Annotated in this window: 50 protein-coding genes (1 of these 50 running past the window's edge); 13 read left to right on the plus strand and 37 right to left on the minus strand. The window is 66.4% G+C overall.

The features are described from left to right. Together AC1RWI_RS22515 and AC1RWI_RS22520 are read left to right on the plus strand one after the other, a co-directional pair. The coding region (locus AC1RWI_RS22515; RefSeq protein WP_492868856.1) for a hypothetical protein at positions 1–224 on the plus strand (224 nt) is incomplete at its 5' end. 35 nt (positions 225–259) lie between these two features. Next, positions 260–1,402: a tetratricopeptide repeat protein gene (locus AC1RWI_RS22520; protein WP_052495126.1), complete on the plus strand. Its 1,143-nt coding sequence runs from the start codon at positions 260–262 to the stop codon at positions 1,400–1,402. A 69-nt stretch (positions 1,403–1,471) separates the two neighbouring features. Here the strand turns inward: AC1RWI_RS22520 and AC1RWI_RS22525 are convergent, their stop codons facing one another. The 3 genes from AC1RWI_RS22525 to AC1RWI_RS22535 form a co-directional block, all read right to left on the minus strand. Beyond that, on the minus strand, positions 1,472–1,966 hold the full coding sequence (locus AC1RWI_RS22525) for a hypothetical protein (RefSeq protein ID WP_043356113.1): 495 nt from the start codon (positions 1,964–1,966) through the stop codon (positions 1,472–1,474). 101 nt (positions 1,967–2,067) lie between these two features. Beyond that, on the minus strand, positions 2,068–2,316 hold the full coding sequence (locus tag AC1RWI_RS22530; RefSeq protein ID WP_017230370.1) for a GlsB/YeaQ/YmgE family stress response membrane protein: 249 nt from the start codon (positions 2,314–2,316) through the stop codon (positions 2,068–2,070). Positions 2,317–2,376: 60 nt separating this feature from the next. Then, positions 2,377–2,559, minus strand: a complete 183-nt coding sequence (locus tag AC1RWI_RS22535; protein ID WP_043356115.1) for a hypothetical protein — start codon at positions 2,557–2,559, stop codon at positions 2,377–2,379. 279 nt (positions 2,560–2,838) lie between these two features. Here AC1RWI_RS22535 and AC1RWI_RS22540 point away from each other — a divergent pair, with 279 nt between their 5' ends. Then, positions 2,839–3,747 (plus strand): DMT family transporter, encoded by a 909-nt coding sequence (locus tag AC1RWI_RS22540; RefSeq protein ID WP_492868858.1) that lies wholly within the window; start codon positions 2,839–2,841, stop codon positions 3,745–3,747. 19 nt (positions 3,748–3,766) lie between these two features. Here the strand turns inward: AC1RWI_RS22540 and AC1RWI_RS22545 are convergent, their stop codons facing one another. After that, positions 3,767–5,722 carry a methyl-accepting chemotaxis protein gene (locus tag AC1RWI_RS22545; protein WP_492868860.1) on the minus strand — a complete coding sequence of 652 codons (1,956 nt, stop codon included), beginning with the start codon at positions 5,720–5,722 and terminating at the stop codon, positions 3,767–3,769. Between the two features lie 356 nt (positions 5,723–6,078). Here AC1RWI_RS22545 and AC1RWI_RS22550 point away from each other — a divergent pair, with 356 nt between their 5' ends. Further along, a complete protein-coding gene (locus tag AC1RWI_RS22550) occupies positions 6,079–6,330 on the plus strand; it encodes a hypothetical protein (protein WP_492868862.1) in 252 nt (83 codons plus the stop codon). Positions 6,331–6,383: 53 nt separating this feature from the next. Here AC1RWI_RS22550 and AC1RWI_RS22555 read toward each other — a convergent pair whose 3' ends face one another. From AC1RWI_RS22555 to AC1RWI_RS22570, 4 genes are all read right to left on the minus strand, one after another. Further along, positions 6,384–9,866, minus strand: a complete 3,483-nt coding sequence (locus AC1RWI_RS22555) for an error-prone DNA polymerase (RefSeq protein WP_492868864.1) — start codon at positions 9,864–9,866, stop codon at positions 6,384–6,386. 33 nt (positions 9,867–9,899) lie between these two features. Then, a complete protein-coding gene (locus AC1RWI_RS22560) occupies positions 9,900–11,465 on the minus strand; it encodes a Y-family DNA polymerase (RefSeq protein ID WP_492868866.1) in 1,566 nt (521 codons plus the stop codon). Further along, positions 11,398–12,294, minus strand: coding sequence for a translesion DNA synthesis-associated protein ImuA (imuA, locus tag AC1RWI_RS22565; protein WP_492868868.1), 897 nt, complete (start codon positions 12,292–12,294; stop codon positions 11,398–11,400). Before imuA ends, AC1RWI_RS22560 begins: the two co-directional genes overlap by 68 nt. Before the next feature lie 341 nt (positions 12,295–12,635). Continuing rightward, the gene (locus AC1RWI_RS22570) at positions 12,636–12,989 is read right to left on the minus strand and encodes a hypothetical protein (RefSeq protein WP_492868870.1); all 354 of its coding nucleotides are present in this window, start codon (positions 12,987–12,989) and stop codon (positions 12,636–12,638) included. Positions 12,990–13,822: 833 nt separating this feature from the next. Between AC1RWI_RS22570 and AC1RWI_RS22575 the strand changes: the two genes are divergently transcribed. The 3 genes from AC1RWI_RS22575 (at position 13,823) to AC1RWI_RS22585 (ending at position 17,365) form a co-directional block, all read left to right on the plus strand. Continuing rightward, on the plus strand, positions 13,823–14,320 hold the full coding sequence (locus AC1RWI_RS22575; RefSeq protein ID WP_052495129.1) for a hypothetical protein: 498 nt from the start codon (positions 13,823–13,825) through the stop codon (positions 14,318–14,320). Continuing rightward, the gene (locus tag AC1RWI_RS22580; protein WP_492868873.1) at positions 14,317–17,013 is read left to right on the plus strand and encodes a cation-translocating P-type ATPase; all 2,697 of its coding nucleotides are present in this window, start codon (positions 14,317–14,319) and stop codon (positions 17,011–17,013) included. The genes AC1RWI_RS22575 and AC1RWI_RS22580 overlap by 4 nt, the downstream gene beginning before the upstream one ends. A gap of 169 nt (positions 17,014–17,182) precedes the next feature. Next, positions 17,183–17,365: a 2-oxo acid dehydrogenase subunit E2 gene (locus AC1RWI_RS22585; protein WP_492868928.1), complete on the plus strand. Its 183-nt coding sequence runs from the start codon at positions 17,183–17,185 to the stop codon at positions 17,363–17,365. 325 nt (positions 17,366–17,690) lie between these two features. Here AC1RWI_RS22585 and AC1RWI_RS22590 read toward each other — a convergent pair whose 3' ends face one another. The 5 genes from AC1RWI_RS22590 to AC1RWI_RS22610 all read right to left on the minus strand — a co-directional run bounded on the left by AC1RWI_RS22590 (position 17,691) and on the right by AC1RWI_RS22610 (position 23,424). Beyond that, positions 17,691–18,878, minus strand: a complete 1,188-nt coding sequence (locus AC1RWI_RS22590; RefSeq protein ID WP_492868875.1) for an efflux RND transporter periplasmic adaptor subunit — start codon at positions 18,876–18,878, stop codon at positions 17,691–17,693. A gap of 6 nt (positions 18,879–18,884) precedes the next feature. Then, complete coding sequence (locus AC1RWI_RS22595) at positions 18,885–21,251, minus strand: ABC transporter permease (protein ID WP_492868877.1); 2,367 nt, start codon at positions 21,249–21,251, stop codon at positions 18,885–18,887. Beyond that, on the minus strand, positions 21,245–22,000 hold the full coding sequence (locus AC1RWI_RS22600) for an ABC transporter ATP-binding protein (protein WP_043356132.1): 756 nt from the start codon (positions 21,998–22,000) through the stop codon (positions 21,245–21,247). Before AC1RWI_RS22600 ends, AC1RWI_RS22595 begins: the two co-directional genes overlap by 7 nt. Positions 22,001–22,045: 45 nt before the next feature. Continuing rightward, positions 22,046–22,486: a universal stress protein gene (locus tag AC1RWI_RS22605; protein WP_043356134.1), complete on the minus strand. Its 441-nt coding sequence runs from the start codon at positions 22,484–22,486 to the stop codon at positions 22,046–22,048. A gap of 524 nt (positions 22,487–23,010) precedes the next feature. Further along, positions 23,011–23,424: an ATP-binding protein gene (locus AC1RWI_RS22610; protein ID WP_330218543.1), complete on the minus strand. Its 414-nt coding sequence runs from the start codon at positions 23,422–23,424 to the stop codon at positions 23,011–23,013. 114 nt (positions 23,425–23,538) lie between these two features. On the opposite strand from AC1RWI_RS22610, the gene AC1RWI_RS22615 reads away from it, so the two are divergent. Beyond that, complete coding sequence (locus tag AC1RWI_RS22615; protein WP_492868879.1) at positions 23,539–23,865, plus strand: DUF4382 domain-containing protein; 327 nt, start codon at positions 23,539–23,541, stop codon at positions 23,863–23,865. Positions 23,866–23,985: 120 nt separating this feature from the next. Here AC1RWI_RS22615 and AC1RWI_RS22620 read toward each other — a convergent pair whose 3' ends face one another. The 12 genes from AC1RWI_RS22620 to AC1RWI_RS22675 all read right to left on the minus strand — a co-directional run bounded on the left by AC1RWI_RS22620 (position 23,986) and on the right by AC1RWI_RS22675 (position 38,038). Continuing rightward, on the minus strand, positions 23,986–25,923 hold the full coding sequence (locus AC1RWI_RS22620) for an EAL domain-containing protein (protein WP_492868881.1): 1,938 nt from the start codon (positions 25,921–25,923) through the stop codon (positions 23,986–23,988). Beyond that, entirely contained in the window at positions 25,920–26,123 is a 204-nt protein-coding gene (locus tag AC1RWI_RS22625) for an H-NS family nucleoid-associated regulatory protein (RefSeq protein ID WP_492868883.1), read from the minus strand. Before AC1RWI_RS22625 ends, AC1RWI_RS22620 begins: the two co-directional genes overlap by 4 nt. A gap of 6 nt (positions 26,124–26,129) precedes the next feature. Continuing rightward, complete coding sequence (locus AC1RWI_RS22630) at positions 26,130–27,731, minus strand: methyl-accepting chemotaxis protein (protein ID WP_492868885.1); 1,602 nt, start codon at positions 27,729–27,731, stop codon at positions 26,130–26,132. A gap of 658 nt (positions 27,732–28,389) precedes the next feature. Continuing rightward, positions 28,390–29,952, minus strand: a complete 1,563-nt coding sequence (locus AC1RWI_RS22635; RefSeq protein WP_492868887.1) for a class I adenylate-forming enzyme family protein — start codon at positions 29,950–29,952, stop codon at positions 28,390–28,392. Positions 29,953–30,346: 394 nt separating this feature from the next. Then, the gene (locus tag AC1RWI_RS22640; RefSeq protein WP_492868889.1) at positions 30,347–30,658 is read right to left on the minus strand and encodes a Dabb family protein; all 312 of its coding nucleotides are present in this window, start codon (positions 30,656–30,658) and stop codon (positions 30,347–30,349) included. 76 nt (positions 30,659–30,734) lie between these two features. Then, positions 30,735–31,037: a YciI family protein gene (locus tag AC1RWI_RS22645; protein ID WP_492868891.1), complete on the minus strand. Its 303-nt coding sequence runs from the start codon at positions 31,035–31,037 to the stop codon at positions 30,735–30,737. A gap of 5 nt (positions 31,038–31,042) precedes the next feature. After that, positions 31,043–31,930 (minus strand): intradiol ring-cleavage dioxygenase, encoded by an 888-nt coding sequence (locus tag AC1RWI_RS22650; RefSeq protein ID WP_492868892.1) that lies wholly within the window; start codon positions 31,928–31,930, stop codon positions 31,043–31,045. Positions 31,931–31,994: 64 nt separating this feature from the next. Then, positions 31,995–32,960 (minus strand): sugar ABC transporter substrate-binding protein, encoded by a 966-nt coding sequence (locus tag AC1RWI_RS22655; protein WP_183035286.1) that lies wholly within the window; start codon positions 32,958–32,960, stop codon positions 31,995–31,997. Between the two features lie 151 nt (positions 32,961–33,111). Beyond that, entirely contained in the window at positions 33,112–34,080 is a 969-nt protein-coding gene (locus AC1RWI_RS22660; protein WP_043356141.1) for an ABC transporter permease, read from the minus strand. After that, positions 34,077–35,033 (minus strand): ABC transporter permease, encoded by a 957-nt coding sequence (locus AC1RWI_RS22665; RefSeq protein ID WP_043356142.1) that lies wholly within the window; start codon positions 35,031–35,033, stop codon positions 34,077–34,079. The genes AC1RWI_RS22660 and AC1RWI_RS22665 overlap by 4 nt, the downstream gene beginning before the upstream one ends. Next, a complete protein-coding gene (locus AC1RWI_RS22670) occupies positions 35,026–36,534 on the minus strand; it encodes a sugar ABC transporter ATP-binding protein (RefSeq protein WP_492868895.1) in 1,509 nt (502 codons plus the stop codon). Before AC1RWI_RS22670 ends, AC1RWI_RS22665 begins: the two co-directional genes overlap by 8 nt. Before the next feature lie 178 nt (positions 36,535–36,712). Continuing rightward, the gene (locus AC1RWI_RS22675; RefSeq protein WP_492868897.1) at positions 36,713–38,038 is read right to left on the minus strand and encodes an amidohydrolase family protein; all 1,326 of its coding nucleotides are present in this window, start codon (positions 38,036–38,038) and stop codon (positions 36,713–36,715) included. Positions 38,039–38,249: 211 nt separating this feature from the next. On the opposite strand from AC1RWI_RS22675, the gene AC1RWI_RS22680 reads away from it, so the two are divergent. After that, positions 38,250–39,164, plus strand: coding sequence for a LysR family transcriptional regulator (locus AC1RWI_RS22680; RefSeq protein WP_492868899.1), 915 nt, complete (start codon positions 38,250–38,252; stop codon positions 39,162–39,164). Between the two features lie 36 nt (positions 39,165–39,200). On the opposite strand, the gene AC1RWI_RS22685 is transcribed toward AC1RWI_RS22680, so the two are convergent. Both AC1RWI_RS22685 and AC1RWI_RS22690 read right to left on the minus strand, forming a co-directional pair. Further along, on the minus strand, positions 39,201–40,079 hold the full coding sequence (locus tag AC1RWI_RS22685) for an NAD(P)-dependent oxidoreductase (RefSeq protein WP_492868901.1): 879 nt from the start codon (positions 40,077–40,079) through the stop codon (positions 39,201–39,203). A gap of 52 nt (positions 40,080–40,131) precedes the next feature. Beyond that, positions 40,132–41,199: a maleylacetate reductase gene (locus tag AC1RWI_RS22690; RefSeq protein WP_043356150.1), complete on the minus strand. Its 1,068-nt coding sequence runs from the start codon at positions 41,197–41,199 to the stop codon at positions 40,132–40,134. Between the two features lie 339 nt (positions 41,200–41,538). On the opposite strand from AC1RWI_RS22690, the gene AC1RWI_RS22695 reads away from it, so the two are divergent. Continuing rightward, the gene (locus tag AC1RWI_RS22695) at positions 41,539–42,531 is read left to right on the plus strand and encodes an alpha/beta hydrolase (RefSeq protein WP_492868903.1); all 993 of its coding nucleotides are present in this window, start codon (positions 41,539–41,541) and stop codon (positions 42,529–42,531) included. Between the two features lie 120 nt (positions 42,532–42,651). On the opposite strand, the gene AC1RWI_RS22700 is transcribed toward AC1RWI_RS22695, so the two are convergent. Both AC1RWI_RS22700 and AC1RWI_RS22705 read right to left on the minus strand, forming a co-directional pair. Beyond that, entirely contained in the window at positions 42,652–43,020 is a 369-nt protein-coding gene (locus AC1RWI_RS22700; protein WP_492868905.1) for a type II toxin-antitoxin system VapC family toxin, read from the minus strand. Next, a complete protein-coding gene (locus AC1RWI_RS22705) occupies positions 43,014–43,232 on the minus strand; it encodes a ribbon-helix-helix protein, CopG family (RefSeq protein ID WP_492868907.1) in 219 nt (72 codons plus the stop codon). The genes AC1RWI_RS22700 and AC1RWI_RS22705 overlap by 7 nt, the downstream gene beginning before the upstream one ends. 279 nt (positions 43,233–43,511) lie before the next feature. Here AC1RWI_RS22705 and AC1RWI_RS22710 point away from each other — a divergent pair, with 279 nt between their 5' ends. Then, complete coding sequence (locus tag AC1RWI_RS22710; RefSeq protein ID WP_492868909.1) at positions 43,512–45,251, plus strand: nitrite/sulfite reductase; 1,740 nt, start codon at positions 43,512–43,514, stop codon at positions 45,249–45,251. Further along, the gene (locus AC1RWI_RS22715; protein ID WP_043356154.1) at positions 45,244–45,828 is read left to right on the plus strand and encodes a DUF934 domain-containing protein; all 585 of its coding nucleotides are present in this window, start codon (positions 45,244–45,246) and stop codon (positions 45,826–45,828) included. The genes AC1RWI_RS22710 and AC1RWI_RS22715 overlap by 8 nt, the downstream gene beginning before the upstream one ends. Here AC1RWI_RS22715 and AC1RWI_RS22720 read toward each other — a convergent pair. The 5 genes from AC1RWI_RS22720 to mdlC form a co-directional block, all read right to left on the minus strand. Further along, on the minus strand, positions 45,794–46,654 hold the full coding sequence (locus AC1RWI_RS22720) for an alpha/beta fold hydrolase (RefSeq protein ID WP_492868911.1): 861 nt from the start codon (positions 46,652–46,654) through the stop codon (positions 45,794–45,796). The two genes, AC1RWI_RS22715 and AC1RWI_RS22720, sit on opposite strands and share 35 nt — an antisense overlap. A 122-nt stretch (positions 46,655–46,776) precedes the next feature. Further along, the gene (locus tag AC1RWI_RS22725; RefSeq protein ID WP_492868913.1) at positions 46,777–48,159 is read right to left on the minus strand and encodes an MFS transporter; all 1,383 of its coding nucleotides are present in this window, start codon (positions 48,157–48,159) and stop codon (positions 46,777–46,779) included. Positions 48,160–48,326: 167 nt separating this feature from the next. Continuing rightward, entirely contained in the window at positions 48,327–49,283 is a 957-nt protein-coding gene (locus AC1RWI_RS22730; RefSeq protein WP_492868931.1) for a ketopantoate reductase family protein, read from the minus strand. A 74-nt stretch (positions 49,284–49,357) separates the two neighbouring features. Next, on the minus strand, positions 49,358–50,809 hold the full coding sequence (locus tag AC1RWI_RS22735; RefSeq protein WP_492868915.1) for an aldehyde dehydrogenase: 1,452 nt from the start codon (positions 50,807–50,809) through the stop codon (positions 49,358–49,360). Between the two features lie 59 nt (positions 50,810–50,868). After that, positions 50,869–52,509 (minus strand): benzoylformate decarboxylase, encoded by a 1,641-nt coding sequence (mdlC, locus tag AC1RWI_RS22740; RefSeq protein WP_492868917.1) that lies wholly within the window; start codon positions 52,507–52,509, stop codon positions 50,869–50,871. A gap of 131 nt (positions 52,510–52,640) precedes the next feature. On the opposite strand from mdlC, the gene AC1RWI_RS22745 reads away from it, so the two are divergent. Then, positions 52,641–53,543 (plus strand): LysR family transcriptional regulator, encoded by a 903-nt coding sequence (locus AC1RWI_RS22745; RefSeq protein ID WP_043356162.1) that lies wholly within the window; start codon positions 52,641–52,643, stop codon positions 53,541–53,543. Between the two features lie 38 nt (positions 53,544–53,581). Here the strand turns inward: AC1RWI_RS22745 and mdeB are convergent, their stop codons facing one another. The 3 genes from mdeB to AC1RWI_RS22760 all read right to left on the minus strand — a co-directional run. Continuing rightward, on the minus strand, positions 53,582–56,284 hold the full coding sequence (gene mdeB, locus AC1RWI_RS22750) for an alpha-ketoglutarate dehydrogenase (RefSeq protein WP_492868919.1): 2,703 nt from the start codon (positions 56,282–56,284) through the stop codon (positions 53,582–53,584). Between the two features lie 31 nt (positions 56,285–56,315). Next, the gene (locus AC1RWI_RS22755; RefSeq protein WP_492868933.1) at positions 56,316–57,278 is read right to left on the minus strand and encodes a Bug family tripartite tricarboxylate transporter substrate binding protein; all 963 of its coding nucleotides are present in this window, start codon (positions 57,276–57,278) and stop codon (positions 56,316–56,318) included. Between the two features lie 180 nt (positions 57,279–57,458). Beyond that, positions 57,459–57,671, minus strand: partial view of a 1-aminocyclopropane-1-carboxylate deaminase gene (locus tag AC1RWI_RS22760; protein WP_492868921.1) — the 3' portion only. 804 nt of this gene lie beyond the right edge of the window; only the last 213 of its 1,017 coding nucleotides appear in the window; its start codon lies off the right edge, out of view — the gene reads right to left on this strand; it ends in the stop codon at positions 57,459–57,461.

The raw sequence follows: 57,671 nt of genomic DNA on the forward strand, positions 1-57,671 counted from the left end.
GCCTTTTCCTGCCGCAAACAAAAAAAACGCTAAAATCACCAACCGCCGGAATATCGGGCGATTGCACTGCATGCGAGACCACTGGAAGCCCCCCGTTTCCGCCCCCTTCCCCCTCGGCCATCCTGGGCAGTGCCGCAAAAAAACAAACAGATGGTCCGGCCACGGTAACTCTGGGCGAACAAGCCACACTGAAGCTGCCGGCCAAGAAAGGCATGGGCGCCTGAACGCCCGAATCCAATTCAACTTGAATACCAAAACGATGAGAAGCAAGACGCTTTACCTGAAGGGCGCAGTCCTGTTGGCTGTGGCAACCATTCCCGCCGTGACCCTGGCGCGTGACTACCGCCAGCCGGGCACGCTCGGCGAAGGCGCGCAGGTGCACCGGTTCGTGCTGCGCGATCCGGCTACCGCCCGGCCCCTGCCCGAGGCCCGCTACCGCTTGTTCCTGCCGGGCCATCGGATCGCAGGCGTCACGCCGAAGCCGAACGAGCAGGACAGTGTGATCTTCGGCGTCACCGACAAGCAGGGCAATACCGTGTCGGTGCGGCTGCCTAAGCGCTATCCAAAGGACAAGTGGATCCTCAACCCGATCATCGGCGAAGGGGATTTCGGGGAGTCGTTCTTGCTGCGCGGCGAGACCAGCAACCATCCCATGGGCGGCCTGCCCTATGTGCTCGACCTCAAGGACGGTTTCCTGTTCTGCAACAGGACGGATAGCCGCGGCTATACCTACTATGCGCAAAGCCACAAGGCCCGGACGATCAGCCTGGACTATGAGTTTGGCAGTATGGAACCGGCCCAGTATGACTGGTGCAAGCGCCAGTCCGAGACCATCGCCGCCCTGCCCGCCAGCGCCGGGCCGGCGGCCGTGTTCCGGCAGATGCTGGCCAGCTACGAGGCCGGCAAGGAAGACATCAGTGCGGATTTCCAGGCGCGCGTGCGGCGCAAGCTGATCGACCTGGCGATTGCCGGCCGGGACGACAGGCAGCTGGATATCGCGCTTGGCCTGGCGCCGCTTGCCAAGGAGAACCTGAACGGGGTTGGCTATGCGCTGGTCGATGCGAACTGGATGGTCGGGCGCGGCATGGCGATGATCGACGAGGCGCTGGTTCACTCGCCGGACGACCCGTTTATCCTCGACAGCAAAGGCTGGGCACTGTTCCGCCTGGGCCAGCCCGAGCAGGCGCTCGGCTACATGGAGCAATCGCTGGCCGCTTTTGGCGAGGGCACCGAGGGCAACCTGGGCGCGCGCGTGGAAGGCCTGGTGCACAAGGGCGAAGCGCTGTGGCAACTGAATCGCAAGGACGAGGCGCGCGCCGCGTTTGCGATGGCGACTCACCTCTCGCCCGATGACGAAACACTGCTGGGCACGCTGGCGCGGCTGCAGGTGGAACTGCCGTAGGCACACCGCCCCGCGCTAAAGTCGCGGGGCGCCACGGCAAGGCCTTCGAGCCCATGCCAGCCCGGGCACTCAGCCCTGCTGGTGTTCCTTGAACTTGGCCAGCGCAATGGCCAGCGCGGCGCTCCCGATGGTCTTGACCAGCGTGGGGTGCTGCGCGTAGAAGCCGGCGATCTGGTCGACGATGCCCGGATGGACCTGCTCGGCGTGGGTGGCAATCTCCTGCACTTGCGCCGGGCTCAGCTGGCTGGCCTGCTCGGGCGTGACCTGGGTCGCGCCGGGCTGCAGCAGATTGCCCAGCGCGCCGCCTGCCGCCCCGGACAACACCGCCGGCCCAAGCGTTGCCAGCAACTGGTTGAGCATGCCAGCCTGCTGCGCACCGCTGGACTGGCCGAACAACTCCCCCACCATATTGCCGAAGGCCGGCGTCTGATCTGAATGGAAAGCGCCGGCCAGCAACTGGCCAAGCGCGCCCTCCGGGGCGTTCTGCGCGATGTGGTCCACCTGCTGCTCGGGATTGCCGCCCAGGGCGGAGGCTGCGTTCTGCAAAAAGTCCATCAGGCTCATGATCGGGGTCCGTGATCTGCGTTGCGGGGGGCTGCTGCTTGGTGCTTGGTTCTTGGCTCTTGCTGTTGGCGTATCGCCATCGGCGGCTCGGGGCCTGGATACTAGCTCTTCTTGCTGATCAGGTGATAGGCCAGCAACAGGATCACCGCGCCCACCACGGCGCCGATAAAGCCTGCCGACTGCCCCGGGCGATACCAGTGCAGGGCCTGCCCGAGAAAGGTGGCTGCCAACGCGCCGCCAATGCCAAGCGCGGCCGTGAGGAAGAACCCGCTAGGGCCGTTGCCCGGGGTAATGGCGCGCGCTACGAGCCCGGCGACGAAGCCGATAAGAATGGTCCAGATCAGGTGCATGGCGTCAGGAGAAAAGGAAAAGGGGTGCGCCCCCAGCGGAGCGCACCCTGAACCCGCGCATTACTGCGCGGCGGACTTGGCCGGCGTTGCCGGCTTGGTATGCTTGGCGCTGCTGTGTGTCTTGCTCTTGTGCGCGCTCTTTTCGACCTTGGCAGGCGCCTTGGGGGCGTCGGCTGCCGGTGCCTGGGCGAAAGCACCAGCGGCGAAGAGTCCGAGGGTCAGGATGGCGAGTACCTTCTTCATGTCTATCTCCAGGTGAGGCGCGCAACTTGCGCGTTGCCTGTAAAAACGGCCCGGTGGCAGCGCGTGTTGACAGCGAAAACACAGCGCTATGTAACAGTTCGTATCCGGATGGTGGGAAGCCTAGCGCAACGCATCCGCCAACAGCACGCCGGTCACAATCGTTTGCAATTCACGCCTGCGGCATAATGCCGGCAGAAAACAAAACGAACAAAACAAACAGAACAAACAGAACAACAAGAAGAACAACAACAAGAATACGAACAGGACGACAACCCTCCGATGACCACTTCCGCCACCGGCCGCACCCGGCTTGACTGGGGCACGCTTGGCCTGCTGACATTCCCTCCGCTGAGCTGGGCCGGCAACGCCATCGTCGGCCACTACGCCGCCGGCGCCATCCCGCCAATCACGCTGAACTTTGCCCGGTGGGCGCTGGCCGGGCTGCTGCTCGCGCCCTATGTCTGGCGAGGCGTGCGCGAGCATGCCGCCACGCTGCGCCAGCATGCCGGGGTGATCGCCGCCATGGGCATGCTCTCCGTCTCGGTCTACAACGCCATGCAGTACCTGGCGCTGACCACGTCGTCGCCGATCAACGTGACGCTGATCGGCGCTTCCGCCCCGATCTTCCTGCTGATCATCGGCGCGATGTTCTTCCGCGAGCGGGTGCGCGGCTGGCATGTGGCGGGCGCCCTGCTATGCCTGGCCGGCGTGGGCGTGGTGATGCTGCGCGGGGATCCCGCGCGGCTGGCCCAGCTGGATTTCGTGGCCGGCGACTTGTTTATGCTGGCCGGCACCATCACCTGGAGCGCCTACACCTGGCTGCTGCGCAAGAAGCGCCCGGACTTGCCGCTGGCCGTGCTGCTGTTTGCGCAGATCGTGGCGGGCGTGGCGGCCTGCGTGCCGTTCGTCGCGTGGGAGCTGCTGTCGGGAAGCGTGCCGATTCACTGGAACGGCAAGGCGCTCGGCATCCTGGTGTATGTGGCAACAATCCCCTCGCTGCTGGCCTACTTTGCCTGGGACCGTGCGATAGCCCGCGCCGGCGCGCAGCTGCCGGTGTTCTTCTTCACGCTCACGCCCGTCTTTGCCGCGCTGATGTCTTCCGCGCTGCTGGGCGACTGGCCGCGCTGGTATCACGCGGCCGGGCTGGGCGCCATCGTGGCCGGCATCTGGATCGCCAACCGTCGCTGAGCGCGACGGCGCACGCCGCCTAAGCGGCAACCGCCGGATCCAGCCGGAACGCCGCCACCGAACGCTCCATGCGCTGCGCTTGCTCCTTGAGCGCATCGGCTGCGGCGGCGGCCTGCTCGACCAGCGCCGCGTTCTGCTGCGTGACCTGATCCATCTGCGTTACGGCCTGGTTGACCTGGGCAATGCCGCTGCTCTGCTCTTGCGACGCGCGGCTGATCTCGTCCATCATCACTGTCACGCGCTTGACCGCGGCAACGATGCTGTCCATGGTGGCGGTGGCATCCCCCGCCAGCGCCGAGCCGGCCTCGACCCGCTGCACCGATTGCGAGATCAGCGTGCGGATCTCCTTGGCGGAGCTGCCGGCGCGCTGCGCCAGGGTGCGCACCTCGGTGGCCACCACGGCAAAGCCGCGCCCGTACTCGCCGGCGCGCGCCGCTTCCACCGCGGCGTTGAGCGCCAGGATGTTGGTCTGGAACGCGATGCCGTCGATCACCGCGATGATGTCGACGATGCGCTTGGAATCGGCCTCGATCTCGCCCATGGTCCGCAGCACGCGGCCCACCGAGGTCCCGCCAGCCACGGCGATGTCGCAGGCCTCGCCCGCCAGCGCGCTGGCCTGGTCCGCGCTGCTCGCGTTCTGCCGCACGATCGCGGTGAGCTGCTCCATGCTGGCGGCCGTCTGCTGCAACGACGAGGCCTGCTCCTCCGTGCGCTGCGACAGGTCCAGGTTGCCTTGCGCGATCTCGCCGGCGGCCACCAGCACGTTCTGCGCGCCGACCTTGGTATCGCCGATCAGCGCACGCCAGGTGTCCACCAGCGACAGCAGGTGCCGCTTGACGTGGCTCAGCTCGTCGCTGCCGCGCACCTCCAGCGTGATGGCCAGGTCGCCGGCGTTGATGCGGCCCACCATGCTGGCCACCTGCCGCACGTCGGCGCGCATGCCGTGGCTAAAGCCGGCGAACAGGTAGAACGCCGCGCCCACGGCCAGCAGGGCGACCCCGGCCAGCACCTCGAGCTCCAGCATCTCGGCCGCGATGCGCTGCGCCAGCATGTCGCGGGCAATCCCCGAAAACGCCTTGTTGACTGAGGAGACCGCGTTGATGGCCGCCGTCGCCTCGTCAAAATAGGGCTTGGCCTCGATGGCGATGCCGCCGCTGCCGAGCATCTTTTCCTTCAGCGTGCGGTGGAAGGCATCCATCGCGGCCAGTTGCGCGAGCGCGTCTTGCACCCGCGGGCGATACGCCGGGGCGCCGCGCATCACGCGCTCGATATCACGCCGCACGGATTCCAGCCCGTCCTGGATCTGCTCGCCCAGCGCGGCCAGCTCGGCTTGCTGCGCCGCGTCAGCGTATCCGCCCTGGCTGATGATGGCCGCGCCCCTGCCGCGCGCCAGCGCGCTCAGTTCGGCCAGCTTGGGCATCTGCCCCACCATCAGCGTCACCAGGTAGTACGAGCCGCTGTCGGGATCGAGCGCGAGCGACGAGCGGTCCGCCACATCGCCGATAAACAGCCGCGTCTGCTTGACCAGCGCGCTGTGCATGTCGAACAGCGCGCCGGCTGTGACCTTCAGGCCCGTTTCATGCATGCCTTGCCACGACTGCTCCAGCTTGCGTGCATCAGGCATGACATCGAAGCGCGTGGCCTCGCCGGCTTGCTTCACCAGCTCGCCAAGGTGTGCGGCTGCCTTCGCATCGGCACCGTCAAACGTCGCGCGAAACGCCGCGTTGCCAGCGAGCACGGCATTGGCCGCGCCGCGACGGACCTGCGTCTCGCGCATGAAATCGAGCGCGCGGTCGACGATGGCAAGGCCGCTCAGTTCGTCCTGCGAGGCACGGATCGACTGTACCGACAGGCTCAGCACCGCATAGAGCGAACCGCCAAGCGGGATCAGGAACAGGATGGCTAGCAACAGCAGCTTGCGGGTGATGGTGAGGCGCGCCATCAGGCGCACGGCGGGGGAGAGAAAAGTGGCCACGAAGATCCCAAAAAATCGCTTGCATGCGTCTTGTATCGGCCGGCTGAACGCTGACTGAAGCCTGTTTTCCCGGCTTTTTTCGCATGCACAAGGGTGGGGCCAAAAAGGCACAAAGCGGGTGCGGAATGCACGCTAAACGGGCGTAAAAGCAGCGCGTGCACGCCAGGCGCGGAGATCAGGCTGACACAAAACAGACGCAAAACCGACGTACAACGAAGGGATCGCGGACGCAGCGCGGTGGGCGGGCAAAAATCGGAAGAAACACCTGAACCCATGCCGCCTGGCGCTGTCTTTCCGTCGGCGGTGCTGCCCCAGGCAGGCCGAGCAATCAGGATGTTCAACCCCAGGAGATGGCGATGTTAAGCCCCCACGAATTTGCCACCTTGCTGCTGGTCCACGATGTGCAGGACCGGCTGGAACTCGATCCCGTGGACCTGGAGGCACTGCTCGAACGCGGCCTCGTGTCGCTGCAGGAATGCGCGGCCGACCGCTGGTGCCCGCGCATTACCGAGCACGGCTACGCGCTGCTGCGCGCGGTCGGCTGGCAGGGGGAGATGAACCGGGCACGGCGTGGCGAAGCGCGCGGGCACGGGGCGCCCGCGCAATAACGCGGTTACGTAATCACGCCCCAATTACGCCCCGATCGCGCCCCGATCGCGCCCTAGTGAAAATCGCGGCTGGACACCATCAGGCGGCCCAGCAGCGGGCTCAGGTCCACCAGTTCCTGTGCCACCAGATGCCTGACCTCGCCCTGGCGCTGCCACGTGCCGATCACCCCCAGCAGCTTCGCGCCCAGCACCTCCTTGCGCTGGCGCTCGATCAGGTCCGGCCACAGGATCACGTTGATCGCACCGGTTTCGTCCTCGATCGAGGTAAAGATGGTGCCGCCGGCCGTGGATGGCCGCTGCCGCACCGTGACGATGCCGCAGGCACGCACCTGCCGGTTGTTGCCGCAGCGGGACAAATCCTGCGCCGTGGCGTATTGCATCGCGGCCAGCCGCGGCCGCAGCAGCGCCAGCGGATGCGACTTGAGCGACAGGCCCGTGCTGGCGTAATCGGCCGCCACATCCTCGCCCAGGCGCGGCGCGGGCAGCGATAGTTCGCCCTCGGGCGGCGGCGCCTCATGGAGCAGGTCGTGATGCGCGGCCTGCAGCGCCGCGGCGCGCGCCTGCCAGCGCGCCTGGCGGCGATGCCCGGCGAGGCTGGCCAACGCATCTGCGGCGGCCAGCGCGTCGATGTCGTGCCGGTCCAGCCGCGCGCGCAGCACCAGGTCTTCCACGCTGGCGAACGGCGCCTCGGCGCGGGCCAGTTCGATCCGCCCGGCCGCCGCCTCGCGCATGCCGTTCACGCAGTTCAGGCCAAGCCGCACCGCCGGCTGGGCGCGCTGGCGGGCGCGCGCTGACGCACCGCTGGCCGCATGCTCCAGCGCGCTTTCCCAGCCGCTCACCGTCACATCGACCGGATGCGTGCGCACGTGGTGCCGGCTCGCATCCTGCACGAGTTGCGACGCCGAGTAGAACCCCATCGGCTGGCTGTTGAGCAGCGCGCACAGGAAGGCCGCCGGATGGTGGCACTTGATCCACGCGCTGATATAGACCAGCTTGGCGAAGCTGGCGGCATGGCTTTCCGGGAAGCCGTATTCGCCAAAGCCCTCGATCTGCTTGCAGATGGCCAGCGCAAAAGCCTCCGGGTACTTGTTGCGGGTGAGCGCCTTGACCAGCGCATCCTGGTGCTGTTTCAGGTCGCCCTTGCGCCGCCACGCCGCCATGGAGCGGCGTAGCTGGTCGGCCTGCCCCGGCGTAAAACCGGCGGCGTCGATGGCCAGTTGCATCACCTGCTCCTGGAAGATCGGCACGCCCAGCGTGCGGCCCAGCACCTTCTCGATGACGTCGTTGTGGTACGCCGGCGGCTTGCCGGTGCGCCGCACCTGCTCGCGCCGCTTCAGGTAGGGATGCACCATGCCGCCCTGGATCGGGCCGGGCCGCACGATGGCCACTTCCACCACCAGGTCGTAATACTCGCGTGGCAAGAGGCGTGGCAGCATCGACTGCTGCGCACGCGACTCCACCTGGAACACGCCGATGGTGTCGGCGGCGCAGATCATGTCGTAGGTTTGCGGATCGTCCTTGGGCACGTCTTCCATCCGGTACGGCACGCCCGAGCGCGTGGGGATCATCGTCAGCGCGCGGCGGATGGCCGAGAGCATGCCTAGCGCCAGCACGTCCACCTTCAAGAGGCCCAGCGACTCAAGGTCGTCCTTGTCCCACTGGATCACGCTGCGGTTTTCCATGGCCGCGTTCTCTATCGGCACCAGCCGCGACAGCTTGTGCCGCGCAATCACAAAGCCGCCCACGTGCTGCGACAAATGGCGCGGAAAGCCGCGCAGTTGCGTGGTCAGGCTGGCCCACTGCCGCACCGCCGGCGCGTCCGGGTCCAGCCCGTACTGCGAAATGCGCTCCAGGAAGGTCTTGCCGCCATCCCACCATGCCTGCCCCTTGACCACCTGCTCGATCACGCTGGCATCGATGCCCAGCGCCCGGCCCACGTCGCGCAGCGCGCTGCGCGAGCGATAGGTGATCAGCGACGCCGCCAGCGCGGCGCGGTTGCGGCCGTATTTCTCGTAGATGTACTGGATGACTTCTTCGCGCCGCTGGTGCTCGAAGTCCACATCGATGTCCGGCGGCTCGTCGCGCTCGCGCGAGAGAAAACGGCCGAACAGCAGGTTGGCATCCGCGGGATCGACCTCGGTGATGAACAGGCAATAGCAGACCAGCGAATTGGCTGCCGAGCCGCGGCCCTGGCACAGGATGCCGCGGCCGCGGGCAAAGCGCACGATGTCGTGCACGGTGAGGAAGAACGGCTCGTACTGCTTCTCGCGGATCAGCGCGAGCTCCTCCGCCAGTTGCTTGCGCCATGCGGGCTCGAGCCCTTTGGGGAAGCGCCGCAGCACGCCTTTCATGGTCTCGCGGCGCAGGTAGCTGAATGGCGTCTCGCCCGGGGGCACCAGTTCCTCCGGGTACTCGTAGCGCAGCGACGCCAGCGAGAAATCGCACATGGCGGCCACCCGCAGCGTCTGCGCCAGCGCCTCGCGCGGGTACAGGCGCGACAAGCGCTGGCGCATGCGCAGGTGCTGCTCGGCATTGGGCGCCAGCGCCATGCCGCATTCGGCCAGGGGCTGGCCCACGCGGATCGCGCTCAGCACGTCCGACAGCGGCTTGCGCGAGCGCACATGCATGGTCACCGCGCCGGATGCCGCCAGGGGCACGCCGGTCAGCGCCGCGGCTTGCTCCAGCCGCAGCCGGTGCGCGGCATCGGCATAACCCTGCAATTGCTCGAGCGCGATCCAGCCGCGCTCGCCAAACGTCTGCCGCATCCATTGGGCTTGCCGCAGCAGCTCGGCGGGGTCCGGGCAATACGAAGGCAGCAGCAGCGCCAGGCAATCGGGCATGCCGCGCAGGTGGGCCTGGTCCGGCTGCGGCGCGGCGATGTCGTCGGGATGCAGCGCGTAGGCGCCCTTTTGCACGCGCGTGCGGCCCAGCGTGATCAACTCGCTCAGGTTGCCAAAGCCTTCGCGATTTTGCGCCAGCAGCACCAGCCGCAGCACAGGCCGGCCCGCGTGGTCGGTGAGCGTAAAGCGGCTGCCGATCAGCAGGCGGAAATCCTGCGCGGCACGGGCCAGGGCAAGCAGGCGGTCATGGCGGCGCAGGCGGGCCTGCAAGGCGTCATCGGCGCTCCCGGCGGCAGTGGCGTGCGGCAAGGCAGGGAATTCGCCCTCCCCTCGATGCTCGCCGTCTTCGTCGTCGCCCTCCTCCGGCTCCTCCGCTGCCTCGTCCTCATCCTCCCGCAGCCCGGCGGCCAACCGCGCCGCGCTGCGCTCGGCCGCATCGCGGGTGCGTTCGCGCAGGTCCTTCAGCGCATGGTGCGCGCGGGCCGTGCCTGCCACCGAGCATTCGTCGGTCAGCGCCAGGCCGCGGTAGCCGAGCGCAAACGCGCGCTCGATCAGCTCGACCGGATGCGATGCCCCGTCCAGGAAGGTGAAATTGGAGATGCAATGCAGCTCCACATAGTCGGGCAACGCCGGCAGCAGCGCCGAAAGCGCCGGCGGCAAGGCAGAGAATGAAGGGTTGGCTGGCTGGCTCGACATGACAAAGATTCGGGCAAAGATCCGGGCAAAGATTCAGGCAAACAAGCCATGCAGGAACCAGCGGTACTCGCCGCTTTCCTCACGCCCGGGGCGCTGGCGATAGACCCAGCAGCGCAGCCCGTCCGCCCGTTGCGCAACGAAGTAATCGCGCGTGGCCAGCGCGCCGTCCCACCAGCCGGATTCGATGCGCTCCGGGCGCGAGAGCAACGTCAATGGCCCGCCGTGGCAAGGCCGATGGCGCTGCACAGTCAGCGCCACGGGCTGCGCCATCAGCCACAGCGGACGCTCCGGCATGCCCGCCGGGGCACGCTGCGGTTCGCGCGGCGCGCGCGCAGGCATCTCATCCACCGGGCACCAGCGGTTGGCGCGCTCGGGCCGGTGGTCGGCCAGCGGCTGCGGTTGCAGCACGTTCTCCCGGCCCAGGCGCGCCATCAGCGTATCGAGCACGCGGCCCAGTTCCGCCGGCGTGCCGCCCGGCTCGGGAAACAGCGCATCGCTCTGCGGCACGCAGGCCTGGACCGACTCCACCACCAGCAGCAGGCTCACCGCCGGCACGCGGAACTGCACCTTGTCCAGCCGCTCCTGCAACAGCCTGGACAAATGCACCGGATCGCGGCTGGGCTGCGCCAGGCTGATCGTCACCGGCGTGGCCTGCGTCTCGGCGCCCAGCCGGTAGCGCTCATGCTCCAGCCGCAGCACAAGATGCGTCACGCCCGCCTGCTGCACGGCCAGCCAGCCGGCCAGCGCCAGCAGCAAACGCTGCGCGCCCGCCATCACGCCCTGCACGGATTCGGTCCGGCCTGGCAGCTCCATGCGCTGCGAGAAGGTGGCGGGCGCGCTGAACCACGTAAAACGCACCGGCACCTCGCCATAGGCCTGGTCCAGCCGCGCCAGCAGGTCCGGCCCCAGCCGGCGCCGCAGGCCGGCACGTGGCAGGCCCCGCACCTCGCCCACGGTCCGGCAGCCGATGCCATCGAGCCAGCCATCGTCCGCCAGCCCTTGCAACATGCCCACCGGCAGCCGGTCCAGCAGCCGCGCCATGCGCGGCAGCCCCACCGCGCGCCGCGCCGGACGCACCAGCCCGCCCCGGCGATCCCTGCGCAGCGGCTGCGCCGCCAGCCACGCCGCCCCGAAGGCCGTCGGCCCGCAGCCCAGCTGCAGGAACACCCCCAGCCGCCGCACCCGCGCATACACCGCCCGGCACAACGCAAGATGGCCGCCAAACAACCGCAGGCTGGCCCCGGCATCGATCATCACGGTAGCCACCCCGGCATCCGGATGCACCGTGACATGCGGCGTGAAATGCAGCAACGCCAGCGCCAGCGCCGTCATCACCTGCGCCTCGGCCGCCGGCTCGCGCTGCAGTTGCACCACCTGCGCCGACAACGCCTGCACGCCGCCTCGCCGCATCCCCGCCTGCACCCCCAGCGCCACCGCCGGGCCGTTGGCCAGCACCACCCGCTCGCGCTCCATCACCGCCACCGGCACGCTGTGGTGCAGCAGGCCGGCGCAGGCGCGATGCGCGTCGGGCTCAGGCCAGTTCGGCTGCAGCGCGTCCAGCGACAGGCGCGGCAGATGCACCGCGATCCAGTACGACATGGGCTTGCTCTCCCGCAACGGCTTGGGAAACCGGGGCATTCAGGGGGACCGGCATCGACGGGGCCTGCGGCGTGGCCATGGCCGGCACCGCCATCATCTCGCCCAGCGGCAGCACCAGCGGCGTATCGCGCACCGGGCCGCGCCGCTTGTGGAACACGACCGACACGGCATTGCCCGGCGCCGGCGACAACAGCAGCCGCAGCACCGCCGGCGACGACTCGCGCAGCACGCTGGCCGGCCGGCACGCCCACACCACGGCGTCTCCCGCCTGCGCCAGCACCTGCAAGCGCCGCAGCGCCTCGGGACGCGCCGTGGGCAGCCACACCATCACCCCGCCAAAGGCCTGGCTGCGCAGCACCTGCTCCGCCGCCCACAGCACATCCGCCTGCGCCGCGGCCCGGCTCGCGCCAGCGGGCGGGCGCACCCAGTACAACAGGCGCGCCGGCAAACCCCATTCGGCCAGGCACGTTGCATTGGGCAGGTGCGGCGGCCCGATCAGCGCCACCCGGCGCTGCGCCGCGGCCAGCGCCAGCAAGGCCGGGCGCAGCAGCCGCAACTCGCCCACGCCGGGGTCGGCCAGCAGCAGCTCTGTGAGCGCGCCCACCGGCCAGCCACCGCCCGGCAACTCGGCCGAGAGCGCGTCATGGCCGGTCGGCAAGGCCGGCACGCTGCCCGCCCGGCCCAGATGGCCAAGCTGCCCCGCCCGCCACAGGCCGGGATAGCGTTGCTCCAGTGCGTCCAGCGCCCCCTGCCGGTCGGCCACGGGCGGCTGCGCCAAAGGCGAATCGCCCGATGCGTCGGGCGATATGGGGAAGAGTTCGGCTGTCATGTGATGCGTGCGGCTCAGCCCTAGGGGACTGACAGGAAGTTTCCGGATACTGTATGTTTATACAGTACCACGGATGCGCGCAAGGGTGAAGCGGTGTAGACGTCGATGACAACCCGTCTCGGGCCGCCCGTATGCCATAGACGTAGACGTAGACGTAAACGTCGTCCACGCTCGGATCTCAATTTCCTTATGGTCAGTTGAGCGCTGTTGACTCGGTTTTGGACACCACCATTCTTTATGGACTCGATGCGTGGCGCGAATCGTTGCATTCCGCTATGTCAAGTTAGCAAAACTGGCACGCCGGGTACTGGGGATCGAATGACTCCGGCGCGCCGCTGGCGTCAGTTAGCCTGCTCACCCTTCTTTGGCTCCCCCGGCATCTGTGCCTTCGCGGCCGCGTCGTTGGCCTTTTGGTGCTTCTTCTCGTGACTCCTGGCCGCCTTCTTGTCCCTGTCATAATCGCGCTTGGCTGCCTTCTTCGTGGCCTTGTATTCGTCCGAAGCCTCCTTGTTGGCCTCGCGGCGCTGGACAAGTGGATCCTTTGGGGCCTCGATCTGCGTCCGGCCGGCAGGCACCGTCGCGTTGCTGCGATCGGGAGGGGCACCCGGCGCCTGCGCAAAGGAAGCCGCACATATCAGGCTGGCGGCCAAGCCGCTGCTGGCTTGCAGAAAGCGAATCGACTTGTTTTTCATCATATCGGACCTCATGTTTGTGAATTTGACACGGCATTTCGGCACTTTGCGAGTAGCACCGCAAAGACAGTCTTGAGAGAGATCGAGGGCCGCTTCTGTTGCGCAATTCGCCTGCGTTTAGCTTCCTGCCCTTGCTGCCGGCGGCCCCCCGATTCAAAAGGCTACTCGCAATCGGCGCCGTCTCCGACAGGCGCATAAAACAGTATGCGCACAGTGGGCCTAGTCCCTTTGAGCCAAATCAACGTCCGACGCGAAAGAACGGTTCGTCTCCAGGTACTGGATGTGATGTTGACGCGCAACAGCCAGGGTGGTACCTGAGGTCATCGAACGGAAGTCCCCTCCATTCGAGGCTCCCCCAATGCGTGCTCAGCGCCGAGCCGTCGGCCCGCGCTATCGAGTGCATGCTGGCCTGCCGCCGCCCATGGTCGCGGCAAGCCTCAGCCGGATGACGCGCTCGCCCGCTTGCGCTTCGGGCGTATTTACCGCTGGCCCCGGCCCCCGGGCGTGTACCGCTAATGTCAAGCAGCGCTCGCTGCTGAGCCTGGCAGAAGCCACGAAACTCAAAGCCGAACACAGCGAATTGGTGCAGGTGATCCGCCAGGTGAGATCGATGGCGGATCGTGTTGCCAGCCTCGCCGGGGCGGTAGCTGCAGCGGAACATGCACAACGCAATCGGGCTCCGCGCCAGCAATTGCTTGATGAACGCCACGATGAGGCCGGGCCCGTTTCGCGCGGCATTGCGCTGGATCAAGCCGCGCGCCGTGCCACGGATAATACTGGAGCGGAGATGCCGGCGCCCTGTCGGTGCTAGCGAATAACCACGAACCGATTCCATCATGGCTGGCAAGCATATCCTTGGCTTCGTCGCGGCGGCGGCGTTGGTCGGGCTCGTCATTACGGCGTTGCCCGTCCACGGCGCGCAGCCAGATGCCGACATCCTTCTCCCCCAGGTACAGCAGATCAACGGGATCTCTTATGTCTCAGGCGGCATCGGGGAGGACGAGGTAAAAGCCATGCGGTCCATCGCGGGCCGCTTCAACGTACGGCTCGGATTCTACGATGCGAAGGGCGGCGCGGCCCTGTCCGACGTCGTGGTGACAATCGAGGATACCCGTGGCGAGCGGCGTCTGCGCGTTGTCATCGCCGGGCCCTTGCTCTATATGCAGCTGCCGCCAGCCACATATACGGTGCGTGCCCAGTTTCGCGGCGATAGCCAGTCTCGCAAATTCACGGTCGGGCGTAACGCAATCAATTACCTGTTCCGCTTGCGCATCAATGAGTTGGAAGACGGCTGGGTCTATTGCGAGTCGCGGTGTCCGCGGCGCGGTCGGTGAAGCCGGCATCCACGCCCTCCGTCTCCGGCTGGCACTTGCGCGACGCGAGGGAACTCGCCCGCGAGCAAGGGGTTGATCCCGCTCAAGGCCTGTCCGAAGACGAGGCGCGGCTGCGCGCAGGGCGTCACGGCCCGAACGCGCTCCAAGAGACGTCTGGGCGCGGACTGCTTTCGCTGGTCGCCGCGCAGTGCAAGGACTTCATGGTCATCGTGCTGCTGGCGGCCGCGATCGCCTCCGGCGTCATCGGCGACTTGAGCGACACGCTCGCCATCCTGATGATCTTGCTGCTCAACGCCGCCATCGGCATCGCGCAGGCCTGGCGCGCTGATCGCGCCATCGCCGCGCTTCGCCAACTCGCGGCAGCCCAGGCCACGGTGCTGCGCGGCGGCCATTTGGAGACGGTGCCGGCAAGCGTCCTGGTGCCGGGTGACATCGTCCAGCTCGAAGCCGGAAACCATATCCCCGCCGACTTGCGGCTGATCGAAGTCGCCCAACTCCAGGTGGACGAATCAGCGCTAACGGGAGAGTCAGTCGCGGTCGCCAAGCAAAGCGTAGCCATGTCGGCCAACAGCAGCGCGTTCCTCGCCGACCGCCTCAACATGGCGTTCAAGGGAACGGTCGCCACGCATGGGCGCGGAACAGGGATCGTGATGGCCACGGGCATGGCCACCGAGTTGGGCAAAGTCGCACGACTGCTCGACACGGCAGAGCGCAGCACCCCATTGCAGCGCCGCCTGGCAGGCTTCGGCAGGCGACTGTCGATCGCGGTGTTGGGAATTTGCCTTGTGATTTTTGGACTGGGCGTGCTGCGCGGCGAAGGCCTGCTGCCGATGGCGCTCACGGCGATCAGCCTGGCCGTGGCCGCGATCCCGGAAGCCCTACCCGCCGTGGTCACCGTGCTGCTTGCGCTTGGTGCGCGCAGGATGGCGGCGGTGCACGCGCTGGTAAGGCGGCTTCCGTCGGTGGAGACCCTAGGCTCCGTCACGACGATCTGTTCCGACAAGACCGGTACGCTGACACAGAATCGCATGCAAGTAGAGTTATTGCTGGCCAACGGGCGCCAATGGGTCCCGGGCGATTCGCTGCCGGGCGCCGTCCATCGGGAGGCGCTGCTTGCCGCCGTTCTGTGTAACGACGCCCGCCAGTCCGGTGGCGATACCCCCGGGGACTGGCAAGGAGATCCGACCGAAACGGCACTGGTACGGGCAGGCCTGTCCGGCGGTATCGACAAGGCCGCGATGGACGAGGCCCTTCCTCGCGTCCAAGAGCAGCCGTTTGACTCCGGGCGCAAGAGAATGACCACGGTCCACTCAGGCGCACACGACTACGTGGCCTATACGAAGGGCGCGCCAGAGTCGGTGCTGCCGTGCTGCGAAGCGCGATGGACGCCGGACGGTCCCGCGCCGCTGGATAGCGCCAATGTGCTTGAGCAGGCAAACACGCTCGCCGGGCAAGGCCTGCGCGTGCTGGCGCTGGCACGCAGGAACCATCCGCGCCTCCCTGATGCCAATGCGCTGGCCGAAGTCGAATGCCGCCTTCAGTTCCTCGGCCTGCTGGCGCTCATCGACCCGCCGAGACTGGAGGCTGCAGATGCCGTGCGCGACTGCATCGGTGCGGGCATTACCCCGGTAATGATCACCGGTGACCACCCCGCCACAGCGCGGGCCATCGCGTACCGGCTGGGCATCGTGCCGGAACGAGATGCTGAGGTCGTGACGGGGGTGGATCTCGCCTCGCTCGACGATACCGCTTTGCGCGAGCGAGTCGCGCGGGCGCGCGTGTTTGCGCGCGTCGACCCGGCGCAAAAGATCCGCATCGTCGAGGCGCTCCAAGCGCGTGGGGAGTTCGTCGCCATGACCGGCGACGGCGTGAACGACGCGCCAGCGCTCAAGCGCGCGGAAATCGGGGTGGCCATGGGCAAGAACGGAACCGACGTTGCCCGGGAATCGTCCAGCCTGGTATTGCTTGATGACAATTTTGCAACCATCGTCGCGGCCGTGCGGGAGGGCCGCCGTATTTACGACAACATTCGCAAATTCGTGCGCTACGCCATGACGGGCAACTCGGGCGAGATATGGACGATCGCCCTGGCGCCGCTGTTCCTGCTACCCATCCCGCTGCTGCCCATTCACATATTGTGGATTAACCTTGTCACCGACGGCCTGCCGGGCCTTGCACTGGCGGCGGAGCCGGCCGAATCCGGCATCATGCGACGTCCGCCCAGGCCACCGACGGAGAGCTTGTTCGCGCACGGTATGTGGCAGCACATCGTCAGTATCGGTTTGCTGATTGCGGGCCTTTGCCTGGGGGTGCAGGCCTGGGCGCTGGCAGGCGGGCAGCGGCACTGGCAAACCATGGTATTCACCGTGCTCACGCTGTCGCAGATGGCGCACGTACTGGCTATTCGCTCTGAACAAACCCCGCTATGGCGCCTTGGCTTGCGCTCGAATCTGCCGTTGCTCGCGGCGGTGCTGCTTACCTTTGGACTACAGATCGCCGCAATCTATGTGCCGATATTGAATATGATCTTCAAGACCGAACCCTTGGGCCCGCAGGACTTGGGGATCTGCCTCGGGGCGTCGTCAGTGGCTGGCATTGCGGTGGAAATCGAGAAAGCTTGGCGGCGGCGGGCAACGCGTTTTCGTGCCGATGCGCGTGCGCTTCGGCACCCTTGCGCATCGCGGTTGCGGTAGATCAAAGCCAACAAGACGATATGAACCCTTGCGAGTCGCTATGGCGGATTCGCGCCAGCCGATTCGCACTGGGATCGCTGAGTCCGGCGCGGACGAGGCCAGTCCATGCCCGCTGAGCGCCGCGCTGGTACGCCCGCCTCACCGCTAGGAACGAGGATTGCGCGACCTGGTGAAGCGCTGCCGGGCCTGGTCGTTGACAAGCTCCGAGATGGCAATGCCTACAATCACCCTGACCAACCTCGGCGACCAGGGCGCGGAGGCGGTGTTCGGCGTCATCTACCCGCCCCGGGTGGCGTTAGTGGGATTTGGTCGAGCGCTTCGACAGTGCGCGCGGCATAGAAGATACGAGTGAACGGGAACCGTCGAACCGTTGGACCGTTGGCGCGGACAGGGCAATGGTGGCCAAGACGCACTGAACTTCGGTCCCTGCGGGAAGCGGAAAAGCGATCGTGATGTGATTTCAAGTTGCGTGCGTATCAATGCCGGCTGCGTGGTTCACATCATGCTGACGATCTTAGACAACGAAGCGTCTCGCTGACAGATACAACCCCTTGCATAGTCGCCAGATGCAGCCCGTTGGAATCCACTGCATTTGATCTATTGCCGCTTGATTGCGGCCGCTCCCGAGCCGCTCTGTGGTAAACATGACATCAAGACGCCAATCATCTTGCCCGCCCTTACGATCGTTTGCGCTGCGCTACCCGCTGGCCATCTGCCAGGCTGCTCGAAGGATAACGAATGATCCGAGTGCCTTGCGGCAGCGGTTCTAACAGTTCGGCGTCCTCTGCGTTTCTACGCCCGATTCGCACTTCCCGCCGTGAGGCCCGGCCATCGGTGACGGAAAACACACACCACGAAGCGGTGCCACATCGAAAGATCGCGCTGACCGGGATCTTGAGGGCATCCTCCGCCCGCCACAGGACAATCTTGGCGATCAAGCGAAAGCCGTCGCCCAGTTGCGCGGGCGGCGCCATGACGTCGATGATAACGTTGGCGCGTTTCTCTTCGATGCCCAGGACGGAAATCTTGGTGAAGGCATGCGGTTCGACCAGCCGCACGACTCCGCCTATTTCCTGTTCGCCGCCCCACCCTTCGATGCGCACCGGCATGCCGGCCCTGACCTTGACCGCCTCGGTCGATAGCAGCTCGACGACGATTTCCAGGTCGTGGGGATCGCCGATCGTAAGCAATGGCGCGCCTGCGCTGACGATCCGCTCGCTGCGCTCGGGGATGCCCAGAACAGCTCCGGCAACGGGCGCTCTGACTGACACCAACGAAGAGGAGCCGCCCTTGTATTCACGCAAGGCGAGCATGCCGGCCTCGGCGACCCGAACCTCCTCCTTGGCCGCGTTTGCCCGGGCCTGCGCCGCCGCCAGTTCATTGCCGGCGGTGATGCCAAGGTTGGCTGCCTGCTCGCCCGCCTGAGGCGACAGAAAATGCTCACGCACCAGACGCTCGATCCGCTGCCGCTCCCGTTGCGCCTGCGCATAATCCTCGGCAGCGTGACGTACCCGCTCCAACGCCTCGCGGTGCGCGGCACGCGCGGCCGCCACCCTGCCTATCACCTCTTCCTGCTCCCTGGCACTCAACGGCAATGGCGCCAATTCCGCCACGACTTGCCCCACCTTCACGGCGTCGCCTTCGCGCAGGCCGATGCGCATCAGCCGGCCGCCAATTGGCGCCGCAACGACAAAGCGCTCCTTGCTGCGAGTCTCTCCTTCCTCGCTTGTCGTGACCTCCAATGGGCCGCGCGTGGCCTGAACCGTGTCCACCTCGGAAGGGGCTGGAACCAGCAGGTAGACTGAACCCGCCAGCAGCAGGATCCCGGCAAGAATGAACGCAGTCTTACTGGCCGAGAGGCGCATCGCGTGTCACTCCCGCGTCTTCAGTACCGCGACCAGGTCGAGGTGCCGCAAGCGCCGCAAGACCAGAAGGCCAGCGGCCAGCGCAGCGCATGCCGCCGGCAGCATCGCGAAGAAAAGCGTTGCCCGCTCCAGCGCAAGCGGCATCCGGAATGCGTCCCGGTCAAACACCGGCACCAGCAATGCGCAGAGCCCATAGCCCACGGCGATGCCTAGCGGCAGCGCGGCGGCCGTCAGCAATGCCTGCTCTCCGATGAGGATGGTCGCGACTTCTCCCTGCGAAAAGCCGAGAACCCGCAAGCTAGCGAGCTCATTGCCGCGCTCGGACAGCGCAATGCGGATATTGTTGTAGACGACCCCAGCTACGATGACCGAGGCAAAGCCCGCCAGGACCAAACTCGATATCACGAAGGTGCGGTCCAGAGTGCTGCCGATGCTCTCGAGCACGGCACTGCGCACGATCACCGAACTGATTGCGGGCAGGCGTTTCAACCTGGCATACAACTGTTGCTCCTTGAGCGTGTCGATGCGCAGATAGAGGCCACTGATGGCAGGGCTTTCCCCTAACTGCCGGGACAGCGCGTGCCGCTCTATATAGGCGCTGATGCCAAGCAGGTCATCAACCGTGGCGACCACAGGCAGCGTGATGACGTTCCGGCGCCCCTCCAGCAACTCCGCCTCAACCCGATCGCCAATGCCGATGTGCAAAGTCTCAGCCAGTTTGGCAGATACGACCAGGCCATCGGAGCTGACACGCTGGCGGCCTCCCGTATAACCAACCACCTCGCGCAGATCCGCGCCGGCGTCAAGGCCCGTGAGTTCGACACGCTTGGCACGGTGGCCATGGCGCAGCCAGACTGGCGTCATGCGGAAACCTTCGGCCCTCATGACACCCGGCAGTTGTACAACATCGAAAGCCGCAGCTGCAGGCTGCGCCTCGTTGAAGAACAACGTAACGTCGTCGTGCTGTACCTGGCCGAACTGCAAGTCAAGAATCTGCTTGACGCCGTCCAGCCCGAACCTGCCCACCACCATGAGCCCGACCGCCAGGGCAATCCCGGTCGTTGACAGCATGGCCTTGCCGGGCCGGCGAGCCAGGTTCCTGACGATCAGCCGCAACTGAATTGGCATTGCGCGGAGCACGCCGGCACGGTCCAGAAGGCTCGCTCGAAAGCCCGCAGGCAGCTCCGGCCGCATGGCCTCGGCGGGGGGCAGCCTGGCGGCGCGCAGCACCGCGGCACCAGCCCCGACGATGGCCGCGGCCACGCTGGCCAGCACCGCGACGATCAGCGCGCGCGGGCTTATGGTCGCCTGCAGGTTGGGAAAGTGAAAATACTGGCGATATAGGTCAACCATTAAGGTCTCGAAGTAGAGGCCCGCCGGTATCCCGGCTGCAACACCAATCGACACGGTGGCGAGCCCGAAGCGCAGGTACTGAAAGGCAACCGTGCGGCCGCCGTAGCCAAACGCCTTGAGCAGCCCGATCTCGGCACGCTGCATCGTGACGAGCCGGCTAAGCAGCGTGTACAGCAGGAACGACGACACGGCAAGAAACAGCACGGGCACATAAGTGGCGGTGATACCGATCTCTGCCAGTTCATCGGACAAAAAACGATTGGATAGCTGGTCTTCCCTGCCATAGGCGCCCAGGCTGCCATAGCGCGCCAGGAGGCGGTCGAGCGGATCGATGAGCTGGCGCGCGGTGACACCGGCATCGAGCGTCAGCGCGATATCATTGAATGCGCCTTCCATGCCAAAAGCGGACGCAACTGCCTCGCGTCCCACCCACACCACACCAAAGCGGCGGTTGTCCGGGAAGACCATGCCCTGCCCGACTTCGTAGACATACTCAGGGGACATCCCGATCCCGACGATAGCCAGATTGCGGGAGCGGCCATTGAGTATGGCGGTGATGCGGGAACCGACCTCCAGGCCGTTGGCGGCGGCAAAGACGGCACTGGCCACCACTTCGTCTTCCCTGGCCGGGTTCGGGAAATGGCCGCGCAGCAGGAACAGGGCATTCACCACCGGTACGCCGCTGGCGGGAAGTGAGACCAGCCGCAAGGTGGCGGGCTCGCTGAAACCCGGCACATCGGCAGTCACGTCACGCACAATTCGCGTTTCGACACCGCGAACCCCTGGCAAGGCACGTATCTCGTCTACCATCCCGAGCGGCGCGCGCTTTACGTTCGCGAACACATCGGCAAAGCGGTGACCTGTGTAATAACGGTCTTGGGCGATCGCCAGCGACTGCCAGGCGCCGTACATCCCCACCAGGACAGCGATGCCGCAGGCAACCACCAGCGCGGCTGCGATCACCTGCCCGCGCAGCCGCCAGAGATCGCGCCCCAGCATCTTCCATAAAGCGGTCACCATGACAGTTCCGATGGTCTGGCGCGTGCCGCATTGCGCTCGATGCCCGTGATGGCGCCGCTGCTGATATGGATCACGCGGTCGGCCATGGCCGAAATGGCGGCGTTATGCGTGATCACGACGGTAATGGCACCTAACTCGCGGTTTACGAGTTCAAGCACTTCCAGTACCAGCTTGCCGGTCTTGTAATCGAGCGCGCCAGTTGGCTCATCGCATAGCAGGATGTCAGGCCGTTTGGCGATCGCGCGCGCAATCGCCACGCGCTGCTGTTCACCGCCCGATAGCTGCGCCGGGAAATGATTCTTGCGGGGCGCCAGCCCGACCATCTCCAGTGCTTGCAGCGGATCCATCGGTTGTATGGCGATTTCCGTGACGAGCGCGACGTTTTCGAGCGCGGTCAGGCTGGGGATCAGATTGTAGAACTGGAAGACGAAGCCGACATGTTCGCGGCGATAGCGGGTCAGGCCCTCGTCATCGGCCTGGGTCAGGTCGTGATCGCGATAGACGACGGTGCCGGTGCTCGGGCGGTCCAGGCCGCCAAGGATATTCAGCAGCGTCGATTTTCCGCTGCCCGACGCGCCGAGCAACACCACGAACTCGCGGCCGAACAGATCGAGGTCGACGCCCGCCAGGGCGTGAATCTCAATTTCGCCCATGCGATAGCTCTTGCCGACATGCCGGAGCCGAAACAGGGCTGCCTCCCGCCCGTTCGCCACATCGCTTCCAGCGGATTTTGTGGCAAGGGCCTTCATCCTGTTCTCCACTCCGCGGGCGTATGCCCCGCCGGAGAAACATGCTCATTCTGTCTTGGATGGCACCTTTACCAGTACAACCGGGCATTCCGCATGCGCAATCACACGTCCTGCCACGGAGCCGACAATCGCTTCCAGGAACGCGCCCCGGCCATGGGCGCCCATGAGGATCGCCTCAGCCTTGATGGATCTGGCATAGTCCACAATGCGCTCCGGCGCGAATCCGACCAAGCTGTGCTCTTCAAACGGCACCCCTGCGCCACGCAGGATTGCGGCCACGGATTGCATGACCTTGGCGCTTTCTTCCGTGTGCCAGGCGTCAATGTCCTTCTTGCTGATAAAGGACTTCACCTCGCCCGAAAGGTCTGGCAGGCAGTGCACGACATGGACGGAGAAGCCGTCCTTGAATAGCCGTCTGTCAGCCAGGCATTGCGCCGCAGCATCACTGTAGGAGGAACCGTCCGTAGCCAACACGATATTTTGCATTTCCGCCCTCAATTGCCGATGTCCGTTCTTCGATTTCCATTCCTTGCCGCGCGTTAATTGCGCCAATAGAAAATTCAGCGCCTTCGCACTACATCCTGAATGGCCCCATGATTACTAGTTTAGCTACATCCAGCAGTGGACCCGCCCTTGACGCAGGTCGATCTTCGACGCCATGAGCCTGCCGTGGCCCGGCTTCCGCGATTCGCCCCGACCGGATGAACTGCTGCAAAGGCTTGATCGCTGCCCCCTGGTTGTTAGACGCTGCCCATGATCTCCCCCGGCCTTTATGTCGACAGAAGGCGTCGAATCCATAGATACCATTGTGGCCACATCGCGATCCGAAATTCGGACCGCGCCGCTACACCGGCCAGGTCTCTTGCGAATCCCGGCAGCCTAGCCCACCACTCATTCTAGAAGTAGCTACGGAAATTGAAATAAATTTAGGCAACGGTCCGATCTTAAGCAACTGAAGCCACGCCCAGACGAAGCCAACGTGAAAGCCTGCGGGTGACCAGCGGGCGTTCTCAAACGGCTTTGTGCCCGCCCGGGCCGCTGACGCGAACAGCGAGCCCGCCCAACTCCACCGACTGACTGACCTCGATCTCCAACTGGTGAAATGCTGCAATGCGTCGTACGATTGACCAGCCGAGCCCGCTGCCGCTCTCGCTGCTACCGGGAACCCGGAAGAATCGCTCTCCGAGTCTGCGGGAATCGGCGTCAGCCAGCCCTGGACCGCTATCTTCGACAATGCAGACAACTCGCCCACCGTGCTGCTGCACGCCCACTCTCACCCGCGCAAATCGGGGACTGTATCTCAGCGCGTTGTCGACCAGGTTGCGAGCCAGGACGGCCAGCAGCGCCTCGCTGCCGGGAGGGTTGCAGGATTCGGTGGCTTCGAACTCGAGACTCTGATTCTTGCTAATCGCCTTCGGTGCCAGTTTCGGCCACCACCTGCTTAACCAGGGCCCTCAGGTCGACTTCGGCCATAGTTGGGGCTGCGTTGGCTTACAGCCTCGACAAGATAAACAATTGCTCCACTGCGGCTGCTCGCATTGAGTAGCGCGCTGGCTCTTGCCGCCTGTGGCGGTGGTGGCGGTGGTGGCGACGGATCGTCGAGCAGCGGCAGCAGTAGCAATAGCAATACCGGCACCCTGAGCGTGTCGATGACCGACGCGCCCGCCTGCGGCATTGATCATGTCTTTGTCACCGTCGACAAAGTGCGAGTCCACTCCGATCCCAACGCCAACGCCAACGGCACTGGCTGGGTTGACGTCACGGTCAGCCCGGCACGACGGATCGACCCGCTGTCGACGTTCTTCAATCGATGTACCCGTGGGCGCGACCATCAGCTCAATGGCCGTTTAGTTTATTCAACCTGACATTCGTGGTTGGATTGGCGAGTGTCGGAGATGGGTCGTGAACGATCATAGCCAACCGGCACACCGCCCCTCCGTTAAGGGCCATCTCCCGCCGTTCGCCTTCGCGCTCCGGCAGACATTTCAACGGCTGCCGGGCCACGAATTGCAGACGCTCGTCCGCCGTCCGCATGTGCCCAATACTTGCGCGGCGACATGCTGTGCTGCCGTGTGTTCGCAGCGCCATCGCGATGCCAGCAACCCAAGACGGCTGCGGGGGGACACAGGATCGATATCCATTGTGAATGACCTGGCCCAGGCTGCGACACCGTCCACAGGCATCGGCCTTGCCAGTGCATATCCCTGGCCTGCGTCGGCCCCAAGAATTGCAGCCGCTTCAACCAGATCCATTGTTTCCAGGCCCTCGACGACGACAGTCAGATCAAGGCTTTTGCCCAGGTTGATCAGCGAGCCGATAAAGCCAATGATTTTGTCCGGATTTCGGCCCGCGTCGCGTACAAGGCCCTGGTCGATCTTGACGGTATGGAATGGCAACGAGCTCAATCGTAGCAGGCTGCTATAGCCAGAGCCGAGATCATCCATCGCCAGCCCTACACCGAGCGCTGCCAGCGCGTGCACGCCAGCATCGTGACGCTCCTTGTCTCCGTACGGCCTGTCTTCCAGCAGCTCCAACTTCAGTCGCGCCGGATCGAACCGGTGCCGCTGCAGCGCGTCGGCCACCCAGTCAGCGCCGGCGGGCTCGATCAGCAATTCGGGGGGCAGGTTGACGGACACATCAACCGACAGGCCGTCGTCATCCCATCGGCGCGCCTGGGTCAGGGCGTAGTCGAGCCCGAGCTTGAACAATCGGATCAGGTCGTCACGCCCGTAACAAGGCAGAAAGGTGCCCGGCCCGATCGTCTTGCCACGCTGATCGTGTAGCCGTGCAAGGAACTCGATCGCAACCGGTCTGCGGGAGTGCAGGTCGACAATCGGCTGGCCGTGGAATGTCACCTCGCCCGCATAGACGCGCTGGCGCAGGTAGCTGACCTGTCTCGCCTGCAGATGAGCCCCTGCGCTGGCTAGCTGCCGCTGCAGGCCAATCGCCTGGCTGAGCAGCACGCCCACCGTCAGTTCGAGAAATGTCTGCATTTCCGTGGTCTCGAACATGCCAGGATAACTGCCGTAGATCGTCAGCACGCCCAGCATGCGCCCCTCGACGTCCCGTAGCGGGATTGACGCGCCAGAACCGAAGCCGGAGGAACGCGCTGCCTCCTTCCACTGCGCCGCCAGTGGTTCTGTGGCGTAGGAGGCCACCGTGGCAACCGCGCCAGTGCGCCAGCAGCGCCCTATCGGGCCCTGAGAGAGTACCGAGGGCCTGTCTTGCACGCGCGGCACGACATCCGCTGCCAGCATTCGTTCCAGATAGGACTCGAAGTCGCCCGCCATCCTTTCGAAGATGAAGGTTCCTTCTGGATCGGGATGGGCGATGGCGGCGGCCCGCAAGCCATTCAGGTCCATCAGCCCGTCCAGCGCGGCCTGCACCCGGTCTCCGTAATTGGCAACATGGGAAAGCCTCTGCAACAACTTTCCCATAAGCAGTTGCCGCTCTTGCTGTAGCACGTTCGCGCCCAGTAAGCTGAAGTGGATTTCAGCATTGGCGCGCTCGGTTACCACGTGCCTGAGCGCATCGCAGGTATTGCGGTCCAGGTGCAATCCCCGCACCTGCGCTGTCAGGGCGCTAGCGTACTCGCGCATGGCCCGGACAACCCAGCCGCATTCCACCGCCAACATGGCCAGCAGCTCTCCGCATTGCCGGGCCCTGGCCTGGTGTTCGGACTCACTCAGCCCGGGTTCCAGCCAAGACTGCAAATACGCGACCTGCGACATCCTCAGGGCTGCAAGCTCGGTCTCATCAAAGCGACTCAGTATCGTGGCCGGCCCGTCCTCCCGATACAAGGTCGCGTAGAGATGGTCAACGAACCTTGGTGCCACCAACATCACCGCTTCCTTCACGTCAGCCAGCAAGGAAGCCGCCCTCACACCGTATGCGGGAACCTCGTGCGCACCCCATTCGTTCATTGCCGACTCCCGGATATCGTAGCCAAAGACTGCGCCGGGGCCTCGGCGGCAAACGGCTCCCACGTCGGCGCACGACCGCGGCCCGAGCACGTCTTGCCGGTCTTGGGGCCCCGATACCGGGCAGGCAAGCGTTCGGATTTCGCCTTCGCCGTTGCGGCGACGTGGCGGCCTCGGCGTTTCCTGGCAACGTCCTTGGGCATGAGATGCTACTGTGACATCAGCACACGCATCTTCTGTTCAGCGCCGGCCGGCGCCCCGGCCTCAACACGGAAGGTGCCTGCATCGGCGACCAGGCGGGAAGCCTGTTCCCGCAGGCTCTCGGCGGCGGCAGCGGCCTGCTCCACCAGCGCCGCATTCTGCTGCGTCACCTGATCCATCTGGGCGACGGCCTGGTTGACCTGTTCAATGCCGGTCGACTGCTCTTCACTCGCCTCCGCAATTTCCTCGATCAGGGTCGTCACCTGCCGTACCGACGCAACGATGCGGTCCATGGCAGCGCCGGCTTCCGCTACCCGCCCGGTACCGGCATCGGCCTGCTGCATGGAGGAAGCGATCAGCTCCCGGATTTCCTTGGCGGCCGCGGACGAACGCTGCGCCAGCGTACGGACTTCGCCGGCCACGACCGCGAATCCGCGCCCCTGCTCGCCCGCCCGCGCTGCTTCCACGGCCGCGTTCAGCGCCAGGATGTTGGTCTGGAAGGCAATGCCTTCGACCGCGCCAATGATGTCGGCCATCCTGGTGGCCGCCGCCGCGATGCCCTGCATGACCTCCTCCACGCCCTTGACCGTTGCGGCGCCGTTGTCCGCAACACCGATGGCGTCCTGCGCCTGCCTGCGCGCGGCCCGGGCATTACCGGCGTTCTGGTTCACGGTCGAGGTCAGTTCTTCCATCGAGGCCGCCGTCTGCTGCAGCGAGGCCGCCTGCTGTTCTGTCCGCTGAGACAGGTCGGTATTGCCCTGCGCGATCTCGTGGGCCGCGCTGTCGACAGAACCGGACGCGACCTGGATATTCAGGATCAGGCTGCGGAGTTGTGTAAACGCGCGCTCCAGCGCCTGCATGAGCTCGCCAATTTCATCGCCGGACGTGGCCACGACGGAATAGGACAGATCGCCTTGCGCCAACGCCCTGGCGGCCTTCACCGCTTCGCCCACCGGTTGCGTGACCGAGCGAGTGATGCGCACAGCGGACACCACCGCAGCAAGCACGGCGAGCGCCAGCGCCCCAAGCAGCCAGACCTTCGCCGCGCGGTACGCCTCGGTGGCTTCGGCCGACTCCTTCGCGCTGACGCCCTTGCCCACTTCCATCAGTGCATCGAGCGGTGCAAAGTAGCTGGCTTGCGCGGTCGACAGTTCGCCGGTGAGTTCTGCACGCGCCTTCTCCGAATCGCCTTCGCGCACGCCGTCGATCACGATTGTCACTCGCGCCCAGTACCTGGCATCGGCCGCGGCAAGATCCTTGTACAGGGCCTTGCCCTTCTCCGTGTAGAAGATGTTCGCCATGCCGCGGATCTTCTCCTCATTGACGGCACGCAACTGCGCGATCTTGGCGATGCTCTTCTCCATTTGCCCGGCATCCTGTACGAGGGCAAGGTCACGGAGCATGATGGCCGTGTGGGCCGCACGATCCTTCAGTCCATGGAACTCAAGGATCTTGTTGTTCAGATCCGATACGATCAACTCCGTATTGGCGTCCATGGTGGCCATCTTCTGCAAGGCAACCACCGCAATCACCAGCAGCATAAACACATTGATCGAAAACGCTGCTGTCAGCCGCGTCCCGATGCGAACGCTCTTGAACGAATTCAACATACCTGGAAATCTCCCCACTTGATTTTGCATTCGCTTGCCTGGGGCTTGATGCTGGCTGGTTGCCCCTGATCCTTTCAGGGCCAGCGGAACCGGCGGCCGCCCGTGGCTTCAGGCCACCGCAGCCGCGTCGCGCCCCACAGGGGCTTCACATTCAGGCCGCCCTTCTTTCGTGGACACCAAGGGTGTCTGGCGCCCCCTTTATCGTCAGGCGCCAGGCGTTCTGAAGGCCGTCCGCCGAAGGCGGAGACGAAAGTGCCTTAAAGGCAACTCACTCGGTGCTTTTTGTGTGCGAATATCGCCTGGCAGCCTGGAAAATGCGTTCGGTGCCGTGTTTCAGGCCTGGCGTGAGGCGCCCTTGAGTGGAGCTGGCTGTGCTGATCCGAACCAATGGCCTGGGCCAGGTCGCCGCATTCAGGTGAAATGGGTAGCTGGGCCAAGAAGCGGGTCGATGCAGCACTTGCCCCCCCCCTCAGTGCTGGCTGTGATCGTGAATGACCGTTCTTCGCAGGCATCTGCCAATCGCTGAGCGATACAGCGAACGTCTCACAAGCGCCGAAGGACTAATCCGCTCGCCCGTTAAGCGGCGGGCGCGCGGCAAAAATAGCGCAATCGCTGGCGACAGCGGCGCGCCGCCCAAGCACGCGCCCCCGCCCCCGCCTCAGTCCAGCGGCCGTCCGGGCCGGAACCCGTCCCGCAGTTCCCGCTTGAGCACCTTCCCGATCGCACTGCGCGGCAGCACATCCACCAGTTCCAGCACGGCAAGCCGCTGCGTCTTGCCAACCTGCTCGTTGGTCCAGGCCATCAAGGCGTCATCGGACACCGTGGCGCCATCGCGCCGAACCACAAAGGCCACCGGCGTTTCGCCCCATCGCTGCGAGGGCACGCCAACCACCGCGCAATCCAGCACGTCCGGATGCTGCTGCAGGATCCCTTCGAGATCGCTGGGATAGATATTGAATCCGCCGCTGATGATCATGTCCTTCTTGCGGTCCATCAGCGTGAGGAAGCCGTCTTCGTCGAAGCGGCCAACGTCGCCGGTGCGGATAAAGAGCTTGCCGGTGGCGTCGCGCCATTCGGCCGCGCTCGTCTTCTCCGGTTGCTTGTGGTAGCCGGCCATGATGGCGTTGGAATGGCCAACGACTTCGCCGATCTCGCCCACGGGCACTTCCTTGCCGTCGTCGTCGATCAGGCGGATGTCATGGCCTTCCATGGGCTTGCCCACGGTGTGGAGCTTGTTGGGGAACTCGTGCGCGGCCAGCACGCAGCTGCCGCCGCCTTCGGTCATGCCGTAGTACTCGACCAGGCCGCCGGGCCAGCGCTTGAGGATTTCTGCCTTCAGCGCGGCGGAAAGCGGCGCGCTGGTGGAGAACTTCATCCGGTACGACGACAGGTCGTAGTCACCGAAGTCCGCGCGCGCCATCAGGCGCTGGTATTGCACCGGCACCAGCATGCTGTGCGTGACGCGGTACTGCGCTGCCAGTTGCAGATAGCGCTGCGCGTCGAACTTGGGCATCAGCACGGCGGTGCCGCCGAGCGCCAGCGTGGGGATGAAGCTCACGAGCGTGGTGTTGGAGTACAGCGGCGTGGATATCAGCGTGACGGCGTCGGGACCGTAGCCGCCGGATTCCTGGACACGGCGGATCTGGTTCCAGCGCAGGGCGTGGGCGTGCACGATGCCCTTGGGCGTGCCGGTCGTGCCCGAGGAGTAGATGATGTTGAACACCTGTTGCGGCGCGATGGCATGCGCTTGCGGGCGGCTCCCGTGCGGGGCCAGCCAGGCTTCGAACGCGAGGCCGGCGGGGGCGCCGGCCAGCCCGATGAGGCGGGCCTGGATGTTGTCCCTCACCGGCGCGATCTCGCGCAGCACGTCCGCGTCGACAAAGAGCACCCGGGCGTCGGAGTCTTCGACCATGCCAGCCAGGCTTGCCGGCGTGGAGGACGGGGCGAGCGGCACCAGGGCAACGCCAGCGCGCAGGCCGCCGATCAGGATGGCGGCGTATTCGATGGACGCTGCCGCGCAGATGGCGAGCGAGGCGCCGGGCTGCAGGCCGTCGCGTTGCAAGGCGGCGGCGACGCGGTCGGCCAGCGCGTCGAATTCGGCATAGGTAAGCGAGCCGCGGCTGTCGACGACCGCGACATGCCCGGGCCGCTCCGCGGCGTGCAGGCGCACGCAATCAGCAAGGTTGCCAATCGGCTGCGTCAGAAGTTCTGTGATGCCCATAGGAAGGTCCTGTCTCCATTTGGCGTCGCGACCGACGGGTCCGGGGGACCGCCTTCGCGCGCTAATTTATCGTCTTGAACGTCCGGGGCATCCGGCGTTCATCCCGTGGGCCTGCCGGCATTGCCGCAGGCCGGGACAGATTTTCGCATGGACACGGCAAAGCTGCCCTACACCGGTGGGACAACCCGCACTAGCAGGTCACTACGAGGGTAACTGCGCAGGCAACCACGCAGGTCACTTCAGCCCGCAACCTGGCTCAAAGCCGCCCGCCCTCCCCGATCCAGCAGGGGTTCCGGCCATGGCCGGCCAGCGCTTGCGCCGGCCAACCAGGGGACGGCGGTGCGAAGCGCCTGACCGCCTCCGGTTCCTCGCTTTACGTCACGCTTTATGTCGTTCACGCAGACGGCTCGTAGTCCACCTGGTGCCGTGCAATGCGCAAGTCACCCAGTTCCTCCTTCACCCGTAGGTGCTCCGGGTGGGTGGCGTACCCCTCGAGCGCCGTCTGCGATTCGAACTCGGAATACAGGACCACGTCGCAGGCGTAGTTGACCTTGCTGGAGTCCACGCCGACTTCCAGGTGGCGCATGCCGGGGATCCGGCCGCGAAGCCCTTCGAACGCACGCTTGAGCCGCGCCACGGCGTCTTGCTTGTCGACTTCGGTTTCTCCGCGCAGGTTCCACATCACGATGTGTTTGACGATGGACACGATTTCTCCCTTTGCCGATCCTGGCGGATCCTGGCTGGTTTTCCTGGTGTTCTTGATGTTCTTGATGTCCTTCACGTCAGGCCGGCGGGAAGCCGACCCTCTGCGGCCACAGGTTGCTAAAGCCATGCACGGTCGACTGCCCATAGACGCCGGCCTGCGTGAAGGGCTCGCCTGCCAGCCACGCCTTGGCCTCGGCAAGCGACGGAAAATCGATCACCAGCAGGCTGCCGGCCATGGTGGTGCCGTCCTCGGCCAGCAGCGGCCCCGCAAAGGCAATGCTGTCGGCCTTGGCGCCGAGATAGACCTTGTGTTCCGGGCGCACGCGGGCGCGCAGCGCACCGGTGCCGGGCTTGTCGAGAAGATGGAATGCAAACAGCATGAGGCCTACCTCCGGGACGGCGCCGGCGCTGCCGGTGCCGGGTTGAGAATGAAATCGAAATCCAGCGTGTAGAACGGCGTGGCCGATGACGTGCCGTCCGGGGCGGTGCCGGCCTCGTGCCGCACCCAGTCCCCGATGAGTGAGCTGCGCACGCCGAAGACCGCGTCGGAATCCAGGTATTCGCCGCCCTCGCGGAACACATGGGTGATGAGCGTCTCAAACCCCGGCGCCGAGATCATGAAGTGCAGGTGCGCGGGACGCCACGGATGGCGGCCCATGGCATCGAGCATGCGGCCCACCGGGCCGTCGTGCGGAATCGGGTAGCACTCGGCGACGATCGACTTGAAGTGAAAGCCGCCGCGCTCGTCGGCCGTCAGCGTGCCGCGGCCCTGGTGGCCATCAAGCCCCGCCTGCTGCACATCGTAGAAGCCTTCCGAATCCGCCTGCCAGACTTCCAGCCGCGCGTTCGGCACCGCCTCGCCCGTCACGCTCTTGACCTTGCCGCTGACGTAGCACGGCTCGCCGGTCATGCCGTTGGCTACGTCGGCGCCCAGTGCGTACTCTGGCGCGTCGTCCACGTAGAACGGCCCGAACACCGTGGCCTCGGTGCAGCCGCGCGGCTTCTTGTGGTTCTGCGCGGTGACCAGCGTGGACAGGCCAAGCGTGTCGGACAGCAGGATGAACTCCTGCCGGCTGCTGGTGCAGGTGTGGCCGACTTCAGTCAGGAACTTGATGCCTTCGGCCCATTCGGCCTCGGTGAGATGCACCTCGCGGGCAAAGGCGTGGAGATGCTGGACCAGGCTGGTCATGATCTCCTTCATCCGCCCGTTGGGCATGTCGGCATGCCGCGCCAGCACGGCCTGCGTGATGGTCTCTTCGTCTAGGTTGCGCATGATGCGTGGTCTCTCGTGGTTGTTCTTGCGGACGTTATTGCGGACGTTCTTGCGGACATCGGGATCAGGCCTTGGCGGCATCTTCCCAACGCGGGCAGGCACGTTTGCTCACCGGGATATCGATCGACTGGTAGTTGGTCTTGTCCACCACCGTGGCCGGCAGCACGATGCTCTGCGTGACCGGCATGCCGCGCAGCTTGCGGATCGCGGCGGTCATGCCCAGGCAACCCTGGGCAAATCCATTGTAGTCACCCGTGGCAAGCATGGTGCCGGCCTTGATCGCGTCGATGGCCTCCTGCGTGCCGTTGATGCCGGACACCAGCGCCTTGCGGTTGGCGCCCTGCAGCGCCTCGATGGCGCCGATGGCCATGGCGTCGTTGGTGGCAAAGATACCGTCGATCTGCGGATACGACTGCATCAGGTTTTCCATCACCTGCAGGGCCTGCAGGCGCTGGTAGTTGGCCGGCTGCGAGGCCACCAGCTTGATGCCGGGGAAGGCCTTGAGCGCGTCGTGCATGCCTTTGACGCGGTCGATATTGGTCAGCGAGCCCTTGATGCCTTCCAGCAGCACCACATTGCCCTTGCCGCCCATGGCCTTGAACAGGTGCGTGGCGGTCTTCAGCCCCAGGTCGTAGTCGCTGGCGCCGATGAAGGAGACGAAATTGCCCACGTCGCTCTTGTCGGTCACGTTGACCACCGGGATGTTGGCCGCGTTGATCTTCTTCACGCCAGGGCCCATGGCCTTGTAGTCGACCGGGACGAAGACGATGGCGTCGGCCTTCTTGACGATCACGTCCTCGATCTGGCTCATCTGCTCCGGGATGCTGTCCGGCTTGGTGGGGATGTAGTGGGTGACACGCGCGTTCATGCTCTTGGCCGCGGCGTCCGCGCCCTGGCGCACTACCTGGAAGAACGGGTTGGTCTGGTTCTTGGTGAACACCGCGATGCGCTCGCCGTCCGCGTGGGCCGGCGCGGCCAGGATGCCGAGGGCCAGCAAGCCAGCCAGTTGCTTCAGGTTACGTACGTTCATGTTGTCTCCTTTGTCTTTGATGAAAAGCTGCGACCTTGTTTGACGACCTTGTTTGACGACCTTGTTTGACGACCTCGATTGACGACCTTGCTTGACGACCTTGCTTGACGACGTCGAGCCAAGAGGCTTTCAAAATGAAACGAAGCGGCCTCTACGACCTCACGCCCAGCCGCTTGCGCGACAGCGTATCCAGGAATACCGCCAGCACCACGATCACGCCCGTCACCAGCGGTTGCCAGTTGGCGCTGACGGTGAGCAGGTTCATGCCGTTGAGCACCAGCGTGAGGATGATGGCGCCGACCAGCGTGCCCGATACCCTGCCCACCCCGCCGAACAGCGAGGTGCCGCCGATCAGCACCGCGGCGATGGCGGGCAGCGTCAGCGCCTCGCCAATGTCGCCTTCGGCCGAGTTGAGCCGCGCCAGGAACACCAGGCTGGCGATGCCGGCCATGGCGCCGCTCACCAGGTACACCAGCACCAGCCGCCGCCTGACGGGCACGCCGGAGAGCCGGGCTGCGACGGGATTGGCGCCGATGGCGTAGATCTCCTGGCCATAGGTGGTCTTCTGCGACATGGCGGTGCCCGCCACCAGGAACACCAGCATCAGGTACACCGGAATGGGCACGCCCCACAGGTAGCCGCTGCCGATCGCCCGAAACGCCGGCGGGAAGCCGTGGATGGTCTCGCCCGCCATGAACCAGTAGGTGACGCCGTGCAGCACCCACAACATGCCGTAGGTGGCAATGAATGGCGGGATGCGCAGCATGGCCACCAGCAGGCCGTTGGCCAGCCCGATCAGCGCGCCGGTGCCCAGCCCCGCGCCCACGCCTAGCATGGTGGAGCCGGTGGCCTTCATCACGGTGGCCGCCACGCAGGCCGACATGGCCACGTTGGCGCCCACCGACAAGTCAAGCCCGCCGGTCAGGATCACCAGCGTCACGCCCGACGCCAGCAGGAACAGCAGGCTGGCCTGGCGCAGCACGTTGAGAATGTTGCCCAGCGTCAGGAACGCGTCCGACGCCACCGCCAGCAGCAGGCACAGCAGGCCCAGCGCGAACAGCCGGTAGGCAAACGAGCGGGCATCCGCCGACAGTGGCGGGAACAGAGTCGCCGTGTTCATGCTTTCCCCTTGAACGATTCGATCAGCAGCACCACCAGCACCAGCAGCCCGATGGCCGCCACCTGCACCGACGACGGCACGCCCACCAGGTTGAGCCCGTTGCGCAGCACGCCCACCGCCAGCACCCCCAGCACCGTGCCGGGCAGCCAGCCGTTGCCGCGGTCAAAGGTAGTGCCGCCCACCGCCACCGCGGCGATGGCATCGAACTCCAGCCCGATGGCCGCCGTGGGGTGCCCGGCATTCATGCGCGCCGTGAGCAGCAGCGCGGCCACGCCGGCCATCAGCCCGCCCAGCGCATAGACGGCGATCAGATAGACATTGATGCGCACGCCGGAGAACTTGAGCGCCTCGCGGTTGCCACCCAGCGCGAACACATAGGCGCCAAAGCGGGTGTGGTAGAGCAGCCAGTGGAACAGGCCGTAGAACACCGCCGCGATCCAGATCGGGAGCGGCACGCCGAGCAGTTGCCCGGCGTAGATCAGCGGAATCGCCTCGCCGATGCCGGTCACGCTCTGGCCATCGGTGGCCACCAGCGCCAACCCCTGCGCCACGCCCAGCGTGCCGAGCGTGGCCACGAACGGCGGGATCTCCAGCCACGACACCAGCGCGCCATTGAGCAGGCCGAACGCCAGCCCGGTAAGCAGCGCCGCGCCCAAGGCCAGGGGCAGCGATTCCGTGGCCACCATCACCATCGCCAGCACCACGCCGCACAGCGTCAGCACGGCGCCCATCGACAGGTCCAGCCCTTCGGTCATGATGATCAGCGTCATCGGCAAGGCGATCAGCAGCAAGATGGTGGATTGCGCACCGATGTTCAGCAGGTTCTCCACGCTCAGGAAACCCGGGCCCGTCACGCTAAAGCCCAGCGAAAGCAGCAGCAGCACCCAGACCGATCCGGGCACCTTGCCGATGGACAGGCCAAGCGGCCGCGGTAGTGCGTTGGTATCAGGCATCGTTCATCCCCAGTTGCAGAATGCGTTCTTCGGTCATCTCGGCGTGAGCGACTTCGCCGGCGATGCGCCCGCCGCGCATGACATAGGTGCGGTCGCAGACATTGATGATCTCCGGCAGCTCGGAGCTGATCAGCAGCACGCCGGCGCCCTGCTTCACCAGGCTGTCGATCAAGGCAAAGATCTCGGCCTTGGCGCCGACGTCGATGCCGCGCGTTGGCTCGTCGAAGATAAACAGCTTCGCTTCGGCGACCAGCCATTTGCCGATCACGATCTTTTGCTGGTTGCCGCCCGAGAGGAACTGCGCCAGCTGGTTGCCGTCGGGCGTGGCAATGCGCAGCCGTGCGATCTCGCGCTCGGCTAGCGCCTCGGCCTTGTCCGCGCGATACCAGCGCGCGGGAAAGGCGCGCCGCAAGCCGGCCAGCAGCAGGTTGTCGCGCACCGTGCGGATCAGCGCCAGCCCCTCCGATTTACGGCTTTCCGGAATCAGCGCGGCACCCAGCTCACGGGCGCGGTCCGGGCCGCCGGTGAGACGCTTGCCAAAGATGTGGATTTCGCCCTGCCGGATCGGGTCCGCGCCAAACACGGCGCGCGCCACCTCGCTGCGGCCCGAGCCCACCAGCCCGGCCAGGCCCACGATCTCGCCGGCGCGCACCTGCAGGTTGATATCCGCGATGCCGCTGTCCGCGCTGACGTTGCGCACGTCCAGCGCCACTTCGCCCGGTTGCACGCTGCGCTCGCGGCTGTAGCTCATGTCGACCTTGCGCCCGACCATGCGCGCCACCAGCTCGTCCGGGGTGGCGTCGCCGGGCAGGCAGGCGCCTACCTTGCGGCCGTCGCGCAAGATGGTGATGCGGTCGCCCAGCGCAAAGACCTCCGCCATGCGGTGCGAGATATAGATCATCGACACGCCGTCCGCCTTGAGCCGCGCGATCACGGCGAACAGCTTCTCGGTCTCGCGGTCGGACAGCGCCGCGGTGGGCTCGTCCAGCACCAGGATGCGCGCGTTCTGCGACAGCGCCTTGGCAATCTCCACCATCTGCTGCTGGGCCACGCCCAAGCGGTGCACCGGCGTGCGGGTGCTCACCTCCATGCCCAGGATATCGAGGATGCGGCGCGCTTCGGCGTGCATCCTGGCGGCATCGACGGAGCCGGGAATCCGCCCGCGCGGCTCGCGGCCCAGGAAAATGTTCTGCGCGATGTCCAGGTAAGGCACCAGCGAGAACTCCTGGAAGATCACCGCGATGCCGAGGCCCATGGTGTCGGCCGGGCTGGTGATCGCCACCGGGCTGCCGTCGTGATAGAACTCGCCGGCATCGGCCACGTAGACGCCGCACAGCACCTTCATCAGCGACGACTTGCCGGCCCCGTTCTCGCCCAGCAGCATATGCACCTCGCCGGGGTAGATGGCGAACGACACATCATCCAGCGCCTTGACGCCGGGGAAGTTCTTGCAGATGCCGCGCATTTCGAACAGCGGCGTGATCTCGGTGCCTGCGTTCATGATGCGCGCCTGAGGCTCTTGCCGGCGCCGATGCAGGCGCCGATGCCGATGCCGTGCGTGGCGGGTTGTCGATGCATGTGGTCTCCTCCTTATCGTTGGTATCGCTGGTGGTTTTCCAGCGCTGGCGGCAAATGGATGCGCCCGCCCTTCCTTTTGCCTGCGGGACTTCGCTTCGCGCTTACCGCCCCGCCGCCAGGCGTTCGCCCGACGCGCGCAGCGCTTCAAGCTTGCCCGGCAGCCCGTCCACCAGCAGCCGGCCGTGGCGCTTGCGCGCCTTGCCTGCCACGAACACGCTGTCGATATTGGCCAGGCTGGCCTGCATCACGATGGCGCTCACCGGGTCGTGCAGCGGCGTCATGTTGAGCTTGCGAGCGTCGATCATCACCAGGTCGGCCTGCTTGCCCACGGCCAGCGAGCCGATGCGGTCCTGCATGCCGAGCATCCGCGCGCCGGCCAGCGTGATCCAGTCCAGCGCATCGCGGCAGCTCACCGCGTGCGCGGGCGCGATCTCGCCGTGCTGCTGGCGGTACTCGGCATGGTCCAGCGCGCGCTGGACGCCCAGCGCCATGCGCGCGGCGATGAACATCTCGCCGGACAAACCCGATTCCAGGTCCACGCCGAGCGATGGCGCCGCGCCCAGGCGCGTCAGCCGGCCCGTGATCGGGAAACCATGGCCCTGCGTCAGTTCGTTCTCCGGCGTGACGGAGAAGCTCATGCCCAGCCCGACGAAGCGCGCAAGCTGCGTGTCCGTGAGGTTGTTGCCATGCACGATGTTGATGTGGGGGCCAAGCAGCCCGGCCTGCTCCAGCCGCTCCCACCCCTGCGGCGTGCGGGCGCTGCCGCCACCCTGGTGCATGCTGGCCAGCAGGCCGAATTCCCGCGCCAGCGCAAAATCGTGCAGCGCGACTTCCAGCGTGGAGTAGTGCGGGCCGAGGATGGCCAAGCCGAGGCTGAGCAAGGACGAGCCTTGCAGCCGCCTGGACAGGCGTTCCACCTCGCTGCGCGGGTGCGGCATCTCCCAGAACGGCAAGGCGCCGGGCTTGGGGTCTGGCTTGGGCGAGCCGTGCAGGAACGCGGCGCGGATGCCGGCATGCTCCAGCGCGTCCAGCGCGGCATCGCTGTGCGCCGGCGTGGGATTGTTGTGGCACCAGTCCACCAGCGTGGTGGTACCGCAATCGAGCTGGTTCCACGCGCCGACGAGCGTGGCGATGCCGATGTCATCGGGCGTGAAGCGCGTGGCCAGCCCGGCATGCATCTGCCGGAAATACTCGGTCAGCGTCCAGCCCGAGGCGACGCCGCGCAGCGCGGTCTGCCAGGTGTGCATATGCGCGTTGACAAAGCCTGGGGCAACGATGAAGCCGCGAGCGTCGATCAGCTCGGCGCCATCCGCGTCCAGATGCGGTGCGATGGCGGCGATGCGCTCGCCGTCGATCAGCAGGTCGCCGGTGAACTCGCCGAGGGCGGGTTCCATGGTGACCAGAGTGGCCCCGCGTACCAGGATCATGGGTGTGTCTCCGTTGCCTGGCGGCGCTGCCTGTGGCCGGCGCGCCGCTCTGGGTTTTGCAAGCGTCCTGTCATGCCTGACAGGCGCTGGAACAAACTCTATACTGCCGGCAAATGGAAAAAAACGACGGATAAGGAAATCTTCTTTCCGCCAGGCGAGAGAATCAACATGGCTCGCGCGGCGGACCAAGGCGCACACGGGGAGACAAGGCATGGACCGTTGGACCGAATTCGAACTCTTCGTCCAGATCGCGGAGCTGGGCAGCATCAGCAAGGCCGCCGAGAGCCTGGCCATTTCCAACGCGGCGGCAAGCCGCTACCTCACCTCGCTGGAGCAGCGGCTGTCGGCGCGGCTGATCGAGCGCAATACGCGCCGTCTTTACCTGACCGATGTGGGGCACGAGTTTTTCCGGCGCTGCAAGGGCGTGCTGACGGAAATGAAGGAGGCGGAAGCCGCGGTCAACGCCAATGTGCTGGAGCCCGGCGGCACGCTGACGGTCACCGCATCGCTGTCGTTTTCCATGAAGCACCTCGCGCCGCTGCTGCCGGATTTCACCAGCCTGTATCCCAAGGTGGATGTGAACATCCTGGCGGCCAACCGCTACTACGACATCATGGACAGTGGCATCGACCTGGCCATCCGCACACGGGAGTTCGAGCCGGACTCTGGCCTGACCGTGCGCCGGCTGGCCGAGACGCGCCGCATCCTGGCCGCCTCGCCACGCTACCTGGACCGCATGGGCACGCCGCGCGAAGTCGACGACCTGCTGCGCCACCACATGCTGATCTACTCCTACGCCAACCGGCCGCACGAGCTGGCCTTCACCCGCAATGGGGAGGAGAAGACGGTCACGGTGCGCAGCAAGCTGGAGTCCAACGACGGCCAGGTGATCCGCGCGGCCGCGCTGGAAGGCCTGGGCATCCTGGTGCAGCCCAAGTACATCGTCTACGACGATATCGTGGCGGGCCGGCTGATCCCGGTGCTGGACGACTGGGACCTGCCCCGGCTCACCATCAACATCGCCTTCCAGAGCCGGCGCTACCTGGCCGCCAAGGTGCGCCTGTTCATCGAGTATCTGGTGGCGCACTTCGAGCGCATGGACTACGAGCGCAAGTGGACGTCGTGACGGCCCGCTTGGTGACGGCTAGCTTAAGCGCCCTGCCTAGCCATTGACGCCGGGCAGCCCGGCGGCAAGCCGCGCGGACTTGATCACCGCGGCGTAGTCGTCGCCGGCCATGCCCTGCGCGGCGGCGCCCTGCAGCATCTGGCCCAGCAGCGCGGTGAGCGACAGCGGCACGCGCAGGTCGGCGCCCGCCTCCAGGATCAATCCCACGTCCTTGAGCATCTGGTCCACGGTGAAGGTGGGCGTGTAGTCGTTCTCCACCAGCTGCGCGGACTTGGCCTTGACGATGGGCGCGGCCACCGCGCTGGCGGTGATCACCGACCACATGTCCTGCCATTTGAGACCACCCTTGGCGCCAAGTGCCAGCGCTTCAGCCAGCATGCCGGAGGTCAGGCCGATCATCAGGTTCACCACCAGCTTCATCAGGCGTGCTTGCTCGGCATCGCCCAGGTAGAACTGGGCCGGCCCGAGCGCGGCCAGCAGCGGCTTTGCCACTGCATAGGCGTCCGCCGGGCCGGACACCAGGGCGGTCAGTTGCGCCGCCTCGGCCATCTTGTTGTTGCCGGATACCGTCACGCGCAGGTATGGGATATTGCGCTGCGCCAGCAAGGCGGCCACGCGGGCGGACGCTTGTGGCGACACCGTGCTGGTATCGATATACAGCGTGCCGGGCGCGGCCAGCTCCGCCACTTGCGCGCCCACGGCCTCGAAGGCCGCGTCGTGCGGCAGCGAGCTGAACACAACGTCCTTGCCGGCGGTTGCCTGCGCGAGCGAGCCGGTCGTCTTCAGCCCGGCCTGGCGCGCGGCTTCCAGCACGGCGGGCGACAGGTCGAAGCCTTCGACAGCGTGCCCGGCGGCGGCCAGGTGACGCCCCATGGGCAAGCCCATCTTGCCGATTCCGATAAAGCCGATTTGCATTGTTTGTCTCCGGTGTGTTGTGCGTTGGGCGTTTGCGAGCCCGCGAGCCCGCTCAGTCGGGGCGCACGCCTTCAAAGGCGGCCTGCAGCAATTCGCGAATCGGCGCGCGCTCGATCGGGCGCGGATTCCAGTACGGGTTGGCCAGGGCGATATCCGCGGCGCGGTCCAGGTCCTCGGCCTTCATGCCGATATCGCGCAGCGCTGTGGCCGCGCCGTGGCGGGCGGCTAGGTCGTAAAGCGCGGCGGCAGCGGAGATGCCTTCGCCGCCCATGGCCCGGCGGATCCGCGCCATGGCATCCGGCGCGGCCAAGGCGTTATAGGCCATGGCGTGCGGCAGCACCGCCGTGTGCGTCTCGGCATGGGGCAGGTTGAAACTGCCGCCCAGCGTATGGCACAGCTTGTGGTGCAGCGCCATGCCGACGCTGCCCAGCACAGTGCCGCACAGCCATGCGCCGTAGAGGCAATCGGCGCGGGCATCCAGGTCGGTGGGCGCAGCGAACACGCGGGGAATACCGCTGGCCAGCGCCCGGATGCCCTCCTCCGCCATCAGCGACGTCACCGGGTTGGCATCCTCGGCATACAGCCCCTCGGCGGCGTGCGCGATGGCGTTCAGGCCGCTGGTCACGCTCAAAGCCACCGGCAGGCCCACGGTCAGCGCCGGATCGTAGATCACGGTACGCGGCAGCACACGCGGATCGCGCCCGGTTTTCTTCAGGCCGGCGTCGGTGAGGCCGTAGATCGGCGTCATCTCGGACCCGGCGTAGGTGGTGGGAATCGCCAGGATCGGCAGGCCGGAGGTCAGCGCGATGGCTTTGCCCAGCCCGGTGGTCGACCCGCCGCCAAGGGCGATCATGCAATCCGCGCCCACTTCCTGCGCGTGCGCAATCGCCGCGCGAGCGGATTCCACCGGCACGTGCATCACTGCGCCAGGATAAATGCCGGCGGACAACGGCCCGAGCGCGTCGGACAGTCGCGTTGCGTCTTCGGCCTGGTTGGGCGTGCACAGCACCAGCGCCCGCCTGGCGCCCAGCCGCTCCAGTTCCTGCCCCACCTGGCTCAGGGTGCCCACGCCAAACAGCACGCGCGTGGGCTGGGCCACGTATAAAAATGACGTTGGCATGGCGTTGTCTTCCTCCGCAAGGATCAGGTTCTGTGCCCGCTTGTCGTGTGTCTTGCCCGGCGCTTATGGCCTTGCGCAGTCAAAGACCACAGCCAGCGGACGCGCCAGTGCACGTTAGCCTTGCGCCAGGCGGAAAGAAATGCCGGAATGGGAAAACACTCTTGACGCACGCGGAAGAATTCACGCCTTTCATGAACCCTTTCGCGAACCCTTTCACGAATGGATGTCGCGCGGCGCCGGATTCGGTGCTAGCTTCCGGGCTGGACTAGCGCACTTTTCGATTCTGTCCGGCCGGCGCGGTCCCTTCTGCCATTCCACCCCTTGTGCAAAGCGAATACCGTGAAACTCCGAACCGCCACGCTCGCCGTCTCCGCCATACTTTCCGTGGTGCTCGTGGCCCTTGCCGCGGCGCTGGCCGCAGGTGGCCCGACCCGGCCAAAGCCGATGCTGAGCATCAGCGATCCGTTCAAGGACGTGGATTTCTCCGCGCTGGCGGCCCCCGCCCATTACGCGGCACGTGACGGCGCACAACTCACCTACCGCCGCTACCCCCCCGCCGGCGGCCTGCCCAGCCGGGGCAGCGTGATATTGGTGCATGGCTCCTCGGCCAACAGCCAGAGCATGCATCCGCTTGCACAGCGCTTCGCGCATGCCGGTTTCACGGCCTACGCCCTGGATATGCGCGGCCACGGGGCCTCCGGCCCGCGTGGCGACATTGCCTACATCGGGCAGCTCGATGACGACCTGGAAGACTTTGTGAGCACTGTTCAGCCCGCCGGCCCGAAGACGCTGGTGGGATTTTCGTCGGGCGGCGGCTTTGCGCTGCGCGTGGCCGGCGGCGCGCGCCAGGCCCTGTTTGACAACTACCTGTTCATGGCGCCCTATACGAACCGCCGCGCGCCCACGTTCCGCCCCGATGCCGGCGGCTGGGTTTCGGTCGGCGTGCCGCGCGTGATCGCGCTCACGCTGCTGAACCGGATCGGCATCACCGCCTTCAACCACTTGCCCGTACTGGCCTTTGCCATCAACGACGCACCGCGCGCCGAACTGACGCCGTCCTACTCCTATGCGCTGGCGACGAATTTCCAGCCCTATGAGGACTACCAGCGCAATATTCGCGAGATCCACAAGCCGGCGGCGGTACTGGCCGGGCAGGACGATGAGGTGTTTGTCGCCGCCAGGTTTGCACAGGTGTTTACCGATGCGGGCCGCCCGGATATTCCGGTAACGCTGGTGCCTGGCACCGGCCACATCATGCTCACGGTGTCACCGGCCGCCCGCGCGGCGGCGGTACAGGCCGTGGAGCGGCTGGATGGCTTGGCCGGGAGATGACTGGCGCGGCAGCGCCGGATGCGAGGAGAAAAGCGAGAAAAAAAGCGGCTGGCGGCAATGGATTCCGTCGCTCGCTCTGCGCGGCAACAGGCGTGCTCCCGCTCGTTTGCGCTATTTGAGTTATTTGAGCTGATAGGGAATCCGCACACCAGGCTCGCTGACCGAGAAGTCTTTGGTATTGCGTGTGACCAGCAACATCGAATGCGCTTGCGCCGACGCCCAGATAATCGCGTCAGGCAGCTTGATTCGTGCGGCTTTTCGAATCTGGACTGCGCGAGCGGAAACCGCATCATCGACTGCGATCAGCCGGAACGCATTGAGCCACGCGCGCAATGTCTGCTCTTCTTCCACTGTTGCGCCCACCATCACCTCCATCCAGGTGATGACACTGATCGCCCTTGACTCGTAGCGGCGCATCTCGATCATGGCCTCTTCGATTCCGTTCAAGTGGTCGATCAGGATATTGGTGTCGAAAAGCGCGTTCACCACTCCTCCCGCAGCTTTTCCTGATACGCAAGGCCATCCACCCCGCGGTGCTTCCAAAGCCCGAAGGTGTCAGCGGCCAGGCCAGGCTTGCGCTGCGCGATGTACGCTTGAATTGCCTCGCGAATGACTACTGCCCGAGGGCGCTTTTCTGCCTCGACAATGGCTGCCAGCGCCTGGAGTTGGTCTTCCTCAAGGTCGACCAGGATGCGACTCATGATTAACCCATAAACGATATGTGATATACGCATCGTATATCATCCGATTTGAAACAACAAGGGACCAGCACGGCAATCCGGACCGGAACACGGCGGCGCTGGAAACCGGGCTGGCGCGCAGGGCTTCGCGACCAGCACGGCATCTGCTCCGGCCCGAACAGGCCCCTTCTGCTGCTGTTCGGCGCGCGCAAGGGGCGCTAGCCTCATGGCTACCCACTAGCCCCTCGCCGGCGGAGCGAACTCCCCCCCTTCCCCGCGCGGCACACCTGGAAGTGCTTCATGTATGTGTATGACACCGTCGACCAGCAACTGGTCGACCAGCGCGTTGCGCAGTTCAGCGGCCAGACCGAACGGTTTCTCACCGGCCAGCTCACCGAGGACGAGTTCCGCGTGCTGCGGCTGCAGAACGGCCTCTACATCCAGCGCCATGCGCCCATGCTACGCGTGGCAATTCCCTACGGCATGCTGGTGTCGCGGCAACTGCGCAAGCTGGCCGAGATAGCGCGCCGCTTTGACCGTGGCTACGGGCACTTCAGCACGCGGCAGAACATGCAGTTCAACTGGCCGCGCCTGGAAGACGCGCCAGCCATCCTGGCGGAGCTGGCGACCGTGCAGATGCACGCCATCCAGACCAGCGGCAATTGCATCCGCAACACCACCACCGACCACTTCGCCGGGCTGGCGCCGGATGAGATCGTGAACCCCCTGGTGTGGTGCGAGATCATCCGCCAGTGGTCGATGCTGCATCCCGAGTTTGCCTTCCTGCCACGCAAGTTCAAGATCGCGGTGAGCGGCGCCACCACGGACCGCGCCGCGGTGGGCGTGCACGATATCGGCCTGCAGGCCGTGGAGCGCGATGGCGAGCTTGGCTTCCGCGTGTGGGTGGGCGGCGGCATGGGCCGCACGCCCATGGTCGGCAAGCTGATCAATGCCTTCGTGCACTGGTCCGACCTGCTCACCTACCTGCAGGCCACGCTGCGCGTCTACAACCTGCACGGCCGGCGCGACAACAAGTACAAGGCGCGCATCAAGATCCTGGTCAAGGACCTGACGCCGGGCGTGTTCGCGCAACAGGTGGACGAGCAATGGCAGCGGATCCGCGGCGGGCCGGACACGGTCAGCGCGGACTTCGTGGCCGGCGTGGCGGGCCGCTTCACCACGCCGTACCATGATCCCGCGGCGGCGCACGAGGCCGGCCCGGATCCCGAACTGGCGGCAGCGCATCCGCGCTTTGCCCGCTGGCTGCGCAGCAACGTGCATGCGCATCGCGTGCCCGGCTACGCCGCCGTGACCGTCTCGCTGAAGGCCACCGGCATGCCGCCCGGCGACATCACCGCCGACCAGATGGATGCGGTGGCGGACCTGGCGGAGCGCTTTGGCTTTGGCGAGCTGCGGGTCTCGCACGAGCAGAACCTGATCCTGGCCGACGTGCGCCGCAGCGCGCTGTTTGCGCTCTGGCAGGCGCTGGACGCGCTCAACCTGGCCACCGCCAACATCGGCCTGCTCACCAATATCATTGCCTGCCCGGGCGGGGACTTCTGCGCACTGGCCAACGCGGTGTCGATTCCGCTGGCCGAGGCCATCCAGCGCCGCTTCGACGACCTGGACTACCTGTTCGAGATCGGCGAGCTGGACCTGAACATCTCCGGCTGCATCAACTCCTGCGGGCACCACCACGTGGGCCATATCGGCATCCTTGGCGTGGACAAGGCCGGCGAGGAGTGGTACCAGGTGACCATCGGCGGGCGCCAGAACGGCGCGGCCGGCCATGCGTTGCTGGATCAGCACAAGGGCGGCGGCGCGGCGATCGGCCGCATCATCGGCCCGTCGTTCGCGCGCGATGAAATCCCGGATGTGGTGGCGCTGCTGATCGATACCTACCTGTCCCTGCGCGACAGCGAGGCGGAGCGGTTTATCGACGTGGTGGAGCGGGTTGGCCCGGAACCCTTCAAGCAAGCGGTCTACCAGGACCCAAGGATCGTCGCGCGGCGGCAGCAAGCGGAGCAAGCCCGTGCCTGATCACCCATCATTGCCACCGCTGAACAATGTGATTCGCAACGGCCAGCTTGAAGCAGACATCTGGCGCGCCTTCGTGCCGGACAAGAACGCGCCGGCATCGGCATCGGCAACACACGCGCTGCCGCCCGACGAAAACGGCTGGCTGGTCACCCTTGCCACATGGCGGGCGGCACGCGATGCCCTGCGCCTGCGCCGCCACCCGGTAGCCGTGTACCTCGGCCCGGACGCGGATCCTGAAGACCTGCTTGAGGCGGGCGGAGCCACCATCGATGCCACCGGCATCGCGCACCTGGCGATCGACTTCCCGGTTTATACCGACGGGCGCGGCTATTCGCTGGCGCAGCTGCTGCGCACGCAATATGGCTGGGGCGGCGAGCTGCGCGCGGTGGGCGACGTGATGATCGATACCGTGCACTACATGGCGCGCTGCGGCTTTGATGCCTTCGCCGTCAAGCCGAGCCACGACCCGCAGGCCGCGCTGGCGGCGCTAGGGACGTTCACGGTGCATTACCAGAAGACGTACCCGGCGGCGGCCGCGCCGGCTATGTCGGCAACCAGCCGTCCAGCAATGCGTTGACAGGCGCGTGGGCCTCGTACTGGACCCAGTGGCCCGCGTTGGCAATGACGCGGCCTTCGCGGCGCGGGCTGTCCTGGGTCATTGCCGCGATGGCCTGGACAGGATCCGCCGTGACGTCGTGCTCGCCCCAGGCCAGCAGCACCTCGCCGCCGAAGCGGTCCAGCGCGCCGCGCAGGTCGCCGGCGCGGGAAATGTTCTTGCTGCGAAAGCGCGTGAGGCGGCAGGACTCGGTGTGCGCGTACATGGCCATGGCATCGATCCTGGCCGGGTCGGCCAGCATGAACGCTTCCAGGTTGTAGCGCATCGCCACCGCCAGGGCCTCGGCATCCCCGGCCTTGCGCCAGTCCACCAGCGCACGCTGCTGGCGGCGGATGCCGCCATGGCCGCCTGAGCCCATCAGCGCCAGCCGGCACACGGTGCCGAGCGATGCGGCCACGTTGGCCGCCACCAGCCCGCCGAAGGAGAAGCCGACTAGGCTGAGCGCCTTGTCGCAGCCGGGCAACTGCCTGATGCCCCTGACCAGCGTGCCGGTCATCACGGAAAGATCGCTGGCGATATCGTCCGACTCGCCAAACCCCGGCATGTCCGGCGCCCACACCGCGCGGTGCGCGGCCAGCGCCTCGATATTGCGCACCCAGTGCAGCCAGCTGCCATGCCCGCCATGCAGCAGGACCACGGGGTGCCCCTCGCCAAAGCGGCGCCAGACCATGCGGCAGCCATCGACATCGGTGACGATCCGCTCGGCTTGTTGCAACAGGGCGGCCGCCTGCGCTTCGGGTTGGATTGAAGCGACAGGCGTTTTGCTGCTGATCTGGGTCATTGGCATGGGCGCGCGCCATCTGGCCTCCGGGCGCGGCTATCTGCCTCGGCGCACCTGGGGATGCCGGACGCGCGAAAGACGGTTCCGATCCCGGATCATAGCGAATTCCGGATGTACCGTCCCTGGCCTCAGGACCGCACGAGGACCGCGTCATCCCTGGCCGGCGCACGCGCCAGCTTCGGGATATGCCCCTTGACCGCAAGCAGCGCCACCAGCACGGCGGCCATCGCCGCGCCGAGCATGCCGAGGTAGGCCGAGGCGCCGCCCGCGGTGATCACCGCCGCGCCCGCGAAGGCGCTGAGGATGGCCCCGAGGCGGCCAAAGGCCAGCGCCGACGCCGTGCCGGTGGCCCGCACCGCCGTGGGGTATACGAAGGCACACAGCGCGTACATGGTCGACTGCACCGCATTGACGAACATGCCGTGCACGCCCAGGCCGAAGATCAGCAGCGCCGTACTTTGGCGAACATCCACGCCTTGCAGCAGCAGCGCGCTGGCCGCCCCGCCGGCGCAACAGATCGCCAACGGCCAGCGCGAGCCGAAGCGCGCGATGGCAACCGCGCAGCACAGCGCGCCGACGACACCGCCGAGGTTGTAGGCGGTCAGGCCGGAACCCGCGACCGCCACGTTCAGCCCCTCCGACGCCAGCATGGTCGGCAGCCAGCTAAAGGCGCTGTAGACGGCCAGCAGGCACATGAAGAATGCGCACCAGATCGCCAGCGTGTCGCGCGCCTGCCCGGGCGCGAACAGTGCGCCGAAGCCCTTGCGGCTTTCCGCGCCGCGCTCGGCCAGGTCGGTGAAGACGGCGTGCTCCGGCAGCGGCCTGGACATGCGGCCGAGCAGCCGGCGCAGTTCGTCCCACCGGTGCGCTCGGCGCACCAGGAAGCGCGGCGACTCGGGCAGCACCAGCATCAGCAGCACGCCCAGGCCCAGCGGCAGGGCGCCGCCGATAAAGAACAAGCCGCGCCAGCCATAGGCCGGCAGGACCACGCTGGCGAACAGACCGGCCAGCATGCCGCCCAGCGGCACGCAGACGATGGTGGCCGTCACCGCCAGCGTACGGCTGCGTGCCGGGGTGAACTCGGCCGTCATGGTGGTGGAGCTTGGCAAGGCGCCGCCGATGCCAAGCCCGGCGATCAGGCGCAGCACGGCGATCGTCGTGATGTCCGGGGCGAAGCCGATGGCGCAGGTGGCCGCGCCAAACAGGAAGACGCTGCCGATCACGGCCCACCTGCGGCCAAAGCGGTCCGCGAACAGGCCGGCGCACGCGCTGCCGATGCCCATGCCCACCAGCCCCGCGGCCACCGCGGGCGCGAAGGCGCTGCGGGTGATGCCCCACTCCTTGATCAGCACGGGAATCGCGAAGCCGATCAACTGGCCGTCGAAGCCGTCCATCACGATGGACAGCGCCGCCAGCATCACGACGATCTTCTGCATGGCCGTGAAAGGGCCGTCGTCGAGCACACGGCCCACATCGACCGGCGTGCCGGTTTGCCGCAGGTTCGCGCTCATGCTGGCGCTCCATGGCGATGCGCGCCGGGCGCGATGGAAATGCGGCCCGCGGCAATGGCGCGGAACAGATGCGTATTCATGCGTGTCTCCTGTCGATGGACGCTTTGGCCGGGGCCAGCGCTTTTTTGTCTTGCGTCTTGCGTCTTGATGCCACGGCGTGCCGTGGCTCAGTGCTCCTGGAGCCGACTGGCGCCCTGCCCGCCGTTGGCCGCCCGGGCTTCGATCAGCCGGACGAGTTGCAGCAGGCTCTCGGTGCACGGCACCGGCACCCCGCTGCGCCGCGCCGCGGCCACCACGGCGCCGTTGATCGCATCGATCTCGGTGCGCCGGGCGGCAAGGATGTCCTGCAGCATGGATGGCTTGTGGCCGATGTGATGGCCGATGGCGTGCAACACGTTGGCGCCGACCTTGCCCGCATCGACAGCCACGCCCTGGCTCCTGGCCACGGCCAGCACCTCGGCCACCACGGCCAAGGCCAGCGCGGTGCCATCCGGGATGTTGCCCAGCTGGTCCACGGTGCTGCCAGTGACCGCGCACAGGGGGTTCAGCGCGGCGTTGAAGGCCACCTTCTCCCAGATCGCGGCCCATACATCGGCATCGGCCGTGCAGTGCAGCCCGGCGCGCTCCAGCGCCGCCACCGTCCCCGCCACCGCGGGCCGGTCCACGCCATCGGCGCTCATCATCCGGATCCCGCCCTCGCCGTGCGAATGCACGTGCCCGGGGCCAACCAGGTCGGCCGGCCATGTGGTGACGCCGATCAGGAGCCGATGCGCCGGCACGAACTCGCAAATCGCATCGACGCTGCCCAGGCCGTTCTGCAGCGACAGCACTGTCGTGTCCGGCCCCAGCAGGTGGCGCACGCCCGCCATCGCGGCGCGCGTGTGCATGGATTTAGTAAAGACGATCAGCAGTTCGGGGACGGCATCCGCCTGTTCCGGGCGCAGCGCCCGCATGCCGTGGACCCGCCGGTCCGCCTCATCGGTCTGCAAGCGCAGGCCAAAGCGGCGGATCGCGTCGAGATGCGCGTCGTTGATATCGAGCAAGGTAACGGCATGGTCCGCTTCGGCAAGGCGTGCGCCGAACAGCGAGCCCATGGCCCCGGCCCCGAGAATTGCGATCTTGATCATAGGTCTCGCCGGATTCCGGCGCTCGTTGGGTGGCGAAGTTCCGGCGAGGCGGCAACCCGGCCGCCCGCGGCCTAGAACGGATAGTGGCGCGGCGTCGTCTGCACGGTGACCCAGCGCAGGTCAGTGAACTCGGCAATGCCGGCCTGCCCGCCAAAGTGGCCAAAGCCGCTGCTTTTGACGCCGCCGAAGGGCATCTGCGCCTCGTCGTGCACCGTCGGGCCATTGATATGGCAGATGCCGGATTGAATGCGCCTGGCCACGTTCATGGCCCGCGCCACGTCGCGGCTGAATACCGCCGACGACAGCCCGTACTCGTTGTCGTTGGCGCAGGCGATGGCCTCGGCGTCGCCGCTGACGCGCACGATGGGCTTGACCGGGCCGAACGACTCTTGCGCATAGATCCGCATCCGCGGCGTGACGTGATCGAGCAGCGTGGCCGGCATCAGGGTGCTGTCCGCCTTGCCGCCGCACAACAGCTTTGCACCCTTGGCCAAGGCATCGTCGATCAGGGCGTTGCAGCGCGCAACGGTGCTCATGTCGACCACGGAGCCCAGCACCACCGGCCCCTTGCGCGGATCGCCCAGCGGCAGCGCGCTGGCCTTGGCCGCCAGTTGCGCGACAAAGGCGTCGGCGATCTTGCTGTCGACGATGATGCGCTCGGTCGACATGCAGATCTGGCCGGAATTGGCAAACGCGCCAAAGGCGGCGCCGGCGACGGCGGCATCGATATCGGCATCGTCCAGCACCAGCAACGGGGCCTTGCCGCCCAGCTCAAGCACCACCGGCTTCAAGTGCCTGGCACAGCTGGCGGCGATGAGCTTGCCCACGCGCGTGGAGCCGGTGAAGTTCACGCGCCGTACCGCCGGATGGGCGATCATGGCCTCCACCAGTTCGCCCGCATCGGCCGGCGCATTGGTGACGAAGTTCACCACGCCCCTGGGCAGGCCGGCCTCCTGCATGGCTTCGATGATCAACCCGTGCGTGGCCGGACAGATCTCCGAACCCTTCAGCACGACAGTATTGCCGCAGGCCAGCGGCAAGGCGATGGCGCGCACGGCCAGGATGACCGGGGCGTTCCAGGGCGCCATGCCAAGCACCACGCCGGCCGGCTGGCGCACGCCCATGGCCAGGCTGCCCGGCACGTCCGACGGAATGACCTCGCCATGGATCTGCGTGGTCAGGCTGGCCGCTTCAAGCAGGCCGGCCGCAGCCAGGTGCACGTTGAAGCCGGCCCACATGGCGGAGGCGCCGGTCTCGGCGGCCATCGCGGCGGCAAAGGCTTCGCTGCGGGCTTCCAGCGCATGCGCGGCCCTGGTCAGCAGCGCGCGGCGCGCGCTCGGGCCGATGGCGGCCCAGGCGTCGAAGGCCGCGGCGGCGGCGTCCACCGCCGACAGCGCATCGGCTACCGTAGCGGCCGGGGCAATCGTGGCTACCTCGCCGTCCAGGGGATTGCGGCGCTCGAAGGTGGCGCCATTGCCGGCCTGGCGTTGTTGGCCGTCGATCAGCAACGAAATCTTCTGCATGCTTGTCTCCTTTGTTTTGCTTGCCCGCGGTTTGCTTGCCTGCGGCCCAGGGTTGCGACTCAGGCAACCTCGACTTCGACCAGCGTCGGCACCTGCGAGCGCAACCCATCGGCTAGCGCATCGCGCAGCCGCGCAGCGTCCCGCACGCGCGTGCCTTCACAGCCCATGCCTTGCGCCAGCGCCACGAAATCGATCCCTGGCAGGTCCGTGCCCTGCACCGGATCGGACGGGGCAAAGCCAAATTCCGGCGCGAAGTCCTGCAGCGCGGCGTAGCGTGCGTTGTTGAGAATCACGAAGGTGATCGGCAGCTTGAGCTGGACCGCGCTCCAGATGGCCTGGATCGAGTACATGCTGGAGCCATCGCCGATCAGCGCGATGACGCGTGACCCCGGCCGGGCCAGCGCCACGCCAACGGCGGCGGGCATGCCGTAGCCCAGCCCGCCGCTGTCCATGGTGTAGAAGGTGCCGCTTTGCGTGAACGGCAGGTAACCCTGCATGACGGGACGCGCGCTGGGCGCTTCTTCGACCACGATGTCGGCGGCGTCGCGCACCTCGGCCAGGGTCTGGAGCACATAGGCGGTGGACATCAGCCGCGTCGGTTCGGCATGCGGGAGTGGCTGGCGCGGGGCAGGCAACGGGCGCGCCCTGGGCGCGGGCCGCGCCAGCAGGTCAAGCACGCCGAGCCGGATATTGCCCACCACCGATGCGCCCACCGGCGTCCAGGCCGCGATGGCCGGATCGTCGATCAGCTGATACAGCGTGGCGCCCTCCGGCACGTGGGGGCCCGCGCCTTCCACATGGTAGGTAAAGGCCGGCGCACCCAGCACCAGGATCAGGTCGTGCCCGCCCAGCAGGCCGACGATCTTCTCGCGCATGGCGGGCAGGAAACCGGCGAACAGGCGATGGTCTTCCGGGAAGCCGCAGCGGCCGGACATGGGCGCCACATAGACGCGCGCATTGTGCGTCTCGGCCAGGCGCACCACGTCGTCCCAAGCACCGGCGCGATCGACCGCGCCGCCGATGACGAAGGCAGGCCGCTCGCAGGCATCCAGCGCGGCGCCAACGCGCCCGATCGCCACCGGATCGGGCCGCACCTCGGTGCTGACGGCGCGCGCGGCCACCCGTTCGGCCGGCTGGTCCCAGTCGTCCACCGGGATCGAGACCAGCACCGGGCCGCGCGGCTCCTGCATCGCCACGTAATAGGCGCGTGCGATGGCCAGCGGCACATCTGCGGCGCGCGCCGGCTCGATGCTCCACTTGACGTAGGGCTTGGCCAGCTCGGTGGCCTGGGTAGAAGACAGGAAGGGATCGAACGGCAGGATCGAGCGCGCTTGCTGGCCCGCCGTGACGATCATCGGCGTGCGGTTCTTGAACGCGGTGAAGATATTGCCCATGGCGTTGCCCACGCCAGCCGCCGAATGCAGGTTGACCAGCGATGCATTGCGGCTGGCCTGCGCAAAACCATCGGCCATGCCCACCACCACCGCCTCCTGCAGCCCGAGCACGTAACGGAAGTCGGCGGGAAAATCCCGGAACATCGGTAGCTCGGTCGAGCCGGGATTGGCAAACACCGAAGTGATGCCAAGCTGGCGCAGCAGGTCGATCACGGCGTCGCGCACGGTGCTGGTTGCGCTGGTTGCGCTGGTTGCGCTGGTTACGTTACGCGCGGCGCCCGCCACGGTTGTCGTGCTACCGGTCATGCAAATCTCTCTCGTCGATGCATTCGTTTGAACGCCTGGCCCAAGGCCAGTGCGTGCCTGGTGTGCAGAGTATGCGAGCCCGACCCTTAATTGAATATTGCCTTCTTGGCCAAAAGGCATTACTTTTGCGCATGACTTTCGATCTGCGCCAGCTCAAGGCCTTCACCACCATCGTCGCCAGCGGCAGCCTGGGCCGGGCCGCCGACGCGCTGCACGTGACCCAGCCTGCCCTGAGCCGCACCATCAAGCGGCTGGAGGACGAGCTTGGCGCACCGCTGTTCGAGCGGCACGCCAAGGGCATGCTGCTCACCGCGGTGGGCAGCGCCCTGCTCCCCCATGCCACGCTGCTGCAGCGCGAGGCCGAGCACGCGCGCGAGGAGATCGATGCCATGCGCGGCCTGGCCAAGGGCACCATCAAGGTGGGCGCGGTGGGCAGCATCGCCAGCCTGGTGCTGCCGCTGGCTGTTGGCCGCGTCACCAAGGCGTGGCCGAACCTGCGCGTGGAGATTACCGAGGGCGTGTGGGACCGGCTGGCGCAAAGCCTGATCCGGCATGAGATCGACCTGGCGCTCAGCATCTGCGCGCCGGACACCGACGAGATCGAGGCCATTGCCGACTGCCGGTGGGAGGACCGCAGCTACGTGGTGGCAGCGCCGGGCCACCCGCTGCGGCGCAAGCCGGCACTGACCCTGGCCGATACCCTTGACCAGCAATGGGCCATCCCGCCCCGGGGCACCGGGCCGTTCGAGCACATGCGGCAGGTGTTTGCGGCGCAGGGCCTGGGCCTGCCGAACATCGTCGTGGAGACGCGTTCGGTGACCGCGCTCAAGAGCCTGGTCGCGCAATCCGGCTTCCTGAGCTGGATGGCCGAGCCGATGGTCGAGGCCGAGCGCAAGGCCGGCGTGATCGACATTCTGCACATTCCCGGCGGGGTCGGCACGCGTACGCTGACGGCCTTCCGGCGGCGCCAAGGCATCCTGCCCGGCCCCGCGGTCAAGCTGCTGGAAGCACTGCGCCAGCTGACCGCGGCTTGATGGGAGCCTGATGGGGCTTGATGAGGGTCGCCAGCTGACTATATCGACGCCAGGGAAATCACCTCGGCAAGGTGCCTTCTTTCGCAAGCCATCTCATCGGCCACGATCTCCGCCATCGCCGCCAGGCTGGCCTGGACGATGGCCGCGGCATCGACCTCGAAATAGCGCCGCAGTGCGGCCCGCGAATCGCTGCGTCCGAAGCCATCGGTGCCCAGCGTCACATAGCGCCGCCCCGGCGGGACAAAAGCACGCACCAGCTCCGGCAGCGCGCGCACATAGTCGGTGGCCGCGACAATCGGGCCGCTGCCCGCCCCGAGCTGCCGCCCGAACCAGCTATCGATGGCAGGAACCTCGCCATGGCGCCACAGGCGTTCGCGCTCCACCCCTTCACGCGCCAGCTCGATGTAGCTGGTCACGCTCCAGACATCGGCGGCAATGCCATGCCCCTGCTCGAGCTGGCGCGCTGCCTTCAGGACTTCCCCCATGATGGCGCCGCTGCCGAACAACTGCACGCGGTGCTCGCACGCCGCGCCGCGCCGCAGCAGGTACATGCCCCGCACCACGCCTTCGTGCGCTTGGGCCGGCAGGCTCGGATTCTCGACGCTTTCATTGGTGACGGTAACGTAATAGAACTCGTCGGCCTGTTCGCTGACCATGCGCCGCATGCCGTGGTCGACGATGACCGCCAGCTCCCCGGCAAAGGCCGGATCGTAGGCGCGGCAGTTGGGAATGGTCGACGCCGCCAGGTGGCTCGTGCCGTCCTGGTGCTGCAGGCCCTCGCCCCCCAGGGTGGTACGCCCCGAGGTCGCGCCGATCAGGAACCCGCGTGCGCGCTGGTCGGCCGCGGCCCAGATCAAATCGCCCACGCGCTGGAAGCCGAACATGCTGTAGTAGATATAGAACGGCAGCATGGTGGTGCCGTGCGTGGCGTAACTGGTGGCCGCCGCGGTCCATGAGGACAGCGCGCCGGCTTCCGTGATGCCCTCCTCCAGGATCTGGCCATCCTTGACTTCCCGGTACGACAGCATCGAAGCCGAATCCTCCGGCTGGTACAGCTGGCCGAAGGGCGCGTAGATGCCGACCTGGCGAAACAGGTTCGCCATGCCGAACGTCCGCGCTTCGTCGGCGACGATCGGGACGATCCGCGGGCCCAGCACGGGATCCTTGAGCAAGGCGCCCAGGTACCGCACCAGGGCCATGGTGGAGCTCATGGCCTTGCCGTCGGCGTGCAGGGCGAACGCGGCGGTCTTGTCCAGCCCGGGCACCGGCAACGATTCGGCGCCAGGATGGCGCGCGGGCAGATAGCCGCCGAGGGCGGCGCGCCTGGCTTGCAGGTAGCGAATCTCGGGGCTGTCCTGGGCCGGGCGGTAGAACGCGGCCTGGGCCACCTGTTCGTCGGTCAGCGGCAGCTGGAAGCGGTCCCTGAACGCGAGCAGATCAACCGGGCCCAGCTTCTTTTGCTGGTGCGTGGTCATCCGGCCTTGCGCGATGGCGCCCACGCCGTAGCCTTTCATGGTCTTGGCCAGCACCACGCAGGGACGCCCATTGCGCCTGGCGGCTTCGGCAAAGGCCGCGTAGATCTTCGCCGGATCGTGCCCGCCCCGGCGCAGGTGGTCGATCTCGTCGTTAGAGAGATGCGCCACCAGCGAGCGCAGCGCCGGCGTCTTGCTGAAGAAGTTCTCGCGGTTGAACGCGCCATCGTTGGCCGAGAGCGTCTGGAACTCGCCATCCACGGTCTGCGCGAACGCGCGGCTGATGGCGTGATCGTGGTCACGCGCCAGCAGCGCGTCCCACTCCGACCCCCACAAGCACTTGACGACATGCCATCCCGCCCCCGCGAACAAGGCCTCGAGCTCATCGACAATGCGCCCGTTGCCGCGCACCGGCCCGTCCAGGCGCTGGAGATTGCAGTTGATGACGAACGTGCAATTATCCAGCTTTTCCCGGGCGGCCAGCGTCAGCGCGGCGATCGACTCCGGCTCGTCCATCTCGCCATCGCCGAAGAAGCCCCAGACCCGGCGCTCGCTGGTCGCTTTCAAGCCCCGGTTTTCCAGGTAGCGCATGAAACGCGCCTGGTAGATGGCATTGAGCGGGCCGATGCCCATCGAGCCGGTGGGGAACTGCCAGAAGTCCGGCATCAGGTAAGGATGCGGGTAAGAACTCAGGCCGCGAATCCCCTTGCCTTCGGCAACGATCTCTTGCCGGTAGTGGCAAAGCGATGCTTCGTCCAGCCGGCCTTCCAGGAAGGCACGCGCATAGACGCCAGGCGCCGAATGCGGCTGAAAAAAGACGAGGTCCCCGCCTTGCGCGGCATCAGGGCCGCGAAAGAAATGCTGGTAGCCGACCTCGAACAGATCCGCCGCCGAAGCATAGCTCGCGATGTGGCCGCCAAGCTCGCCATGCGCCTGGTTGGCGCGCACCACCATGGCGAGCGCGTTCCAGCGCAGGATTGCCGACAGGCGCTGCTCCATCGCCAGGTCGCCGGGATAGGCTGGTTGCGCTTCGACCGGGATCGTGTTCAGGTAAGGCGTTACCTGTGCCGGCCGCCACCGCAACCGATGCTTGCCGGCATGCGCCAGCAACGCATCCAGGATGGCGCAGGCGCGCTCCCTGCCCTGCTCCGGGCCCCAGGCCGACAACACGCCGTCGAGCGCGTCGCACCACTCCTGCAATTCCTGCGGATCCGCCTGCACAACCGGATCGCTCGCCAGGATGGAACCGAATCGGTCACGAGATGCCATCTTGATACGCTCCCGCCGGCAACTGCCCGGCTCAATTTGCCTGGATACCGGCCTTCTGGGCAATGGCCCGCATGCGCGGCAGGTCCTTGTCGATCATGGCGCTGACCTGTTCCGGCGTCGCATAGGACGGCTCCAGGCCATTGGCCACCAGTTTTTCCTGGATCTCATGGTCGTTCATGGTCTGCGCCAGGGCCTTCTCCAGCCGTGACTTGACATCGGGCGGCAAGCCACGCGGGGCCGCGATCGCCACCCAAGAATCCGCATCGAAACCCGGGAAGCCGGATTCCGCGACGGTGGGCACCTCCGGCAGCAGCGTCGCGCGCCTGGCGCCTGCCACCGCGATCACCTTGATCTTGCCGCTCTTGATATGCGCAAGGGATGCCGCGATGGTGTCGACCGAGAACGGAATCTGCCCGCCGATCAGGTCGGCAATGGCTGGAGCGCTGCCTTTGTAGGGAATATGCTGGAGCTGCATGCCGGTAGCGGCCAGGATCATCTCGCCCGCGAAGTGGCCGGTGGTGCCATTGCCGAACGAGCCGTAGGCGTACTTGCCCGGCGCGGCCTTCACCGCCGCCATCATCTGCCTGAGGTTGTCCACCGGGACATCGCGATTCGCCAGCAGGATCAGGGGCACGCGCGCGACCAGGCCGACGGGCTCGAAGCTCTTCACGGGATCGTAGGGCAGGTTGGCGTTGATGGCGGGGTTGACCGTGAAGGTCGAGCCGGAACTGATGAACAGCGTATAGCCGTCAGGCGCGGCCTTTGCCACATAGCCGGCGCCAACGATGGTGCCGGCGCCCGCGCGGTTCTCGATGACCACGGGCTGGCCCAGACGCTCGCCCAGCTTCCTGCCAACCAATCGTCCCATGATGTCTACCGCCCCGCCGGGCGGAAACGGCACAACCAGCACGACCGGCCTGGCGGGATATCCCTGGGGCTGCGCATGCGCGGCGCACATGGCGATGCCCAACAGCGACAGCGCCTTCACCGCCATCGAAACGCTTCGTGAAACGACGTTCATGCGCTACTCCTGTGATTGAGCGACGGGGGGCAAACTGGGAGCAAACTGGGAGCAAACAACGGGGAGCAAAACAAGGGCGCGGGCTTTGCCGGACCAGCGAGCCCTGGTGCCGGCATTGCGCCGCCGGCATCAGGGGGCAGCCATCGCGCGGGATCAGCCGTTGCGGAACAGGAAGCTATAAGCGCTCAGCGCCGGGGCGCCGCCCAGGTGGGCGTAGAGCACCTTGGAGCCTTCCGGGAATTCGCCGCGGCGGACCAGGTCGATCATGCCCTGCATCGATTTCCCTTCGTAGACCGGGTCGGTCATCATGCCTTCGAGCTTGGCACTCATCCGGATGGCTTCGAGCGTCTCCTCGGAAGGCAAGCC

Source organism: Cupriavidus sp. MPR-AND1C (assembly GCF_058809705.1).

Coding starts and splice junctions, on each gene's coding strand:
- AC1RWI_RS22595 (WP_492868877.1), bottom strand. CDS start 21,251: ATGGTGACCGCTTTATGGAAGATGCTGGGGCGCGATCTCTGGCGGCTG.
- AC1RWI_RS22725 (WP_492868913.1), bottom strand. CDS start 48,159: ATGAGCGCGAACCTGCGGCAAACCGGCACGCCGGTCGATGTGGGCCGT.
- AC1RWI_RS22530 (WP_017230370.1), bottom strand. CDS start 2,316: ATGCACCTGATCTGGACCATTCTTATCGGCTTCGTCGCCGGGCTCGTA.
- AC1RWI_RS22535 (WP_043356115.1), bottom strand. CDS start 2,559: ATGAAGAAGGTACTCGCCATCCTGACCCTCGGACTCTTCGCCGCTGGT.
- AC1RWI_RS22705 (WP_492868907.1), bottom strand. CDS start 43,232: ATGAGTCGCATCCTGGTCGACCTTGAGGAAGACCAACTCCAGGCGCTG.
- AC1RWI_RS22645 (WP_492868891.1), bottom strand. CDS start 31,037: ATGCTGTTTGCATTCCATCTTCTCGACAAGCCCGGCACCGGTGCGCTG.
- AC1RWI_RS22755 (WP_492868933.1), bottom strand. CDS start 57,278: ATGGCGGTGAAGGCGCTGTCGCTGTTGGGCATCGCCATGTGCGCCGCG.
- AC1RWI_RS22630 (WP_492868885.1), bottom strand. CDS start 27,731: ATGTTGAATTCGTTCAAGAGCGTTCGCATCGGGACGCGGCTGACAGCA.
- AC1RWI_RS22625 (WP_492868883.1), bottom strand. CDS start 26,123: ATGCCCAAGGACGTTGCCAGGAAACGCCGAGGCCGCCACGTCGCCGCA.
- AC1RWI_RS22685 (WP_492868901.1), bottom strand. CDS start 40,079: ATGCAAATCGGCTTTATCGGAATCGGCAAGATGGGCTTGCCCATGGGG.
- AC1RWI_RS22590 (WP_492868875.1), bottom strand. CDS start 18,878: ATGCGCCTCTCGGCCAGTAAGACTGCGTTCATTCTTGCCGGGATCCTG.
- AC1RWI_RS22655 (WP_183035286.1), bottom strand. CDS start 32,960: ATGAACGTACGTAACCTGAAGCAACTGGCTGGCTTGCTGGCCCTCGGC.
- AC1RWI_RS22720 (WP_492868911.1), bottom strand. CDS start 46,654: ATGCCAATGACCCAGATCAGCAGCAAAACGCCTGTCGCTTCAATCCAA.
- mdlC (WP_492868917.1), bottom strand. CDS start 52,509: ATGACCGGTAGCACGACAACCGTGGCGGGCGCCGCGCGTAACGTAACC.
- AC1RWI_RS22735 (WP_492868915.1), bottom strand. CDS start 50,809: ATGCAGAAGATTTCGTTGCTGATCGACGGCCAACAACGCCAGGCCGGC.
- AC1RWI_RS22690 (WP_043356150.1), bottom strand. CDS start 41,199: ATGCCAACGTCATTTTTATACGTGGCCCAGCCCACGCGCGTGCTGTTT.
- AC1RWI_RS22550 (WP_492868862.1), top strand. CDS start 6,079: ATGTTAAGCCCCCACGAATTTGCCACCTTGCTGCTGGTCCACGATGTG.
- AC1RWI_RS22710 (WP_492868909.1), top strand. CDS start 43,512: ATGTATGTGTATGACACCGTCGACCAGCAACTGGTCGACCAGCGCGTT.
- AC1RWI_RS22650 (WP_492868892.1), bottom strand. CDS start 31,930: ATGCGCAACCTAGACGAAGAGACCATCACGCAGGCCGTGCTGGCGCGG.
- imuA (WP_492868868.1), bottom strand. CDS start 12,294: ATGACAGCCGAACTCTTCCCCATATCGCCCGACGCATCGGGCGATTCG.
- AC1RWI_RS22560 (WP_492868866.1), bottom strand. CDS start 11,465: ATGTCGTACTGGATCGCGGTGCATCTGCCGCGCCTGTCGCTGGACGCG.
- AC1RWI_RS22520 (WP_052495126.1), top strand. CDS start 260: ATGAGAAGCAAGACGCTTTACCTGAAGGGCGCAGTCCTGTTGGCTGTG.
- AC1RWI_RS22680 (WP_492868899.1), top strand. CDS start 38,250: ATGGACCGTTGGACCGAATTCGAACTCTTCGTCCAGATCGCGGAGCTG.
- AC1RWI_RS22600 (WP_043356132.1), bottom strand. CDS start 22,000: ATGAAGGCCCTTGCCACAAAATCCGCTGGAAGCGATGTGGCGAACGGG.
- AC1RWI_RS22635 (WP_492868887.1), bottom strand. CDS start 29,952: ATGGGCATCACAGAACTTCTGACGCAGCCGATTGGCAACCTTGCTGAT.
- mdeB (WP_492868919.1), bottom strand. CDS start 56,284: ATGGCATCTCGTGACCGATTCGGTTCCATCCTGGCGAGCGATCCGGTT.
- AC1RWI_RS22570 (WP_492868870.1), bottom strand. CDS start 12,989: ATGATGAAAAACAAGTCGATTCGCTTTCTGCAAGCCAGCAGCGGCTTG.
- AC1RWI_RS22660 (WP_043356141.1), bottom strand. CDS start 34,080: ATGAACACGGCGACTCTGTTCCCGCCACTGTCGGCGGATGCCCGCTCG.
- AC1RWI_RS22605 (WP_043356134.1), bottom strand. CDS start 22,486: ATGCAAAATATCGTGTTGGCTACGGACGGTTCCTCCTACAGTGATGCT.
- AC1RWI_RS22525 (WP_043356113.1), bottom strand. CDS start 1,966: ATGAGCCTGATGGACTTTTTGCAGAACGCAGCCTCCGCCCTGGGCGGC.
- AC1RWI_RS22540 (WP_492868858.1), top strand. CDS start 2,839: ATGACCACTTCCGCCACCGGCCGCACCCGGCTTGACTGGGGCACGCTT.
- AC1RWI_RS22555 (WP_492868864.1), bottom strand. CDS start 9,866: ATGTCGAGCCAGCCAGCCAACCCTTCATTCTCTGCCTTGCCGCCGGCG.
- AC1RWI_RS22665 (WP_043356142.1), bottom strand. CDS start 35,033: ATGCCTGATACCAACGCACTACCGCGGCCGCTTGGCCTGTCCATCGGC.
- AC1RWI_RS22745 (WP_043356162.1), top strand. CDS start 52,641: ATGACTTTCGATCTGCGCCAGCTCAAGGCCTTCACCACCATCGTCGCC.
- AC1RWI_RS22620 (WP_492868881.1), bottom strand. CDS start 25,923: ATGAACGAATGGGGTGCGCACGAGGTTCCCGCATACGGTGTGAGGGCG.
- AC1RWI_RS22675 (WP_492868897.1), bottom strand. CDS start 38,038: ATGATCCTGGTACGCGGGGCCACTCTGGTCACCATGGAACCCGCCCTC.
- AC1RWI_RS22575 (WP_052495129.1), top strand. CDS start 13,823: ATGGCTGGCAAGCATATCCTTGGCTTCGTCGCGGCGGCGGCGTTGGTC.
- AC1RWI_RS22670 (WP_492868895.1), bottom strand. CDS start 36,534: ATGAACGCAGGCACCGAGATCACGCCGCTGTTCGAAATGCGCGGCATC.